We start from the raw sequence: 57,671 nt of genomic DNA, 5'->3' as shown, positions 1-57,671 counted from the left end.
ACAGCAGAAGTAAGGGGCGATGAGCAGGAAGGGAGCCAGCTTGGCATAACCGGAGTTCCTTTCTTTGTGATCAACCGCAAGTATGGTATATCCGGGGCACAGCCCATCGAAGCATTCCTCGATACACTGAAAAAGGTATGGGCCGAGGAAAACCCGCTGCAAATGGTGAATGATCCGGCCACTGGCGAAGCATGTGCGGACGGCTCTTGCAAGGTGCCGGAAAAATAATTCGGCCATGAAGCACAAGATGTAAAAAAGGCTGCCTCCAAGATGAACGAATCATCTTGGAGGCAGCCTTTTTCAAAGCGGTGAATCATTTATTCGGTTGCACTAAAAAATGAGCGATAAAATGAATGTCCAAATGCATACGAAGGCCAATAAACCAAAGCTATATTTCAATGTCATCTTCGTTAAAGCGGATTCTTGTCCGGTTTCGCCGACGGCTGCCGTCGCTATTGCAATCGATTGCGGGGAAACGAGCTTTGCCATGACGCCGCCAGCCGTGTTTGCGGAAACCAGTAATGATGGGTTTGTCCCGATGATATGGCCTGCAGTTGCTTGGATGGGAGCGAACAACGTATTGTTATTCACTACAGATCCAGTCATGAACACGCCGATCCAGCCCAATAGCGGTGATAAGAGCGGGAAGATATGACCAGTGGTCGCAACCGCTTCGCCTAAAACGTTCGTTAATCCGCCATATGACATCAATTTGGCTATCCCGATGATTGCACAGATCATGATGATTGGAATCCGAAACTCCGAAATCGTTTTTTTCAGGAGAGAAAGCCCTTCACCTGCAGTAATGGCTTTCGTCGTAGCGATGGTCGTTAACGAAGCCAGTAAGATTGCCGTACCCGTTGCACCGATCAAATCAATGGCAATCGCAATCGATGATCCCGGAATCGTAAATTTCAGGACAGCCGATTCAAGGACGCCTCCTTGAGAAAACAGTCCTTTAAAGGCAGGAAAGCTCCAAATCAAAACGAATAGCGTCAATAGATAGAATGGAGACCATGCCCTGACGATATCCCCCAATGAATGTTTTTCAATTTCGAGCTCCTTGCCGTTGAGTAAAAATAGCTGTTTAGGCTGCCACTTATTAAGAAATAGCGCCAGTATACCCATTGTCAATAGGGATGGAATGATGTCAGCCAACTCCGGACCGACAAAAACGGTCATGATTGCCTGGGATAGCGTATAAGTGATCGATGTCACTAATAGGGCCGGCAATACTTCCTTAATCCCTTTAATTCCATCCATTAGCCATATTAACAAAAACGGAATTGTAAAGTTAATGAGTGGAAGTGTCAAGGCCGTCATCATCGACACTTCCATCGAGGACACATTTTCCAGGCCGAATGTATCGATGATGCCAACCGGTATCCCGATTGCCCCGAATGCTCCCGAAGCCCCATTCGCTATTAGGCAGAGCATCGCTGCCTGCAAAGGTTTGAATCCCAATGAAACTAATAGGACGGCACAGATTGCGATCGGTACACCAAAACCTGCTGCCCCTTCGAGAAAAGCATTAAAGCAAAAACCAATAAGCAAAAGCTGAAGGCGTTGGTCTTGTGATATTCCTGCAATGCTGCCGCGCAGCACCTCGAATTTTCCTGATTTAACGGAGATTTTATATAACCATACCGCCATCACGATGATATAACCGATTGGCCATATCCCTTGGAACGTACCTTGAACCACACTTCCGATTGCTTCTCCCAAAGGTAGCTTAAAGAGGAAGAGGACGATAAGGAAGGTAATGAATAAGTTTAGTAGGGCTGCGTGAATTCCTTTCATCTTGAAAATCGTCAAGCATAATAGAAATAATAGGATCGGAATGGCTGCAACCACTGCTGAAATGGCAAGATGATTAAACGGGTTGTATGTTTCTACTAACATAATCACAGCTCCCTCAGTTAGAAATTCTGGTTGAGAAGTACCTACTTCCAAAATTGGGCTTGAATATCCTGAAGTGTATCAACAGAACGGGCAAACTGTTCTTTTTCACTTTCGTTTAGGGTTAGCTCGACAATACTTTTTGCGCCGGTGCGATTAATGACTGTAGGGGTGCCGATATAAACATTGCTATGGCCATATTCGCCTTCCAGCAATGTTCCGACTGGTAACACGACATGCTCATTTTTTAAAATCGCTTTTGTAATTCTTGCCAATCCCATTGCGATTCCATAATACGTAGCACCCTTCGATTCAATGATCTGGTATGCAGCATCACGAACTTGGACGGCAATTTCTTTTTTTCTTGCCTCGGTTAATTTTGGCGCTATCGGCAATCCGGAAAAATTGGCAGAGCTCCATACCGGAAGTTGTGAATCACCATGTTCACCAATGATATAGGCATGGATACTGGTTGGGGCAGTATTGAACTCTTGCCCTAATAAAGAGCGGAATCTTGCGGAATCCAATATAGTTCCTGAACCAATCACCTTCTCCTTCGGTAAACCGGAAAATTTCCATGTCGCATACGCTAAAATGTCCACTGGGTTCGTTGCGACCAAGAAAATGCCATTAAAACCAGCTTGCATGATGCTGCCGACGATCGCTTCAAAAATGTTCATATTTTTCTTAACAAGATCCAGCCTGGTTTCTCCCGGCTTTTGGGCTGCCCCCGCACAGATGACGGCAATGGCAGCATCCTTGCAGTCCTCATATGATCCGGATTTTATATTCATGGCACTGGGCGCATACACAAGACCATGATCCAGATCCATCACATCCCCCTTGGCTTTGTCCAGATTGGCATCGACAAGCACCAGCTCATCACATATCCCCTGGTTCATCAAAGCATAGGCATAGCTTGATCCAACTGCACCGGCACCAACTAATACGACTTTATTTCCCTTTGTAGAATTCATAATGAATACCTCCAATTTCTCCGAATATAAATACCTTTTGATATAAAAAAGTCCCTACTCGAATTTCCTTGCAGTATTATTCTTTCCCCTGTGTTCCAGGGTAATTCTTTATAAAGGTTGCCTGAACAACATTCTGACGAATTTGTGAATAACTTCACATAATATCCTAATAAAAAAGCAATCTTTCACATTTTTATGGATTACATGGTTTGTTGTAAGTGATTATTATGTGAAGTACTTCACAATGTTATTGTACAACATAACACTATTACATGGCAACAAACAAAAAATATTTAATTTAAGATGAAAGCGGCAAAAGTTCCAAAGGTTATCGAAAACGTATCTAATCATTGAGAAGGCCGTTTAAAAAGGAGATGTTACCTGGCACAAAGAATATACTGTACAGACGGGATATTATCAAAGGCAGAAAAGGAAAAGGGGCTGGGAAGTGTGAAGTATATCATCATTGGCATGCTGATTTTGGCCGTAGCATGTGTTATGACGGCCAAACTGATTACCTATAAATATTGGACTTGCATCTATACCGCATTCGGCCATGAAAATTATTTTAAGGTGATCAGCAAATTGAAAAGTGAAGGGGTGCGCTTCAAAACGAAAACGCCTATGAATTTAGGTTCGACGGACTTTCAAAATCGCAACAAAACGACTCAATATGATGTATGGGTAAAAAAAGAAGATGAGCTGGCTGCCCAAAGGGCCATTCACCGCGCGTGATCGATCGCCAAGACACGGTAAATTATGTTGGGAAAGGATCCTGGTGATGAAAAAACAGTTGCAATACATGTTGGAGAGAAAGGAATTTGTGGAATTATACTCGGATTCCAATGACGTAAGGAAATTCGATGTAGCCAAAATCTTAAAAGTATCGGATACCTTCGTCGTGGCAGCCAATATTGCCGCTAGTGGCCTATATGACGGTTATGGTCTGCTTTATGTCGATAACATCCACCAAATGAATGTCCAGACGAAATATGTTAAGAAAATCAAGGAACTTTATCAATCGAAAAAACAACATCATCTTGATTTCGTCGATGAAAATGATGACTTGCTTTTGAGTTTTCTCGATTTCGCCCACAAACATAACTTCCTTGTTTCCGTGGATCTCTTTCAAGTTCCCGGGGAGGTGAGAGGCTTCATTAAAAACCTGGAAGCTGATGTATTTGTCATTTCCATGGTGGACGATATGGGAGAACTGGATGGTGAGGCATTCATTAGGTTTGATGCCATCCATGGCATGTTATGTGATGGTCAGGACGCATCAGACCTGATGCGGATGTATCCGGGAATCGGAAAATGATTGAGGCCAGTCGCTGCCCTGGACAAGGTCAAGGTTTTTCAAGTGTCATTTGTTTTCCATGGTTTAAAAGACAGAAAATTTGTATAATGTGGGAGGTGGAGCAACACTCGATATTTCATTTACATATAGGAGGGGCATGGATGAGCAAGCTTGATGGCAGGACCATTGCTTTATTGGGAGCAAGGAAAACGGAAGAACTCAGCAAGATCGTTCGTAATCTTGGAGGAATCCCGCTTGTGCGTCCGGCACAGGGAACGGTATTCCTTGATGATTCGCATTTGGAAGATGACGTCACCCGGTTGATGGCAGGGGAGTTCGATTGGATCATCCTAACGACAGGAGTGGGGACAGAGCTATTATATAAAACGGCCGTGAAGCTGGAAGCGGGAGATCGTTTCATAGCAGCATTGCGGTCCATCAATATCGCAGCCAGGGGCTATAAAACGGTGAACATGCTGAAGAAGCTTGGTCTCAAGCCTTTAGTTCGTGATGATGATGGAAGCACGGCCGGACTCGTCCGCAATCTGGAGGGACATCTGTCTGGCGATGTAAAGGTCGCCCTCCAGCTTCATGGCGATCCGGCTCCGCTTTTGATGAACTGGCTGGATGGACAAAGCGTGGAGCATAAAGAAATCCTTCCGTATGAGCATATACCGCCGGAAAAAGAAACGATGCAGCGGCTGGTCGGGGAAATCCTTGCTGGCACCATTGATTCCGTTGTGTTCACGAGTGCACCGCAGCCGCGCAATTTAATGAAATATGTTCGTGAACAAGGTGTGGAGGATGAAATGATCGAACAATTCAAATCGAAGGTCATTGCGCTCGCAGTAGGGAAGGTAACGGCGCAAGTGATCATCGATGAAGGAATTGAACGGGTCATTTATCCAGAGGACCAACGGATGGGCAGTGCAATGGTGGAACTGGTGAAATTTTACCACGGCATTGCAAGCAGATAGGGGTGCGGGCGCAATGACCATAGGCAAGGTTTATTTTGTGGGCGCAGGCCCGGGGGACGCGGGACTGATTACCGTTAAAGGCCAACGGGCAATTGAAAAAGCGGATGTCATTATCTATGATAGGCTGCTGAACCCCAAACTATTGGAGGCTGCCTCGCTTGATTGTGAACTGATTTACTGCGGGAAGACACCTCATTCGAATGGCATCAACCAATCGGACATCAATGACCTGCTTGTGTTGAAGGCCCTGGAAGGCCATGAGGTCATTCGTCTGAAAGGCGGGGATCCTGCTGTTTTTGGAAGAGTGGGGGAGGAAGCGGAGTCATTGCAAGCTTACGGAATACCTTTTGAAATCATCCCGGGCGTTACGTCAGGTATTGCCGCTTCCATTTATGCGGGCGTTCCCGTGACACATCGAAATCATGGGCGTTCCTTTGCCATGGTGACGGGCCATGGCAAAGGATTGACGGATATAGGCTGGAAGGGGCTTGTCGATGGGGTGGATACGGTTGCCTTTTATATGGGCGTAGCCAACCTTCCGGATATCTGCCGAAACCTGACCGGCAATGGAAAGCCTGGGAACACTCCGGTACTTGTCATTCAATGGGGGACGTATGGTAGACAGGCATCCGCCGAGGGGACATTGGACGATATAGTGGATAGGGTCCAGGAAAAGTCGCTCCTAAACCCGGCGATCACATTGGTCGGCGATATCATTTCGCTTAGGGACAAACTGCAATGGTTCGAAAAAAAACCGCTACACGGACAGCAGTTTTTAGTGGCCAGAACCGGCACGGCAAAGAGTCAGCTGGCAGAAGAGTTGCAGGAACTTGGGGGAGATGTCATTGAGTTTCCGAAATGGGTGGCGGCTAACGTGAAAATGGAGGAAAGTCAGTTGCTCTCTTTTCTTTCGTATGACCGGATTCTCTTCACATCACCAGAAAGTATCCACGGATTCTTGGATTCACTCACTGAATATGCCATTGACTTCCGGCGGATATCTTCTGACCTTTATGTTGTATCGAGGAAATCGAAGAAGGTTTTGCAACGACGCGGCCTGATGGCCAAGCTCAAAGCCGAGATGCCGGCAACGGGAAGCCTGTTGGTCATTGGCGATAGGGATAAGGACCAAATCGAGGAGGGTTATGGGGAAGCGGATTATGTTCAATCGATCGAGAAATGTGTCGATGAAAGATTCCTAGAAATCCTGCCGAGAATGCTGGCCGAAAAAGCTGTCGATACAGTGCTTTTTTCAAACCGGCATTCCGTTGATATGCTGATGGAATACACAAGGAAGGCATATATGGATGGTGAAGCGCTGTTAAGGCGGGCATCGATTGGCGTCATCGGCAAAAGCACCGGCAAAAGAGTGCAAGACTACGGATTTGCCGTACATATGATGCCGGAAAAGCCATCTGTGGAGGATTTGGTAACGTTGATCGTGAATGGTGCGTATTTACGCTCTGATTAAACCCGTCATTGTGCAATTGACCCATCTCCCTGGATGGCGGAGGATAACAAGCAAATCTTAAGTGGTTTTCATGGTTGTTTGAATAAAAGTCTTTTAATTCGCTATAAAATGGGTATTGTATATGAGTAACTTTTCTGGGGAGGCGATTGAATTGAAACGTACGTCGGAATTTGCATTAAGCATCATTGGCGTCAGCATCGCTGCGATTTTTTTGATTGTAACGATAATTGCTGCCGTTTATATCAACAGTGTCGATTTGAAAGGCCTGGTGGACTACTCATTAATGACAGATTCGGAGGTTTCGGCATCCGAGATTGATATGTCCATCAAGTTGTTCATGGGTCTGCTGTGGGCGGGGATCATCTCGTTGGTCGTTGCATTGGCAGGGGGCTTGAGCGCTATCTTTCTATTAAAAGGCGGCAAAGCGAAGCCAGCCGGCATTTTATTGATCATTACGGGGATAGTGACCGTTTTTCAAATATGGCCGCTTATTTTCTTCATCGTGCCAGGCATCATGTGTCTTGTAAGAAAGCCAATTGATACGGTGGAAGTGATCGTCTGATCGAACCTGATACATAGCGTTATGATGTGAAGAAGAGCTGACCCGGTGATGGGTCAGCTTTTTTGATTCCTCAAAGGAGCTGAAGGCGGGGAATTACAAGACCATTTTCCGGTAATATCCCTTTTTCCCTGAAATTACTAGTCTAGCATGTTACTATTATGGTAAATCTAAAGAGACTGGAGTTCGATCAATGAAGATACACTTAATGAAGCTTGGAATTATGTCCTGTCTAACATTCAGCTTGTTCAGTGGACAAGCTTCCGCAGAGACTGAATGGACCGATGCTTGTTCCCCACTAGGTGAACTGCAGCCTAATGAAAATCCTACTTACGGACAGATCAACTGCTTGCTGACGAATGCGGCGATTGCGGCAGGAATTCCCCCGGAAGTGGTGAAAGCGGTGGCTACACAGGAAAATGGCGATTGGAGGCAATTCAATGACGCGGGCAAACCGATCAAATCCAGTGATGGCGGCATTGGCCTGATGCAGCTTACCGATAAAAGCGGGTTTGACCAACAAAGGCTCGAACATGATATCGTCTATAACATCGAGGCTGGTGTCGAGGTATTGAGCGGAATGTATGCGAGGAAAGATTTGCCGAAAATCAAAGGGGCAGGACGCTGGGTGATTGAAAACTGGTATTTTCCAGTCATGGCCTACAATGGGACAAAGCCGGTGAACAGCCCCCTTTACCAGGAAAGCGGGAAAAGGAATACGGGTGCCTATCAAGAGGAGGTGTTTGCCGAGCTGGAAAAACAAAGCTATTTGTCCGGTACAAAATTGGCAAGCTATCCATTTAGCAAAACAGACTTTCAATATGATCGAGGGAGTTCGGCCAATATCATCTTCAAGAAGCTGGAATACACGCTGGTTGACCAAACACATGACTCCGTCTATGGGTTCAAGGCAGGAGACAAGGCGGTCACGACCTCGGGTGTGAAGATAAGGGAAAAGGCCAGCACCTCGTCCGGGTTTACAACCGTGCCAAAGGAGACATGGCTCATCATTACCGGTAATCTAGTCTACGAGGAATCGGCGGCGAACAAGTTTGTCTGGTTCCCCGTACAAACGGAAGACAAGAAAATCAAGGGATATATTTCTTCGGCCTATATCTCCAATAAGCCAGCGCTTCCTGTCATGGATAAAAACGCCCCCGTGATTTCAGGGGCAACGGACGCAGCGGTTCCGTTCAACTCGGCATTCGATGTCAAATCCAGCGTAAAAGCCAAGGATGATAAAGATGGAGACCTGACGAGTGCCATCCGTGTCGAGGGCAAGGTGGACACAAAGAAGGTGGGTGCTTATATTTTGACGTATACGGTAGCTGACAAGGCGGGGAATGCTGCCAAGGCGATAAGGAAGATAACCGTTTATGATCGGGTTAAGCCAGTCATTTCAGGTGCAGGGAATAAAACGATCCGCTTGAATTCTTCATTTGATCCAAAATCGAACGTGAGTGCCAAGGATAATGCAGATGGCAGCTTGACAAATAAACTAAAAGTGACCGGCACGGTGAACACGAAGAAAAAGGGAAGCTATACTTTGACGTATACGGTCACCGATTCTTCGAAGAATGCGGCGACGGTAACCAGGAAGATCACGATAGACAGCACGAAGCCAACCATCTCGGGAGCCGCCAATAAAACGGTTGTCTATAACTCGAAATTCGATCCCAAGTCAGGCGTAACCGCGAAAGATAATCTCGATGGCAACTTGACTGGTAAAATCAAGGTGACGGGTACGGTGAATACGAAGAAAAAAGGAACGTATACATTAACGTATACAATTACTGACAACTCGGGGAATGCGGAGACAGCAACCAGGAAGATCACGATAGACAGCACGAAGCCAGTCATCTCGGGAGCCGCCAATAAAACCATTGCCTATAACTCGACGTTCAATTCTAAATCGGGCGTATCGGCTAAAGATAACCTGGATGGAAATGTAACGAATAAGATCAAAACAACAGGGACCGTGAATACGAAGAAAAGGGGCACCTATACCTTGACGTATACCGTTACGGATAAATCTCAGAACAAGGCAGTGGCAAAAAGGAAAATAACCGTTAAATGATGCCAAAAAAAGGATTCCATAAATAGGGAATCCTTTTTGCGTGGAGAAATAGTTCATGTACCCATGGCTTTTCTGAATTGAAAAATGACAGTTTGAAGAATAGCTCCCGTTTTTGAAAAGCCGCTTCAGCCGGCGCAACCCGGAAATGGATGGACAACTTCGCGTCAAAGGCGAAAGATGCCTGTCTCCTTCCGCTGTGGATAATTGGCAGAAGAAATTCGGGAAGAGCGTTCGGATGCAGTCCGGTTGCGAAAAGGAATGGTGAATCTATGAAAGGAACCGAACGATAGGAACCAATTAATGTGAAATTCCGCAAATATTATGCGATTTCTCGCCCAACATGCACCGGCGGAAAATCGAGGGGAAAGCAATCGAAAACCAGTATGAAAAATGGAAGAACTGGATCATCTGAAAAATGTGGGTATTTGTATGACGTGATCGTGAAAGGATTATGATATAATGGCATGAATAAAAAACAGAGAGAGGGACTTCGATTGGAAAATAGAAAAGAAGTTTTTTCATGGATAAAAGCGATCGGGATTGCAGTCATTCTAGCTTTTTTAATTCGTACGTATATATTTGCGCCGATTGTCGTAGACGGTGAGTCCATGATGCCGACCCTGCGGGATCATGAGCGAATCGTTCTTACCAAGTTTGGAACGAACATCGACAGCATCGATCGATTTGATATCGTCGTTTTTCATGCAACGGTAGATAAGGATTACATCAAAAGGGTGATCGGTCTTCCTGGTGATCATATTGAATATAAAGATGATACGCTTTATATTAATGGGAAAGCTTATGAAGAACCATATCTGGATCAATATAAGAAACAAATGGCAGGTGGAATGCCGCTGACTGAATCCTTTAAGCTAGAGGATATTACAGGCGGGATGACGGTTCCTGACAACCAGCTGTTCCTGATGGGGGACAATCGCCAAAACAGTTTGGATAGCCGGGAAATCGGTACGATATCCGTCGATGAAATCGTCGGCAAAGCCAATCTTGTGTACTGGCCAATCAAGGAAATAAAAATGGTGAAATAAAAGGGCGGACTCGGTCATCGAGTCCGCTTTAATTTTGGCACACCCCTTCCTTTAGGCATGTCTTTCAACAAAAACCGTGCGTAATCTTCTTTTTTTTTCTTTTTTTAGGAAAATCAACTCATATGGGGGAATTTAGGTTATCCTATTGTTATGGAAGCAATCACGTAACATCGAACGTATGGGTTAATGGATTATATGTAAAAAGGGGTACTTTAGATGGAACTGGTGAAAGAACTGATATCAAACTATGGGTATTTTGCGATATACGGACTGCTGGCGCTCGGGATCATAGGGTTGCCTGTACCGGATGAATTCATGATGACTTTTGTCGGTTATTTGTCGTCCATTTCCGTCCTGAATGTTCAGGGGGCATTCCTCGTAAGTTTCCTTGGTTCGATTTCCGGGATGCTGGTCAGCTATTTCATCGGGAAAAAGGTGGGCAAGCCTTTCCTGAGAAAGCATGGTAAATGGGTTAAAATGACTCCTCCAAGATTGGAAAAGCTGGAAGCTTGGTTCAATAAATACGGTCCATGGACCATCATCATAGCTTATTTCATCCCGGGTGTCCGCCACTTCGCAAGTTATCTGTCCGGAATGAATGGGATGGGGAAACGAAAATACTTCCTATTTGCAGGGGCAGGAGCATTTAGCTGGTGTTTGGTATTTACGGCTTTTGGCTATTTCATCGGTGTGTTAACCTGACTTTCCAACAATCATAAATAAAGGAAAATCCCGTTTCCGGATCTCGGAAACGGGATTTTCCTTTCATCTCTTCATTGAGCGGAATATCCGCCATCGATAACAAGCTCCGCCCCAGTTACGTATGAGGCTTCATCGGATGCCAGATAAAGCACGGCATTGGCAATATCGGCAGGTTGACCGAGACGTTGAAGCGGAGTTGCTTTGACCATTTGATTCACAAGCTCCTTCGATTCCTCCAATTTATGTGTCATCGGAGTTTCGATGATGCCGGGGAATACGGCATTAACACGGACCCCCATGCGGCCATATTGGGCCGCGGCAGCCTTGGAAATGGCACGGACCGCACCTTTGGAAGCCGAGTATGAGTTTAAGCCCATTCCGATTTGAGCCGTGAAGGAAGAAATGTTCACGACGGAACCCTTCCCTTCTTTAACCATATAAGGAACGACATGCTTCATTCCAAGAAATGGCCCAAACCCATTGATGCCCATCATTAGCTGCCAATCAGCCAAAGTCGTATCGTCAATTCCTTTTTCAGAGGAGATACCGGCGTTGTTAATCAGAATGTCGACCTTCCCGAAATCTGCAATTACGGTTTCCATCATTTTTTTCCAGCTCTCATCCGAAGAAACATCAAGCACAGTCCCATGGACATTCTCCCATTCATTCACTGCTGCCACAGCCTTTTCATTAATATCTGCAGCGATGACCTGTGCTCCTTCCTTAGTGAATAAATCGACCATTTCTTTCCCCATACCAGATGCTCCGCCAGTAATAATGGCTACTTTATTCGTTAATCTTCCCATCGTGATCACTCCCAGTCGTTTTTTTGTATGCCGAATATATGTTCAAAGCTAGTTCGAAAGCTGGAAAATCGGCGGGCAATCGTATACATGCACTTGGCAAGTGGACATATCCATTTCCGCTCCCTATAAAAGAAAGCGCAAACCATACTTTCGTACAGCAACTCTGTTACCCTGATTAGCATGACCGGTCTATTAGGTGATAGTTGTCCATGCGTGTGCACAAATTTCATCCCTCTATTATATGAATCCATCTTCCTGGTACATTCGATTGAGCCACGTCTCATCTTCAATACTAGTGGTTCAAGTGGAATTCTGCAATCATTTTGTACTCGTGATACAAAAAAATATAATGACATTCCATTTGTGGGCCCTTTCCTTGTCCTGCTTGCTGGACCGCCCGTCCTCTTTCATTTATATGATTTACCCTGCTGCAGGTAGTTTGATGGGAGTGATGGAACGGGAATATGAAGAAAAGGGTGCAACACTTGGCTAATGAGGCAGGAAAAGTGATAAAATGAAAAATATATATTAAAGAGGAGTTGTCGAATGTGACTGAATTGAATTGGCGGGAAGAAGTCGAAAAACGGAAAATGGACCTATTGCTGGACACGCAAAATTTGCTGAAAATAAAAAGTGTTCTGGATGAAGAAAATAAGACAGAGGATGCACCATTTGGACAAGGTGTGAAGGAAGCGCTTGATTTTATGCTTCAATTGGGCGAGAAGGACGGTTTTACCGTCAAGAATGTCGATAATGTCGCCGGACATATTGAAATGGGCGAAGGCGATGAGTTGATCGGTATCTTGTGTCATGTTGACGTTGTGCCGGAGGGTGACGGCTGGAGCTCCGATCCATTTGGAGCAGAGCTGCGCAATGGCCGCATCTATGCTCGCGGTGCAATCGATGATAAGGGGCCGACGATGGCTGCTTACCATGCAATGAAGCTGGTGAGGGAGCTTGGGCAGCCTTTGAACAAACGAGTGCGGATGATCATCGGGACAGATGAGGAATCAAACTGGCGCTGTGTGGACCGCTACTTTGAAGTGGAGGAAATGCCATCGATGGGCTTTGCACCCGATGCGGACTTCCCTATCATCAGTGCGGAAAAAGGAATCTGGGACTTCTCCATCATTCAGCCTATTGATGCGGGACATGGAACGAGCTCTGAAGTGAATGTCAGCGAATTCTCTTCAGGACGCCGGACGAATATGGTGCCGGATTTTGCAACGGCGGTAGTCGAGGCAGCCAATCCTGCCGAGGTGGTCGCAAGCTATCAGGCTTTTATGCAAAAGTACTCGTTGAAGGGCCAAGCCGTTCCGCAAAAAAATCAAGTGCTTCTTGAATTGAACGGCGTATCTGCACACGCAATGGAACCGAACAATGGAATCAATGCAGGGCTTCATTTAGCCGTCTTTTTAGCGGACCTTTCACTTGATCCTCATGCGAAATCCTACTTCACCTTCATCAAGGATCGGTTGTTTGAAGATTCCCGCGGAAATAATCTGGGGCTGGCCTATACGGATGAGGAAACCGGTGAATTAACGATGAATGCCGGCGTTTTCAATTATTCCAAGCAAGGCGATAGCTCGATTGGCTTCAGCATGCGCTATCCGGTGACATTCGAATGGGAACAGCAAAAGGCGGCATTGGAGGAAAGGCTTGCTGCATATAATTTGAACGTGAAGACCAATTCGCATTCAACGCCGCATTATGTGAACAGCGACAGTTTTTTGATCAAGACGCTGCAGGAGGTTTACGAAGCGGAGACCGGTGATAAAGCGGAACTGCTTTCGATAGGAGGCGGAACATATGCCCGCTCCCTGAAGGAAGGCGTTGCATTCGGACCGCTATTCCCTGGCAGCGAGGACATTGCGCATCAGAAAGATGAATATATTGACATTGAAGATATGCTTAAGGCTACGTCCATTTATGCACGTGCCATTCATGAATTGGCAAAATAAGCGGTCAAAGAGGGAGAAAACATGGGAAAAATCATTTTAAACGGCGAAATAAAAAACAGGTCCGATGTTTCGGTTGATATTGAGGACAGGGGATATCAATTCGGTGATGGTGTCTATGAGGTCATCCGGGTTTATAATGGGAAATTATTTGCGGGAGAGATGCATCTGAACCGCTTGCTGGACAGCGCAAAATTGATTCAGATGAAAGTCCCCTTCACCGTAGCGGAAATGGAAACGCGCGTGAAAGAGCTCATTTCCGAAGATGGATTGCAGGACGGAATCATCTATATGCAGCTTACACGCGGGGTAAGTCCGCGGACACATGTCTTTCCAAGTTCGGACGTCGAACCGGTTTTTGTTGCCTATACGAAGGAAATTCCTTATACAGGAAAGATGAAGCCTGGGGCTAAGGGCATCACGACTGACGATATCCGCTGGCTGCGCTGTAATATCAAAAGCTTGAATTTGCTTGGTAATCTCTTGGCTAAGCAGGCAGCGGCGGAAGCTGGCTGTGACGAGGCGATCCAGCATCGTGACGGGTTGGTCACGGAGGGGAGCTCCTCCAATGTATCAATCGTGGTGGACGGCACGCTGAAAACGCATCCTGCCACCAACTTGATCCTGAATGGGATTACCCGCCAGGTGATGCTTAAGCTATGCGCTGATCATGGCATTCCATACGTGGAGGAACCCTTCACGGTCGAAGAAATGATGACAGCGGATGAAGTCCTCTATACAAGCACAAGCGTAGAAGTGACGCCGATCATCAACATTGATGGCGGAATGATCGCAGCCGGTGAAACCGGTCCGGTAACGAAAAAATTGCAACAGCTTTTCTCCCAGGAAATCGAAAGGCAATGCGGTTCGATTGACTGATCATGAATGGCCCCTTTGCCCCCTGGCAAAGGGTTTTTTTTTCTTTCAAGCCCGTCTCGCACCCCCGTCATGCTCCTCCTTAAATCCACTAAAAAAATTTTCAGTTTGTCCCTTTTGACATTTTCAGAATCGAGGAATATACTTGCTAATAACCTAAAAAGTTTACTCGTCGCAACATTTTGAGTTGCATATAAAAAGGAGTTGAAATTCACATGTCTGGTGCATTGCATCAATCTTCTTCCCGTGGATTTAAAAATCTGCTTCCATATCTGGGGCCAGCGTTCATAGCCGCCGTCGCCTATATCGATCCAGGGAATTATGCAACCAATATTACAGCCGGTTCCAAATATGGATATACGCTATTATGGGTCATTTTCGCTTCCAATTTGATGGCTGTGCTCATTCAAACATTGTCAGCAAAATTGGGGATCGCCACAGGAAAAAACCTTCCTGAACTATGCAGGGAAAGATTTTCGAAAAAAACATCGCTATTATTATGGATACAGGCCGAAGCCGTTATCATGGCAACGGACTTGGCTGAATTCATTGGTGCCGCACTTGGGATTTATTTGCTCTTCGACCTGCCCCTCATCACATCGGCCCTCATTGCAGCAATCGGTTCCTTTGTCATTTTGGAATTCCAGCGCAGGGGCTATCGGACATTCGAAGCGTTGATCACGGTCATGATCTTTGTTGTGGTGCTTGCTTTCGGAGCCCAGGTCTTTTATGCGCATCCCGATACATCTGCCATCGCCTATGGCCTATTCACCCCAAAATTCGAAGGGGTGGACAGCATTTTACTTTCGGCGGGGATGCTTGGAGCTACCGTAATGCCGCATGCCATTTACCTGCATTCTTCTTTAACCCAAAAGAGGATAGTCGGTACAAACGACTTGGAAAGAAAAAGGATTTTTCGTTTTGAACAAATTGACATTGTCATCGCCATGTTGATTGCAGGCGGAATCAATGCCGCGATGGTGATCGTTTCAGCAGCATTATTTCATAAGAGTGGAATATTAGTAGAAGATTTGGACGTAGCCTATCAACAATTCGGCGCGATGCTTGGGCCTTCCGTCGCGATGTTCTTTGGAATCGGATTATTATTCGCCGGATTATCGAGCTCTTCCGTCGGTGTAATGACAGGTGATGTCGTCATGCAGGGATTCATCAAAAGGCATATCCCGATATATTTGCGGAGGGTCATCACGACCTTGCCGCCCCTCATCATCATCATATGGGGAGTGAACCCATCCAAAGCCTTGGTCATGAGCCAGGTTGTACTTTCGTTCGGTATCGCCTTCGCCTTGGTGCCCTTGATCATGTTTACAAGCAATAAAAACATCATGGGTAATCTGGTCAACCACAAAATCACTTCAGGTATTGCTTGGCTAATAGCAATCCTTATTATCGGGCTGAACCTGTTCCTGCTATATGAAACGCTGTTTACCTAAAAAAAGAAATGTGAAAAAGGACCGCTTATGGTCCTTTTTTTCTTTGATTCATCCATGATATCTTCGCTAATCCACCCATCCCTGATGAAAATCCGTCCTAGCCCATGAAGGATTCGTTGCCTCCCAATGCCGGTGTACTGACTGAATTCCGAGTCTTTTTCCTGCTGGCGGGAATAACATGAAAGCAAGTACAAGTTGAGTATATGCTATGGGAATTATGGTAAAATTATAGGAAGAACAGGAAGGAATGTCAGTGACCATGAATACTCATTTTTTCTTTGCCTTAGTTTTGCCTGATGACATCAAGGCACATTTACATGCTGTGACGGAACGGCTGAATTCAAGGTTTCCATTTAAGAAATGGCTGCATCCGGCCGATTATCATATTACGATGGCGTTTTTGGGAAGTGCTGACGAGGCATTGAAAAAGGATGCGTTGAGGCGTGTCGAAAGTGCGCTTGCGAATGAATCCTCATTTGAGCTTGCCCTGGATGCGATCGACGTTTTTGGCAAGCATGAAAGTCCGAGGATTTTATGGTCGGGTGTGAAGCGGCAACACCGGCTTTTTTCGTTGCAGGAGAAGATTTATACCTCATGTGCAGACGCTGGTTTTCAGCTTGATAAAAAGCCGTTTAAGCCCCATATAACGCTAGCAAGAAAGTTCACGGGGGAAGATTCTTTTTCGTTGGAAAGTGTCCGGCAGGTGGCGGATCTGAATGATAAGCAGTTTGAGGCAGTCCAGGTGGCGCTCTATCAAACACATATCGGGGAATCACCTTCATACGAAAAGGTTTTTACGATGAATCTTCAATAATAGAGAGAGAAGGGTGGCGGCCGAATGGCACAGCTCATAAAGATGCAAGATTATATTTCCCGGTATGAACAGGATATTTACCGATATCCAACACAATATGCACGATTGAAAAAACAGCAATGGGATAAATTGAAGGCCGCTTATCAAGCGGGTGAACTAGATCAGCTGTATAGCGACGCGGTCGCAGAGCCCGAAGAGATGAAAAGCCAACCTGCTCTAGACGAATCCAAAAGCTTGATGAGAAAAGTGAGGGGCATCTTCAGCAGGGCGGATAAGCAGGCGACGGAAGCTGATGAGCTGGTGCTGCAGAACCAGGCAGAGGATCAGGACCCGAATATTTTTTCCTTACGGTTTCCCTTCCGTCCTGCTAATTTGGATGAATTAAAGCAGAACTATTTAAATCAATTGCTTCGCTTTCAAATGAAATGGGGAAGTTCGACGGTTCGTGAAAAGTCATTTGTGGATCGATCGTTTTTTTTGGACGAGAGGCTCCGCTTTTTCCTGCAGCGTTTTCCCGATACGTTTCTTGTTTTATATAAGCCTATCTTTCTATTGAAAAACGCGCCTGTCGAAGTTGATGTCATTATATTGACGCCAATGGACGCGTGGTGCATCACTTTTCTCGAAGCGGAGGAGGATGCAGCGTTCATTGGCTCCAGCGACCGGTTCTGGATTCGCAGGCATCATAAGCAACCTGACAAAAAGGTGCTCAACCCGTTATTGAGTGCGAATCGGATGGGTAATATCGTCTCCCAGTTATTTTCATTATATGAGGTGAACATTCCGATTAAAAAGGTGATTTTATCGCGGAATGGTTATATCGATTTTCCCGAAATTCCTTTTGATATGACCATATTGGATAAACGGAGTTTCCCGGAATGGTTTGAGCGGATGCGGGCCACTTCATCGCCCATTAAGGCGCAGCAATTGAAAGCAGCTCAGGCATTGCTGGAATATTGTCAGACGACATCGAGCAGGAGGCCGGAATGGGATGCCGACAGTCACCGAACAGAGGCGAATGAGCATGCAGAGCCTTGATGAAACCCTTTATTTCATCGTCAACCCAAGGGCTGGGACTGCGGGCAGCATGAAGGTATGGGAGAAAGCGGAGCGGCTGCTGAAATCCAGTTCCGTTCCCCATGAGGTGTTTTTTACAGAAGAAAAAGGGCATGCATTCCGGTTGACGGAGGAAATTTTATCAAGGACGGATCGTGATACAAGGATCATTGCGGTAGGCGGAGATGGCACGATGAATGAGGTGGTGAATGGCGCCCTTCCATTTCCCCATGCCATCCTTGGGTCGCTTGCAGCGGGCTCCGGCAATGATTATGTAAGGGGCATCCAAAAAACGACGGGTGTCGGGCAAGCCCTGCGGTTGTTTCAGGATAACCAACACAACGCTATCGATGTTGGTCAGTACGAGACGGATGGGAAGGTCGGTTACTTCATGAACAGCCTTGGCATGGGCATTGATGCTGAAATTTCCGCTGATGCCGACCGTTCTCCCCTGAAAAAATGGTTTAATTTCGTCAAGGCGGGTAAATTGATTTATCTCATCCTTTTTCTCAACCGACTATTCACTCATAAACCTGGTAGTATGGAATTGATCATTGATGGAAAAAGCCGAAAGCTGGAAAAGGTGTGGTTCATCGTCATTGCGAACCAGCCATACTTCGGCGGGGGAATGAAAATTTCGCCTCTAGCAAAGCTTCATGACGGCAGGTTGAATGTGATCGCGGTTCATGATATTGCCTGGCTGAAATTATTGGCCGTTTTCATCACCGTATTATGGGGAGGCCACCTTAACATCAAAAACGTTGATTCTTTTTCTGGAAAAATGATAAAGATGAAAAATCACGGGACGGCAAAAATCCAGTCGGATGGGGAAATTGTTGGAATGGATGAAGTGGCTGCGGTGGTTTTGCCAGATAAAATCCGTGTCATGATCAAGGATTAATTATCATACAAAAATATGAAATGATTTATTTGTTTTTGTTTTATGCGTATAATCGTTTTATAGTACTTGACGAAGAAACCTTTTTTCAACTAAAATTTAATTTATGGCTATTGTTAAATTGCTCAATAGCTATTTTTTTATTTCTCTGGAATGAGGATGTTTTTAATTGCGGGTGTCATCCCGATGCACGTATATATGCAGCTTCGCCGGCAGGCGGGTTTTTTATTAAACATGGACAAAAAAGTAGTGGTAATACATACACTAGGTGACGTATCCATATTAGTATGATTAAGCGAGGAAATCGAAGGTGAACCAGTTGGAACATTTATTAGGTCAGGAGTGGGATATTTCCCCTGCTGGAGGAGCTACAGGAGAAGCCTTTATAGCCGAGAAAGATGGGCAGAAGCTCTTCCTTAAACGTAATTCATCGCCATTTTTAGCTGTTCTTTCAGCTGAGGGCATTGTTCCGAAGTTAATGTGGACAAAACGCCTGGAAAATGGGGATGTCATTACGGCCCAGCATTGGATGGAAGGCAGGGAGCTATCTCAGCAGGAAATGGACAATATAAGAGTCGCAAAGCTGCTTCAAAAAATTCATCAATCCGATCCTTTGTTAAGCATGCTCAAAAGGCTTGGGAAATCCCCTTTACGACCTGAAAGTATACTTACAGACATAGAAATCGGATTATCTTCGGATGTTACGGATATACCGATCATCAAGCAAGCCATTCATTTCCTGCAGGATAATCTCCTGTTGATTGAATGCGACGAAGAAGTCGTCTGTCATTGTGATGTGAACCATAATAATTGGCTCATGACCGAAACGGACGGTTTGTTCCTCATTGATTGGGACGGGGCCGTCATTGGAGATCCGGCCATTGACCTTGGCATACTCCTGTATTCCTACATCCCAAGGGAGGAATGGAATCAATGGCTTGCCCGTTATGGCAAAAAGCTTGATGCAGGCCTGGAGATGAGGATGAAATGGCACACGGTTTCACAACTTGTGCTTTCCATCCAATGGCATCATCGCAGAAATCGGTACGAGGAGAGAAACGATTTACTGCAAAAATTAGAAGCCCTATTGATGGTAGGCTGATCAGAATTGATCGATATCATCCACCCACTGGGACAGGTTGTTTTGGTGGGTAGTAATATGTGCATCTAAATCGGCGGCACCGATGCCCCCCTGGCTATAGTCGTAAATCTCCGTCAGTATCGTTTTCACGTTGCTATCGATATCCATGTTGACCATTAAGGATTTGACGAGCCTTTCCACCTGCTCGCATTCTGAAACGGACCCGCAGCAATCTGATTGATGGTTGGTCAATATATCCTTTAAAAGTGACATTTGGTGTTCATGGGAAAGTGGCATATAAAACCTCTCCTTTCTGAATATGGACCTAAGGGTTTTCCGGGCGGATTTTTTCGCCTGCCCTTCACTCATTTATGGTGTGTTGTGAAGAAGGATTTATACATGAAAATGACAGACACTGTCGCCTGGAGGCCGGCAGTTTTTTATTTGCACCAATGAGCGGATGCACGGCATTCCTGAAAAAATCAGCTTGCAGGAATCCGTCCACTCGTGTTATGGTTTGAACGATTATATTTTAAATAGGGGTGTCATCATGCGTTTAAGAAATAAACCTTGGGCTGAAGACCGTTTGAATGATTTTCCGCAATATGTAATTCAGCAGCCAAAGAGCCATAAAGGTAAATGGCATGAAGTTTTCGGAAATGATAATCCGTTATATATTGAAGTGGGCACGGGGAAAGGCCGTTTCATTACAGAAATGGCAAAGGCCCATCCAGAAGTGAATTTCATCGGAATTGAAGTATATGGAAGCGTCATTGTCGCTGCACTGGACCTGCTGATTGAAGCGGACGTGCCGAATTTAAAGCTGTTGAATGTTGATGCAGTAAATTTAGGGGAATATTTTGCAAAAGGTGACGTCGATCGCGTTTACTTGAATTTCTCCGATCCATGGCCGAAATCCCGTCACGCCAAACGCCGATTAACGTATAAAACATTCCTTGAAGTTTATGAAGGCATCCTGCCGGACAAAGGCGAGATCCATTTCAAGACTGATAACCAAGGATTATTCGAATCCTCCCTGAAGAGCATTTCCGAATATGGCATGCTGCTGAAATATGTAAGCCTGGATTTGCATAATAGCAGCTTTGAGGGGAATATCATGACGGAATACGAAGAGAAGTTCTCAAGTAAAGGAAATCGGATTTACCGCTTGGAAGCTATGTTCCAATAACATCACCAACCAAAAAAACCAGGTGGACGGCACCTGGTTTTTTGTTATGGTCAAGCAAAGGGCCTTTCCGGATGCAGGAATGAGGAGGAAGTTTTTCCAATCCCGACTCCTCCGATGATGGTTACCCATTTGCAGATGATGAAGCTGGTGTTAAACTAAGGAAAGAGGAGGGGGAAAATGGAAACTTTGCAAATAGGGGAAATAAAACTAACCTGGTTGAATGGCGGCGTGACTCATTTGGATGGCGGCGCGATGTTCGGGGTCGTGCCAAAGCCGCTCTGGTCGAAGAAGTATCCGGTTAACGACAATAACCAAATCGAATTGCGTACTGATCCGATATTGGTGCAAACCAAAGGGCTGAATCTGCTCATCGATTCCGGGATTGGCAATGGGAAGCTGAATGACAAGCTCAAGCGGAATTTTGGAGTGACGGAAGAGTCGTCTCTCGAAGCGGATCTTGAAAGACTTGGCCTTGGTACAAATGATATCGATTACATTTTGATGACTCACTTACATTTTGACCATGCCTGCGGTTTGACGAAACGTGAAGGCGACTTGTTGGTGCCTGTTTTCGAGCGTGCAGAAATCATTACGACCCAAACGGAATGGAATGAAATGCAAAACCCGAATATTCGTTCAAAAAGTACATATTGGGCCGACAATTGGGAAGCAATCACCTCTCTTGTACGCCCTTTTGAAGGAGAAAGGGAAATAACGGACGGCATTACGATGATCCATACTGGCGGACATAGTGATGGGCACGCAATCATCATCATCAAAGACGGTGCTGACAGGCTGATCCATATGGCCGATATCATGCCGACACATGCACATGCCAATGTCTTATGGGTTCTTGCCTATGACGATTATCCGATGGCATCCATCAAGGCGAAGGAAAAGTGGATGAAAGACGGGCTTGAAAATGGAGCTTGGTACAGCTTTTACCATGATGCCCACTATCGTGCGATCAAATGGGATAAAACCGGTAAGGAAATGATGGCCGAATTGAAACGGAACCGTTAAGCTTGGACAGCAAAGGGAGGACGTCATTTTGACAGCCCCCCCTTTTGCCGTTAATCATTTTGTGCATTAAGTTCGAGAATCGTTCCTGTCGCGGCATCTGCAACAAATTCGAATTGCTCCCGCAGCCCCTCGGTATTCCTGGTGATTCCGCCCTTATATACCAAATAGTCCAAATCATTCTTCGTGTAGGCTTCAGGTTTCATCAGAATCCAGGAACCATATATATTTCCATCCTTCTTGACGGTTTCCTTCACGTGGGCCAGCACTTTATCCGGAGAAGTTCTGCTTGATTGTTCCAATAGTTGCCTTGTTGCATAGCCAGCCGCAAATCCGGCCGCCGTACCTAATAAAAACGTTTTCCAATTCATTTTTTCTCCTCCATTGCTATATTTCAATCATGTTATCTAGTATACAGAAGAAGGCTTTATTTGACTAATAATTTGAAATTTTACCCATTAACTGATAAATTATAACTTTGATGTGAAACCTGAATCTAAGTTCGGTAAAATAGTAATAAATCATACATACGTTAGGGGTAGAGATATGAATCATGAGACTTTGGAACTTTTTAAAACATTGACGGAATTACCAGGTGCTTCAGGAAATGAACATGCAGTTCGGAGTTTCATGAAGACGGAATTGGAAAAGTATTCTGATGAGGTCGTCCAAGATCGCCTTGGCGGTATCTTTGGTGTGAAAAGAGGGAATGAAGAAGGTCCGACTGTACTTGTTGCGGGGCATATGGATGAAGTGGGCTTCATGGTCACTTCGGTAACGGAAAATGGGATGATCCGGTTTCAGCCGCTTGGAGGCTGGTGGAGTCAGGTTCTATTGGCCCAGCGGGTGGAAATCATTACCGATAAGGGCCCGGTCATTGGGGTGATCGGTTCGATCCCGCCTCATTTATTGGATGAATCACAACGCTCCAAACCGATGGATATCAAGAACATGCTGATTGATATCGGCGCGGATGATAAGGAAGATGTGAAGAGGATCGGCATTAAGCCAGGGCAGCAGATCGTACCGATTTGTCCATTCACACCAATGGCCAATGAGAAAAAAATCCTTGCCAAAGCATGGGACAATCGCTATGGCTGCGGTCTTGCCATCGAGCTGCTGAAGGATTTACAGGGTGAAGCATTGCCGAATGTTTTATATTCGGGGGCTACGGTACAGGAGGAGGTTGGATTACGGGGTGCTCAAACAGCTGCCTCCATGATCAAGCCCGATTTGTTTTTCGCGTTGGATGCAAGCCCGGCAAATGATATGTCAGGGAGCAAAAGCGAATTTGGCCAGCTGGGGAAAGGGGCTTTGCTTCGCATACTGGACCGTACGATGGTTACCCATCGCGGAATGAGGGAATTCATCCTCGATACGGCCGAGTCGAATGATATCCCTTATCAATATTTCGTGTCCCAAGGCGGCACGGATGCAGGCAAGGTCCATATTGCCAATGAGGGTATCCCAAGCGGGGTGATTGGCATTTGTTCCCGCTATATTCACACACATGCATCGATGATCCATATCGATGATTATGCGGCTGCACGTGAATTGATTGGGAAATTGGTTAGGTCCTGTGATAAAACGACTTTCGAAACATTGAAAAATAACGGTTGATAGAGGAAGCTGTAATGGAAAAGGGTGGCTGTCATCAAGACCTTTATCCAACAGCTTCTTTTACATGGAAGGGAAAATGGCGATCATGAAAATAGCGGTAGGCAGTAAAAATCCAGCGAAAATACAAGCGGTTCTAGACGTGTATGAAGAGGCAGAAATCATTTCACTTCAAGTGGCAAGCGGGGTTTCGGATCAGCCGTTTTCAGATGAAGAAACGATGGAAGGGGCAGTGACGCGGGCCCGGAATTGCTTGGTTCACAGTGATGCCGATATCGGAATCGGGCTTGAAGGAGGCGTCGTGAACATGAAACAAGGAATGTTCCTTTGTAATTGGGGTGCGATGGCCACAAGAGACGGCTCCGTTTTCGTGGCAGGAGGGGCAAGGGTGCCGTTGCCGGAAATGGTTGCCGAACAGCTGCTGCACGGCGAAGAATTGGGGCCGGTGATGGATGCCTTCACAATGCAAGCGAATGTCAGCAAGAAGGAGGGGGCAATCGGTGTATTTACCAATGAATGGATCACAAGGAGCGATATGTTCCTCCATATCATGCGGATGTTAGCCGGTCAATGTGAATATAAGCAGAAAAAAGCATGAGCGAAGCATATGGATTCTTGTCCCGAGGAAACTGCCACAACTGAGCATGAAATGACAGGATTAAGCTAAGCGGGGCTGTTAATATGGAGAACAAGGGAGGGAGTGTATTGCGGTGGATCGAATCGATCCAATCGGCTCTCGATTATATCGAGGAGCACTTATTGGATGACCTGACGATTGAAGGGATTGCCAAGCAAGCGAATGCCTCCGCTTTTCATTTCCAACGGACGTTCGCCATCTTGACGGACAGTACCGTCGGTGATTATGTCAGGAGGCGCAGGCTGACCTTGGCGGCCCAGGAGATTTCCTGCACGAATGAAAAGGTCATTGATTTAGCCTGTAAATATGGGTATGACACTCCCGAGGCATTCTCGAAAGCTTTTCGAAGGCAGCATGGGGTATCACCGAGTGAAGCGCGAAAGTATATGGGGAAGCTGAAATTCTATGAACGCCTGGTGATACAGGTGACACTGAAAGGAGCAAAACCGATGAAATACAAGATCCTTGAAAGAGATTCCTTTCAACTGATTGGAATCAAGCGGGAATTTTCCTTGGTTAACGAAGAAAATCTAATTGAGATCCCGAGGCTGTGGGAGCAAGTGAATGCTGACGGGACAAGTGACAAGTTAGGGAAGCTGAACAACGGTGAAATCGCCGGGTTGCTTGGGGTATGTGTCGATAAGAGGGAACTGGATAAAAATGAAACGATGGATTATTGGATAGCTGCCGAATATGCCGGCACGGTGCCTGAACCGTTTTTGCCGCTTACGATACCAGCTTCCAAATGGGTTGCTTTTGAAGTGCACGGTCCGATGCCGGCTGCAATCCAAAAGGCGTGGAAGCAAATATTTTCCGAATGGTTCCCTACCAGTGGGTATGAACATGCGGGATTGCCGGAATTGGAAGTATATCCGAATGAGGATGCCCATAATCAGGATTATTACTCGGAAATTTGGATTCCGATTAAGAGGAGTTAAGATTTTTTTGCTTGTAGGGGGACGCCTCATTTCCCCTACAAGCATTTTTTTCATCAGCAGCTGTGGCTATCGTCCGTTATCTCGATTCATTTTCCGTCTTCAAATATATAAGAAAGCACCTTGATGGCTTGATTCACCGATTCGACCGTGACACTCGCCTTTTCTGATAATTCCTTTAGGGCATGATGATGGGTTTCCGGGCGAATCAAAATAAGAGGTTTACCTAGGGAAACGGCAGTGCTTGCATCCATGGCCGTATTCCACTGTTTATATTTCTCGCCAAACAGGGCGACGACAAGGTCGGCTTTTTTCAGTAAAAGACCTGTCCGTAAATTATTGATTTGGGATGCGGCAGCATCCTTGAAGATCGGGTTTGGCTGCTCTCCCAAAATATCTTCACCAATATTATCGGAACGTTCATGATTTTCCATCGGACCGACAAACTGTAACGGAAGCTTCAGAGCCTCGGCTTTATCCTTCACTTCATTTCTCCAGTTTGAATGGATTTCCCCTGCTAGATAGACGGTTAATTTCATCTTTTTTCCTCCTTTATGCATATATTGCCTTCATTGTAACATGAATTTTGCAAATGGATGAATTTCGGAGATAAGGATAATAGTATCTATAAGAGCAACGAGACGGCTGGAGGGAATGCGATGTTTTTATCGAAAAAATATGTATGGGTGCTCCTGTTGTGCGGTTTTATTGTTGGGTGCTCCGGTATCGAGAGGCAAACGGAAAAGGCTGTGAGGGCCTCAGAAATCGCTTTCCGTGACGATGACAAACAGCCCAATGCGGAAGCGGGCCTTATCCAGGTCTATCTGCCCAAGGGCTTCAAGGTGGAAGAAGCCCATGATAACAATTTGGTGGTGAAGCAGGCGGAAAAGGCTTATCTATTATTTGTCAATCCCAATGAAAAAGAGGACAGCTCCGTATTATTTTTGGCGATAAAGAAACAAGCGGATCCATATTTGGTCCTCCATTCATTTCAGAATGAAGATAAATTCGGTTTTGTCTCGATCAAAGAGTCAGCGAAAGAAAAGTATGAGCTTGCGGTTGGGGTCGGCGGAGTCAAGCTGACGACCGAATCGGATAAGGACCAGCTAAAAACCGATGCGAAGCAAATGATGGAGATCGTATCATCCGTGCCGCAAAGATAGAAAACGTGCAGTGGCGAACCAATCCGTATTAATGGTTGATTAATGGAGATTCTGGTATGATGAGATGAGTAAAGTGTCATTAAGAGCAGGGGGACCATCGAAATGGAAAATTTACAAACGATAGAGCAATATGATGCATTGAAAAATGAAGGCAAACATATCTTTCTTTTTTCAGCAGCCTGGTGTGGGGATTGCCGTGTAATCGAACCGATCATGCCGGAAATTGAAAAGAAATTTCCTGATTTCACTTTCATTCATGTGGACCGGGATGAATTCATTGATGTTTGTGCAGCGAATGACGTGTTCGGGATTCCGAGCTTCATCGCTTATGATAATGGCAAAGAGCTTGGCAGGTACGTCAGCCGGGATCGCAAAACACAAGAGCAAATCGAGGAATTCATTCAAGCATTATAAGATAAATCCCCTCGCTGGGGATTTTTCAATGAAGGGAGGGTCAATCATGAAAATGGACAGCGTGAAGCTGAAAAATATATTGCAGGAACGCTTGCAAGGCGATAACCGAACTTTCAAATTCGATAGCAAGCAAGATACGTTAAGGGTAGAAAATGTGAAGACCGGGAAGGGCATCGCGATACAATTGGCCCCGGTCGTAGCCAATTATGAAAACACGGCGGAAAAGGCGATAGATGAAGTCGCGTATTACGTCGAAGAGGCTTTGAACGTAATGGGGGAAGAACACAGTATGCAGGGCAAGGAGAAATCCATTTTTCCAGTCATTCGTTCGACTTCCTTTCCCATGGAGTCGGAGGAAGGGAATCCGTTCCTATTCGATGAGCATACGGCTGAAACCAGGGTCTTTTATGCACTTGATTTAGGGAAAACGTACCGTCTGATCGATGAAAAGATGCTTCAGCGGGAAAATTGGCAGGGGGATAGAATCCGCGAAATCGCTTCCTTCAACGTTCGTTCGCTATCCACGGAATTGAAGTCCGATACTGTCGCGGGCAATGCTTTTCACTTTCTGAATACGAATGATGGGTATGATGCAAGCAGGATCCTGAATGAAGCTTGGCTTCGGGAAATGAAGGAAAAGATCGAGGGAACGATGGCTGTTGCCATTCCGCATCAGGACGTCATCATCATCGCCGATGTGAAGAATGATACGGGATACGATATTCTGGCACAAATGGCGATGAGCTTTTTTGCCAGTGGTCATGTACCGATAACGGCTTTATCATTTCTTTATGAGGAAAATGAATTGGAGCCCATTTTCATCTTGGGTAAAAACAAGAAGCGTGAAAAATAAGCTCAAAAAAGGACCGTGCCAGCTGGCAAAGGTCCTTTTTTGAGCTTAATAAAGTCGACGCGGATCCGACAAATGGACGTGTTATGATTTAATTTTTCAGGCACGATGATATAATTGGATTATTCAGATAATGTATTTTGGGTGGCTGTGCGAAAAAAAGGGTGTTATGTGCAAACGTAGAATGAAACGGGCACTCATGAAAACGAAGGAGGAAATGATCTTGAAAAACCAATTAATGGGCATGCTGGATGCACGCAAGGAGGAAATGATTGAGATTCGCCGCCATTTACATCAAAATCCCGAGCTATCTTTTAAAGAAGAGCAGACAGCGCAGTATATCATTGATTTTTATAAAGGGAAGGATGTGGAGGTTCAGACGGATGCAGGCAATGGGCTGGGGGTGATTGTGACGATTAATGGCGGTAAACCGGGGAAAACGATAGGTCTCCGCGCCGATTTTGATGCCTTGCCGATTACGGAAGAAACGGAAGTTCCGTTCCGTTCAAAAAATGAAGGGGTCATGCATGCCTGCGGGCACGATGGTCATACCGCATATTTATTGGTTCTGGCCGACTGTCTGATCGAGCTGAAGGATTCGTTGAGCGGTACGATCAAAATCATTCATCAGCATGCGGAAGAGACACCCCCTGGCGGAGCAAAAAGCATTGTCGAATCCGGCATCCTGGATAGCCTGGATGCCGTGTTTGGAATTCACCTATTCCCGTCACATCCGGCAGGCGTCGTTGGCTATCACGGGGGCTATGCGATGGCTGGCAGGACATACTTCAAACTCTCAATAAAGGGTGTGGGCGGCCATGGCTCCTCTCCGCATCTGGCCAATGATGCCATCGTTGCAGGTGCCCATTTCGTAACGGCCATTCAAACCGTGATCAGCCGGCGCTTGGATCCTTTTGAAATGGGTGTGGTCACGATCGGTTCCTTCGACGGGAAAGGAAGCTTCAATGTCATCAAGGACCGGATTGAGATCGAAGGCGATGTCCGCTATATGACCGAAGATGTCCAGCAGCTGATCGATAAGGAGGTCAACAGGATCGTTAAAGGCATAGAAATGGAGTTTGATGTACGGTGCGAGATTTCATACATCCCTGACTATCCGCCGCTGTATAATGACCCTGAACTGACTTTATTCGTGAAGAATAGCCTCGAAAGCATCGGCGATAAAGATATCCAGAATGTCCTGGAATTTCCGATGTTTTCAGGGTCGGAGGATTTTTCCTATTACGCAGAAAAGATCCCTGGCTGTTTCTTTTACATTGGCTGTAAACCGAAAGGAGTGGAAAAGGCATACTTCAATCATCATCCTAAATTCGATATTGATGAGAATGCCCTTTTGATTGCCGCCAAAGCAATGGCACAGGTTGTCAGCTGTTATTATGAATGGGAATAGTCAAAAAACAAGCCCTAACCCACACAACACCGTTTGGTTTAAACGAACGGTGTTGTGTGGGTTTTTAGTGCAAATAGGGGAAGCAGGGCCGATTATCCGGGCTGCACCCAAAACTTAATCTCTTTGTAAACGCGATTTAACAGCGGTGTTTTATTTAAATAGTAGACTAGGGACTTAAGTTATCTTAGGGAAGATAGGTTTAAACTCCTTTTGGAAGGGGTTTAATAGGATAGGAGCTAGGTGAATTTCGCCGTATCCATAAGGAATCGGATAAAAATGCGGCTACATCACCCAATTTAGCTTAAATTTGCTCGATATTTTTAAAATAACTGGTAGAATTAGTTACATAACTACAGACGTAGAAAGAGTGATAGGTTTGAAATGGCTAAATAAAATGAAAAAATGGTTCCAAGCAGAGGAAATTATTGAAATCGAAGAAATTATAATAGATGAACCACTTGATGAAGAAACATTAAGGAATATGGATTTTTCAAAGCTTCCTAAAGCAAAGAAGGAAGAAATCAAGGTGTACAACCAAACAATCGGGAAAATGTCTGAAAAAATGTCCCAGACTGTAGATCCGGATACGAAAATCCTGTTTCAGTATCCAAAAGGGCAATTCAAGTTTCCGCTCATTCCCGACCAGGAGCAAAACAAAAGGAATCCCCGGGAAAGAATGAAGGAAAAACGCGAACCGAAGCAGGCGGACAGGGCAAAAGAAACGAGAAGGCAGGCAAGGGATCCCGAACCGAAGAGAAGAAGCTTCGATCGTGAGCCAAAGCCAAAAATGAGGAATATCGATCGCGAGCAACAGGCAAAAATCGTCCCGTCGAATACGCCATTCCGCCCAACGGAAATCCCATCACCCATTTATGGTTTCCGCCGTCCGGAAAAAAAAATGATCGCTTCGGAGGAAATCGTTGAATATGAATTGGAAAGCAAGCTTCCTGTTCTTAAAAAAGAAGAGTTTATAAAAGATATTCCGGTGTTCACCCCTGAAATTCCCAAGGAAGTGTCCGCGGAGGAAAGGACGGAAGAACCTGCCGTCCTTATCCCGGAACAAGCGGATGAAAGAGGGGAAGCTTCGGAGATACCCGCTTTCTTTCGGAAGCATCCCATCCAGCCAAACACTGTGGAAGCGGAAAGTGAGCCTGTGAGGGAAAATATCGCGGATGTACAGAATGAGGTGGATTTCGGACGGGAAGTTGCAGTATCCATCATGGAGCAGGCTGAGGATATTAAACCGGAAGCGGCTCCAAAAGCTGATCGTCCGGCTGCTGAACAAGGGATGGATCGTGAAAGCGAATCCGCCGTTCTGCTTGGGGACGAGCAGCCTAAACGACCGAAAAAGCATATTCCGTTTAATGTGATGATGCTCAAGCAAGACCGGCAAAAAAATGAGTTCATCAACAAAATGAAACCGGAAAAAAAAAGCGTTGATTTAGAAAGCGAAGCCCACGCATACAAGGAACCGATAAGGAATGGGGGGAAGGGTCCATCACATGATGTTCCCGAAGCGGACCCGGAGGACGGCCAAGAAATATCCAGCCGTCCCATCCCATTCATCCCCGGACCTTCAAATCTGGAGGCAGTGGATGAAGGAACAATTGCCGCCAGGGAGGAAGCCGTTGCAGCCGATAACGTTTCGAGCGCATTCCTTGATGGTGCTTCTAGAGCTCCGATTCAGGAAAAAGGGAATCATGAAGAGGTGTTAACAAGGGATGAGGCTGAAGCCGGGCAAGACGATGGCAGAGAAGCCGCTGTTTCGGCGGAGACCGATGATGATCCATATTATGTATTTCCAAGCGCCGGGCTCTTGACACCCCCTACTTATGCTGTGCATGATGATGAGTGGCTCGATGAACAGACTTCATTACTGGATGAGACGCTTAAAAACTTCAATGTTCGCGCAAAGGTTGTCAATGTCACCCAAGGACCGGCAGTGACTCGTTTCGAGGTGCATCCTGAACCGGGGGTCAAGGTGAATAAGGTAACGAACCTGATGGATGATATCAAATTAAGCCTTGCTGCCCAGGATATGAGGATGGAAGCGCCGATTCCGGGTAAGCATACGATTGGCATCGAGATTCCGAACAGGAAAAGCAAGCCTGTATTTTTGCGTGAGGTGCTGGAGAGCACTGAATTCGAAGAACATGAATCACCGCTTGCCGTGGCTCTTGGTCTCGATATATCCGGTCAGCCGATCATCACAGACCTGAGAAAGATGCCGCACGGATTGATTGCCGGCCAGACGGGATCGGGGAAAAGCGTCTGCATCAATACGATGCTGATCAGCCTGCTGTATAAAGCGACGCCCCAAGAGTTGAAATTGCTGTTGATCGATCCGAAGATGGTCGAGCTTGCACCATATAATCGCATTCCCCATTTGGTCAGTCCTGTCATAACGGATGTGAAGGCAGCCACGGCCGCGCTTAAATGGGCTGTGGAGGAAATGGAACGGCGCTATGAATTGTTTGTGCATGCAGGCGTCCGTGATATCAGCCGCTTCAATGATCAAGCTGAGAAAGCCGGACAATATGCAAATAAGCTGCCTTACATCCTGGTGATCATTGACGAGCTTGCCGATTTGATGATGATGTCACCTGCCGATGTGGAGGAAGCGATTTGCCGGATCGCCCAAAAGGCCCGCGCCTGCGGGATACACATGATTGTAGCGACGCAGCGGCCTTCAGTCGATGTGATAACCGGATTGATCAAGGCGAATATCCCGACAAGGATCGCTTTTTCCGTTTCTTCACAAGTCGATTCCCGGACGATCATCGATAGCGGCGGAGCGGAAAAATTGCTTGGAAGGGGAGATATGCTATTTGCTGAAAATGGCTCTTCGAAAACGGTTAGGCTGCAGGGAACCTTTGTCAGCGATGAGGAAATCGATCAGGTGGTCAATCACGTGAAACTCGAGCAACAGCCGAAGTATCTTTTCGAGCAGGAAGATTTGCTGAAAGTAGCAGAGGTCACGGAGGAAGCGGATGAACTGTTTTTTGAGGCATGTGAATTTGTCGTGAACCAGCAGGCCGCATCCGCATCGAGTGTCCAAAGGCGATTCCGTGTCGGGTACAATCGCGCTGCGCGATTAATAGAAATGATGGAGCAGCAGGGGGTCGTTTCTGAATCCAGGGGATCAAGACCAAGGGACGTATTGATCACGGAGGAAGAATTGGAATTTTTACATGTTAATTAAAAGAACCGATTAAAAGGAATTTGTATATAATGTGAAGGGATGAAAACCCCCTATCATCCCCTTGATTCACGAAAAAACCAATGATTTGATAAATTGGCATCTGCCTGACATGGATGTATAACTGAAAAAGTGATATAATAGTTTTTTGTTGATGAATGATTAATGAAAAGCTATGAAGAAATTGCGTTTCTGACAAGTCTCGTAATGAAAAAACAAATAAAAGATGACGTCATATACTGTCGTACAGGTAGACGATTGGTGGAGGTTCGCTTTATGACTGCTTACCATTTTGTGGGAATTAAAGGGTCGGGTATGAGTGCTCTGGCGCAAATACTGCATGATATGAATATTGAAGTGCAAGGTTCCGACTATGAAAAAGAATTTTTTACACAATTGGCATTAGAAAAAGCTGGGATTAAAATCCTTCCTTTCAATGAGGAAAATATACAGCCTGGAATGACCATCATTGCAGGCAATGCGTTCCCGGATACCCATCCGGAAATCGAGAAGGCAAAGGAGCTTGGTTTGCCGATCATCCGTTATCACCGTTTCCTGGGTGATTTCATGAAAAACTATATTAGCGTGGCTGTTACGGGAGCGCATGGTAAAACATCGACGACCGGCTTGCTGGCCCATGTGATGGGCGGAGTTAAACCGACCTCCTTCCTGATTGGGGATGGAACGGGGAAAGGGATCGTGAATTCTGATTACTTCGTTTTCGAAGCATGTGAATATCGCCGTCATTTCCTTTCTTATTACCCTGATTATGCAATCATGACGAATATTGATTTTGATCATCCTGATTATTACGCCAATGTCGAAGACGTGTTCGAGGCTTTCCAAACGATGGCCCTTCAAGTCAACAAAGGCATAATTGCATGCGGCGATGATGAGCATTTACCACATATTCAGGCGAAAGTACCGGTCATTTTTTACGGATTTGCAGAAGGAAACGATTTCCAGGCGAAAAATGTTTCCGTCGCTCCGGAAGGCACCACGTTCGATGTGCACGTAAGGAACAATTACTATGATACATTCACCATTCCTACCTTTGGGAAGCATAATGTATTGAATGCACTTGGTGTCATTGCACTTTGTAAATATGAAAACTTGGATACGGAAGCCGTGAAAGCCCAATTGCGGACCTTTGGCGGAGTTAAGCGCCGGTTCTCCGAAAAGGAAATCGGAAGTCAGATCATCATTGATGATTATGCGCATCATCCGACAGAAATCTCGGCAACTGTTGACTCGGCACGTCAAAAATATCCAGAGCGTGAAGTTGTAGCGGTATTTCAGCCACACACCTTCTCAAGAACGCAGGCATTCCTGGATGAATTTGCCGACAGCTTGAATTTGGCAGACAAAGTATACTTATGCGAAATTTTCGGATCTGCTCGCGAACATCAAGGGAAGTTATCGATTGAAGATCTTCAAGGTAAAATTCCCGGTGCCGAGCTGATTACGGAGAACACCACTTCAATATTGCAAAATCATGATAACAGTGTCGTGTTATTCATGGGCGCGGGAGACATCCAAAAGTTTCAGGCAGCCTACGAACATTCACTGCAAGTAAAATAAAAAAAGATCGTTCCCAGAGCTGGGATCGATCTTTTTTTTTAGAAAGCGAGAAGTCGTTCATTTTAAATTTTCTGGATTTAAATCTTCCAGTTCAGGCAAAACGAAGCGGCCGTCCTTACGTATCAACACATCATCGAAATGAATTTCCCCTCCGCCGTATTCCGGACGCTGTATATTGACCAAGTCCCAGTGGATGTCTGAGTGATTGCCATTGAAGGCATCATCATAGCATTGTCCCGGAGTGAAATGAAAACTTCCATCAATTTTTTCATCAAAGAGGATATCCTGCATCGGGTGTAGAATATAAGGATTTACACCAATTGCAAATTCACCGACATATCTTGCACCCTCATCCGTGTCAAAAATCTTGTTGATGCGCGTTGCATCATTTGCCATCGCTTCAACGATTTTTCCATCTTTGAAGGTCAATTTCACATTTTCAAAGGTAAAACCCTGGTACGGTGAAGGCGTATTGTACGAAATCACTCCATTGACGGAATCCTTCACGGGAGCAGTATATACTTCACCGTCAGGAATGTTCAGCTCACCTGCACATTTGATGGCCTTAATGTCTTTGATGGAGAAGGTTAGGTCCGTTCCGGGCCCGGTTATGCGGACCTTATCCGTCTTATCCATCAATTCAACAAGGCTGTCCATGGCTGCACTCATCCTGCCATAGTCGAGGTTACAGACTTCGAAATAAAAATCTTCGAAAGCTTCTGTACTCATCTTGGCTAACTGGGCCATGGAGTTCGTCGGGTAGCGAAGCACGACCCATTTTGTTTTTGGCACGCGGATATTCCTATGTACTTTGCCGACTGTTTGCCCATGAATCGCCATCTTCTCTGGAGGGACATCGGATTGTTCATTGATATTATCCCCGGCGCGAAGCCCGATATAAGCATCCATCTGGCTCATTACGTTCGCTTCAAACTCACCCATCATCTTGTACTGTTCTTCTTTGGCACCCATCAGCAAGGCACGATCCACTTGATGATCCTTTAACAGGACGAACGGGTAACCGCCTGCTTCATAGGCTTCATTCACAAGCGCGTTAACAAGTTCACGCTGCAATCCAAAGTTTTCGATTAAGACCTTTTCACCTTTTTGAAGCTTCACGGAATAATTGATCAAGCTTTTGGCCAATGTTCCAATTCTGGGATCTTTCATGAAAATACCTCCATTGTATAAATTCGACTTATCTTACTATCATACCCGATTTCCTTACGGAAGTGTCATACATTGATTTCCAAGAAGGAACTGGATGCAGGCAATAATATTTCCAGATTAGGGTTTGTTAGGGTATATTGAAAAAATAAATACGTTTATAATGAACGGGAAGGGGTAATTAATAACTAACAGTCATTAAATAAGTCGATTTTTTCGGAGGTGTTCCAATGGAGATTATTTTATACGTAAGTGCTGCCGTTGCAGCGATCGCTTTCTTGGTCCTAGTTATTTTCCTAACGAAGGTACTGACATCACTTCAAACAACCCTGGACAGTGTGGCCCGGACGCTGACAGGACTCGAGAGCCAAATGCAAGGCATAACGCTCGAAACTACTCAGCTACTACATAAAACGAATACGTTGGCTGAAGATCTGCAACATAAGTCAGAAAACCTGAATTCCGTGGTGGATGCCGTGAAGGATGTAGGAACATCCATCTCCAGTTTCAATTCTTCAGTCCAAAAAGTTTCCAATAAGGTTCAGGCTGAGATTGATAATAATCAGGAAAGAATTTCACAAATTGTCCAATGGAGTAACATCGCTTTAGAAATTCGGGACAAATGGAAGGCGAGAAGCAAGCAGGCCGCCCCGACTCCTGCCGAAAGAGCGGAGTTGGAACGCATAGCACTGGAAACGGATGACCTGCCTAAAAAAAGGTTTTTACGTTCTAGATCATAAAATCTAGTTAATGAAAAATAAACTGAAAATTGAGAGGGGAATGTATTATGACTCAGAAAGAATATCCGACAAAGGAATATCAAAAAACATATGAGGACGAACGCGACTCAATCAATTCGAAAGACTTTATGATCGGCGCCTTGATCGGCGGAATGATCGGTGCGGCTACCGCATTGTTCATGGCCCCGAAAACAGGCAAGGAACTAAGAAATGATTTCAATGAACAGGCGAAAAACATTTCCGAGAAAACGGAAAAATTAAGGCAGTCGGCAATGGAAAAAGGTACCGTGATTGCTGATACTGCAAAAGAAAAAACAAGTTCGGTTACGGAACTCGTTTCCAACAAATCATCCGATATCGTTAATAAGGTGAAAAGCCTGAAATCCGCCAAAGAAAACGGCGATGCCGCAGATGATACGACAAATTCAAGCAACAAGGATATTGATGTAACGGGAGCTTCGGATTCTAAAATCGTTTCCGTCGAAACTAATTTTGCGAATGGCAAGGATGCTGAAAATAACCCTGCCGACCCTACAAGCGGAAACAACAAGAACACGGCGAAGCTGAAACTTGATGAAGCGAAAAAGGCATTCGATGAAACGGAAAATAAATTAAAGAAATAATCGCCAACTAAGCTTGGATGAAGAAGCAATGAAGTACGAAGAATAAGGCGATGAAGTGCTCAAACGGCTTCATCGCCTTTTTGATGGTAAAATTAAAAAGGGTAAAACGAAAGGAGACTGTGTTATGACTACATCCAAAATCGAAACGGAAGAACAATTCAATGAGCTGCTGAAGGAGGATACATTCCTCCTGTTCAAGCATAGCCTAACATGTCCCGTGAGCGCCGAGGCGCATGAACAATACGAGAAGTTTATTGCAGGGAATGATCAGCTCAAAACGGCCTATCTAGCAGTGCAGGAAGCTCGCCCGCTCTCCAATTATGTCGCGGAAACGTTCGATATCAGGCATCAATCCCCTCAGGCCATCCTTTTCAAAAACGGAAAGCCGGTCTGGGATGACTCTCATTGGCGAATTACATATGATTCATTGAGCAAGGCCATCGCCGAATGATGGATAAAGGCGGAAAAAGGCGAGGCAATTAGAAGGACATGCTGTCTGTATTTTCTACAGGCGGCATTTTTTAGTCTCCGCTATCCTCGAAAAAGATCCCATCCACACTATTTTCATGCTCGATAACTTATAAAAAATCGAAATGATTCCAGTGGGGCTTGCCTCAGCAGTTTCCCGATCGGACCTTGATTGCCGCCATTCCGTTGTTATCGCGTTACCGAATCCTTCATCCTCCGCAGAGGCGGCCCGCACAAATCGAGTACACATCGTGAAAAGGAGCGATCATATTCAGGACACTCGCCCGTATTTATGATAATAAACAAAGTACCCTAGAGGATGGTCCAGCCTCTAGGGTACATTTCATTTTGCCGTCCAATTTTTCATCATGCTGGCACTATACGGTGGCCGGCCAATGGATGTTCAAGCGATCTCCGGGGGAAATCGTTTCGTGAAAGGTCGTTTCTTGATCATTTTTGATGAGGACGAAGCGGGAATTGCCCTGGGCCGGGATATCAATATCGATATGGCGGAATAGATCCTGAAAAATGAACGGCTCAGGCTTTTGTTGGCTTAAGGTCAGAGAGTCTCCGGCAAAAATCTTCTCATTCTCATCCATAAGCACTCCGCCTCGGCGGAACTCGGCCAGTTTTTGCGAGAGGATGATTTTTTCATCCTCGAAGAAAATCGGTATCGAGCATGACTGCTGGATCTTCAATTCGTTGCATATATGCCCTAATGTAGGAGGATCGCTCGGCTTGATGACAATTTCATCGCCTTCCTCGAACGAGTAGGCTGATTTCGTTTCGAGTCCATTTTTAGTGATCCTGCCTGTTAATGTGCGAATTCGCGTGTCTTGTCCATTCAGCTGAAACGAAAAGGGTTGAAGAGAGGTAAGCAGTTCCGGTTTGGTCGCTTTAAGCAATCCTTGAATCGTTTCCTCCATGCGGCAGACGATTTGGTCATGGTCCTCGATACGTTCATCGCCTGTTACCGGTGCGCCATTCCTGAGGATGACGGCGGAAATGGTATGCTTGCTTCCATTCACCGTAACCGTTTTGTTCATTTGGCCGTCAAGCAAATCACGTATTGCCGTATCGGGAGAGGCGCCGTCAGCTCCTTTAGTCGTCGTGATGATATCTGCATTCCTCACTTCCGTGTCCAAGGAGGCTTCGAAGCCATTTAATGTGATGCGCGATTTCTCCCCTTGCTGGCCCGGAAGCGTGATCTGGTGTCCGTTGATATGGACGATTTTGGCCATTCCCGGCTTTCCATATAGGGAACTCACCCGGATCCCGGCAGTAAGCAGGCAATCCCCGACGTTTGTCCGTTCCATATCGAATAGGCGGATGGGACGGCCATCAACGGTAACGCTAATATATTGGATCGGGTTTTGATCTGCCGCTATGGCAATTCCGATTGGAGTCACAAGTTCCGGCCCCTTTTGGATCATATCGGAAATCTCGAGATTCTGGATGGCATCGATGCCCCGAATCGCTACCCTATTCTCGGGCAAGTTCAGTTTTTGAGCCAAAAGGCGAGGCAGCTCGGGCGTTTGGCTGCCTCCGCCGACCAGCATGACTGCCTTTGGTGCTTTAGCGTTATTTAAGGAAAGAATCTCAGAGCTGATGCTCTCGGCCAAGCGATCCAGTGCGGGGTGGATCGCATCAAAGATTTCCGCACTGGATATGTCAGTGGCAAAGCCGAGGATATCGGTAACCTGTATCTGTTCCTGATTCGTCAAATCCCGCTTTGCCTGTTCGGCATGCGGGAAATCAAGGAGGAGGTGGTCGCTGATCGCTTCGGTGATTTCATCCCCGGCAATCGGCACCATCCCATACGCAATGACCGTTCCTGAATCCGTGAGGGCAATATCGGAGGTCCCGGCACCGATGTCGACCAAGGCGACGTTCAGGCGCCTCATGGATGCCGGTATGAGAACATTGATGGCCGCAATTGGTTCCAGCGTCAGGGCCTGCATTTCCAGATCGGCTCTTTTCAAGGCTGCCAGCAACGATTCCACGACAACCTTTGGCAGGAAGGTCGCGATGATCTCAACCGATGCTTCATCACCGCTCTGGTCAAGCAGGCTACCTAATTCCTGCCCATCAAGATGATAGTATAGAACGGAATATCCTACACAATAATAGGTGGATTGGGAGTTATTTTGCTTCGCGACGATGGACTGCGCTTCCTGGACTGCGCCGAACTCAAGATGGAGGACATCCTCACGCGTCAACAGGGGCTTCCCGCCGATCTTGATCGTCATTTCCGCCCGTTCGGTTTTTAACGCACGTCCTGCAGCGGCTACGGATACCTTTTTTAATGGTCCGTGAGTTTCCTCCAATCGCTTCTTTATCTGGGCTATAATTTTGGAGACCGCGAGGACATCGTGGATCTGGCCATCAAGCATCGCCCTCTCGGAATGTTCCTTGGATAAAATATCGACGATTTTATAGCATTCCTGCTCTTTTTCCAATATAATTCCTACAACGGATCGTGTTCCAATATCTAATGCAAACAGTTTTTCCTGCATGGGTAACACCTTCTTTTATAAATTTATAACTTTAATGCTTAAAAGCGTTTAATTAATAAAGAAAAAATTCGTGACATTTAGGAATGCATGCTTTATAATTGAGTTAATTATACATGAAATATTCTAAAATTTTCATTGATATTATAATCGGGTTGGCCAATCGGGGATTCAGAAAGGATTTCGGGTGTGGTCGCTAAGCCGGTTTTCATTTTAAAAAACGAAGGGATGGATTTGTAATGAGCAACAAAGAGCTTGATGGTCTTCGTAATCAACTGGATGATGTGAACCTTCAGTTATTACATCTTATTAATCAACGTGCTGAACTTGTACAGGAAATCGGACGAGTCAAAGAAAAACAAGGTGTAAACCGTTACGATCCGGTCCGCGAAAGAACAATGCTTGATCTTATCGAAGCGAATCACCAAGGACCGCTTGATCTTGGTTCGATTAAACATATTTTTAAAGAAATCTTCAAATTGGGCTTGGAGCTGCAAAAAGACGATCAGAAGAAAACACTTCTTGTATCCAGAAAGCAAAAGCCTGACGATACGATCATTGACATTAAGGGCGAACTGGTCGGAAATGGGATTCCTAGCTTCGTCTTCGGACCTTGTGCCGTTGAATCGTATGAACAAACGGCAGCGGTGGCTGAAGTCATTAAAGCTAAAGGGCTGAAATTAATGCGCGGCGGAGCCTTTAAGCCACGTACATCTCCTTATGATTTCCAAGGACTTGGCTTAGAAGGCCTGCAAATCCTTAAACGTGTTGCAGATGAATACGGCTTGGCCGTCATCAGCGAAATCGTGAGTGCCAACGATATCGAAGCGGCGATCGACCATATTGACGTCATTCAAATCGGTGCACGTAACATGCAGAACTTCGACTTGTTAAAAGCGGCTGGTGCCGTTAATAAGCCAGTGTTATTAAAACGTGGACTGGCTGCAACGATCGAGGAGTTCATCCATGCCGCCGAGTACATCATGTCGCAAGGCAACGGCAACATCATCCTTTGTGAGCGCGGTATCCGCACTTATGAGAAAGCCACAAGGAATACGCTTGATATCTCTGCCGTGCCGATCTTGAAGCAAGAAACCCATTTACCGGTCATGGTGGATGTGACGCATTCAACGGGTCGCCGCGATCTATTGCTTCCGACTGCTAAGGCGGCGCTTGCCATTGGTGCTGACGGTGTCATGGCGGAAGTTCATCCGGATCCATCCGTAGCATTATCGGATTCTGCACAGCAAATGGACTTCAAGCAATTTGATGAATTTTACGAAGAAATTAAACGTTTGAACTGGGTAACTGTATAAGCATAGAAACTCTTTACATGATCTACTTACGGCCCTTACCTTCTAGGCAAGGGCTATTTTTAATGGTAAAATACTTGTTTTTGCAGAAAAAATACGGAAATGAGCACTATTGGATTGCAGGAAAGATTCGACTATCGTATGATAAGTAACAAGAATGAGAACTGTTCGGAAGATTGGTCATACATAAAGTGATATCTATGTGAACTTTTATACTTGAAAAGAGTATTGAATCTTTGGCTGAGAAGAAGGGGAATTGCATTTTTCTTAGGCAGATCGTTCCTAATATAATCTTCCTTATAGAGGAAAAACATATAAAAGATTTTTTTGCGAAATAATTCGTGTCTTTTATGGGAAAAATGAAAGAAATGGAGGAATGGATGAATGAATAATATAACCATTTATGATGTGGCGCGTGAAGCGAATGTTTCCATGGCCACCGTTTCCCGCGTAGTTAACGGGAATCCTAATGTAAAGCCGGCTACAAGAAAGAAAGTATCGGATGTAATCGAGAGGTTGGGCTACCGTCCGAATGCAGTAGCTAGGGGTCTCGCCAGCAAGAAAACGACTACAGTGGGGGTCATCATACCGGATATCTCCAGCATCTTTTTTGCGGAATTGGCAAGAGGGATTGAAGACATAGCGACCATGTATAAATACAATATCATTTTGAGCAGTTCCGATGAGAATATAGATAAGGAATTCCATTTGTTGAATACGATGCTTGGAAAACAAGTGGACGGCATCGTCTTCATGGGCGGTAACATAACCGATGAACATGTCAAGGAGTTTACGAATTCCCCGGTTCCTATTGTCCTTGCCGGTTCAGTCGATGAAAGCGGGCAGGTTCCATCCGTAAATATCGATTATGAGGCGGCAGCATTCGATGCAGTTACATTTTTCGCTCAAAAAGGACATAAGCATATCGCTTTTGTAAGCGGAAACCTTTCGGCGTTGATCGATGAAAAGAAATTGGCCGGCTACAAGCGGGGACTGAAGGAAGCAGGCCTTCCATTTGATGAACGTTATGTTGTCGAAGGCGATTATACATATGATTCAGGCATTGAGTCCTTTGAAAAGTTCCTCGAAGCCGGGGAGAAACCTACGGCATTCATCGTTGGCGCTGATGAAATGGCGCTTGGGATCGTCCACGCCGCCCAAGATAAAGGGTACAATGTGCCGGACGACTTTGAAGTGATCAGCTTTGACAATACTCGATTGACTTTAATGGTGCGTCCGCAAATCACGACGATCGTTCAGCCTTTATATGATATTGGGGCGGTTGCGATGAGGCTTTTGACGAAGCTGATGAACAAGGAGCAAGTGGAGGAAGGTCTCGAAAAAGTGATCCTGCCCCATCGGATCGAGGCACGTCAATCAACGAAATAAGCGTAAGAGAGTGTCCTGCAGGGCGCTCTTTTTTTATTTGACAGAATATACATGAACAAACTAGAGTAATTCCGAGCGCCTGCACTCTCTCCCCATTGACCGTAATTCCCGCAGGAGTGTCAAGCCTTCCGTTGCCCTCCACTTTGCGTAAAAGTGAAGGGAGAATTCTGTGAATGTCCAACCGGTTTGAAACTGGATTTGGGGGCTATCGTGACCAAAAAATCATCCTCGAACATTAATGCAACTTGTTCATTTTTTCACAGCGTATAGTAAGGGTGATCAGCAGAAACTTAGCAAGAGGGGGATTGGACGAGGAAATGGTCAGTAATGCAAAGCTAAAAAGGGGTTCGGAAAGTTACCTTCCACCCCCCTTTCGTTAGCTATGTTCTTTGCTTGTTGATGTTTGCCTGGAAGACCGGATGGGGTAGAGCGCCTTTTCAAGCGTCAAGGCATTTTTTTCGGTAATTTCAGGCTTTCTTGGGATAGGCTCGTATATATCTTCCATATCCTCCCATTCCTGCGGCAGCGGTACGGGGGATTCTGGTTGCCAGCTATCACGCCATTCTTTTGAAAGGGGACCCGATAGATCATGATCGGTCATTTCAAGCCATATCCTCGACCAAGCCCTCGGGACGACACGCCATATATCATAGCCGCCGCCGCCGACGGCAATCCAGCGACCATTGCAATACTTATGGGCCAATTCATGGGCAATCCTTGGTATCTCCCGGTAAATCTTCATTGTTGCGGATAAATGGGTGAGCGGATCGTAATAATGGGAGTCGGCTCCGTTTTGCGTTAAAATGACATCCGGTTTGAAAAATTCGATGACCTCCCGAAAGGCGGCTTCATAGCAATCGAGCCAGGAGTCATCCTCAGTGAATGCATCGACAGGGATGTTGAAGGAGAAGCCGTAGCCTTCACCTTGGCCCCTTTCGTTAATGGTGCCAGTGCCGGGAAATAAGTAGCGGCCCGTTTCATGGATGGATAGTGTGCATACATCCGGATCATCGTAAAATGACCATTGGACTCCGTCGCCGTGATGGGCGTCCGTATCGACATACAGAACACGTGCCCCATATTTTTTTTGTAAATACTTGATTGCGACCGAGCTATCATTATAAATGCAAAACCCCGAGGCTTTGCCGCGAAAGCCGTGGTGCAGGCCTCCGCCAAGATTGAGTGCATGCAGCGACTTTCCGGTCATGACGGCGTCCACGGCGGTCAAGGTGCCGCCTACAAGCAAGGCGCTCGCTTCATGCATCTTCGGGAATATCGGAGTATCCTCAGTCCCCAGGCCGTAATTCAAGGCTTTTTCCGCGGGAAGCTTTCCCTCCCCAGCCAATTTGACTGCGTTTACATAATCCCGGTCATGAATCAGCCCCAATTCTTCATCCGTGGCCATTCTTGGCCTGATGATTTGATCATCGCGAATGGCATGGTGTTTTTTCAGTAAATCAAGCGTAAGGGTTAGGCGCTTTTGATTGAATGGGTGCTCATCATTGAATTTATAGGCAAGCAGTTCCTCCGAGTAGACGAAAAGGGATGTATCATTCATGGGAAGTCCCCGGTAAACTCGGCCATAAAACGGTATAACCTTCTTGTTTCAAATCATCCACCACCATGAATGGATTCATCGTCTGGACACGGATGACCAAGATCTTATAATCGGTTTCGTCTTTTTCGGGATAAACAAGGGTACTCAGGATATTGGAATTGCGCCGTTTGAAAATGTGCGCAATATCGTGAAGGGTTCCTGCCTTATCCGGGATTCTGATTTCGATTTGGGAGCCAGGCTGGTTGACACCTGTCAATTCAACGAAGGATTGAAGCAAGTCAGAACCGGTTATGATGCCGACTAATTTCCCTTCCTTGACAATCGGGAGGCAGCTGATGTCGTTTTCACAAAATACAGCCCCGATTTCTTCCACGAAATCGAGTGGGTGCCCTGTGATGATATCCGTTTTCATGATGCTTGAGAGCGGCTTTTGAAAATCATTTTTGAATTCCTCGGTGTTGAATATCGAAGGCGCAGCATCTCGTATATCGCGGTCACTGACCAATCCGACGAGCTGGAAGCCGTCATCGACAATGGGAATGTGGCGTATTCGTTTTTCCTTGATGATCACGACAGCGCTCTGGATTGTATCCGCTGGAGTGAGGGTGATTATGTCCTGATTCATTATTTTTTCAACGATCATTTTCCTTCCTCCTCTGCTTCACCTCTTCAATACATGAACCGATTCATAAAACGCAGCTGATCGAATTTCTCGATGGATTCCGGCGGCACCCTCTTGCCGATGCGGGCCATCAGGCAGTTCGCCGGGTGTGAACTGATTTCGGGATCATCCGTTGCAAAGTAGACCAGGCCTCCGGAGCTCATCATTTTTTCCATGATCTTGCGGTACTCCCAAATATTAAGGCCAGTTCCTTTTAAGTCCCAGTGCCAATAGTATTCAGTCGTGATGATGATGAAGTCCTCCACCGAATCGTCCTCCATCGAAAGGCGGATCAAGTTCTTTCCGACGGAGGAACCCCGGTATTCAGGGATGACCTCGATTGCCCCCAGCTCGATCAGGTCCTTCATTTCGATTTCCGACCATCTTTCCAATGGATCCGGATATAAATAGGTGACATAACCAACGATGGTTTCTTGTTCGCGCGCGATGAAAATCCTTCCCTCGGGCAAGTCGGCAATCTCTATTAACGCTTTATGCTGCAAGGCAGGCGGACGAAAGGCGACCAAGTCTTCGTGAAATTCATACGCCGACATTCGTTCCCCGTCCAAAGGTCCCTCGATGATGAGAGTTCCCTTCAGTGTCTGGAGTTCCTTGGCATAAAAGGTCTTGTTATATTCCATTCTTTCACCATCCTTGTAAAATAGTACTCTTATACTCTTCGTTTCGAAGGATAAGGCGTGATGCTTGAAAACCGGGCAAATGGAAGTATACCTTAAATTATACATAGGTCAATTCAGAAAGTTCAAGGCGCTTGTCCATCTTTTGTTACAGCGCCTTTCCCTGTTAGCATCATTATACCTGTCTTCCTAGCAACAATATAGTACTGGTGATAGCAATCCTTATCCGTATTAAACTTACCTTTTTATGGAAATGGTAGTATTTTAAAAATTGAGATAATTATATTTTTATACTATAATGAACATATAGAGCCGAAAAAAGGGGGAGTTTGTCACATGAATCTGAAAGCGTTACCAGTAGTGGAAGGTACATTCAATCTAAAGAATTACGATGAAACATACAAGGGGTTTGACTGGTCCGAGGCGGAAAAGGAATTCTCCTGGTCCGAAACCGGTAAGGTGAATTTGGCATATGAAGCCATTGACCGCCATGCCGAAACATACAGAAAAAACAAAATAGCCCTTTATTATAAAGACGATAAAAGAAAGGAAAAATATACATTCAAGGAAATGAAAGACTATACGAACCAAGCGGCCAATGTATTCAAGGACATAGCCCATGTCGAAAAAGGAGATCGTGTCTTCATCTTCATGCCGCGCTCCCCGGAGCTTTACTTTGCCTTGCTTGGGGCGATTAAAACGGGAGCGGTGGTCGGACCGCTGTTCGAGGCCTTCATGGAAGGGGCGGTCAGGGATCGTCTCGAAGATAGTGAAGCAAGTGTCCTTGTTACGACCCCGGAGCTTCTGACGCGCGTCCCGGTCAATGAATTGCCCCATTTGAAACATATTTTCCTGGTGGGGGACCATATAAAAGAAGAAGGTAAATATCACCATTTCAATAAAAAGGTAAAAGAAGCCGACAGCAAATTCGACATTGAATGGGTCGATCGGAATGACGGTTTGATCCTTCACTATACATCCGGTTCCACAGGAAAGCCTAAAGGTGTGCTGCACGTTCACAATGCGATGGTCCAGCATTACCAAACCGCCAAGTGGGTCCTGGATCTTCAGGAGGAGGACGTGTATTGGTGCACAGCCGATCCTGGATGGGTGACAGGGACGTCTTACGGCATTTTCGGACCGTGGCTTACAGGGACCTCGAACGTCATTGTAGGCGGGCGGTTCAAGCCTGAGTCCTGGTACAAAACGCTGCAGGACTTTGGTGTCACGGTTTGGTACAGTGCACCGACTGCCTTCAGGATGCTGATGGGGGCGGGTGACGAAATCGTCAAACGATTCGATTTGAGTTCCCTCCGCCACATTTTGAGTGTCGGCGAGCCATTGAATCCGGAGGTGGTCCGCTGGGGGATGAAGGTTTTCAACCATCGCATCCATGATACTTGGTGGATGACGGAGACGGGCGCTCAGGTCATCTGTAATTATCCTTGCCTGGAAATCAAGCCGGGCTCCATGGGGAAACCGATACCTGGGGTGAAAGCGGCGATCGTGGATGATCGAGGCAATGAGCTGCCTCCGCACCGCATGGGGAATTTGGCCATCAAGAAAGGCTGGCCATCCATGATGAAGACGGTCTGGAACAATGAAGCGAAATATGAATCATACTTCATGCCTGGTGATTGGTATGTTTCCGGGGATTCCGCTTATATGGATGAAGAGGGGTATTTTTGGTTCCAAGGCCGGGTGGATGATGTGATCATGACGGCAGGGGAGCGCGTGGGGCCATTCGAGGTGGAAAGCAAGCTGGTCGAGCATCCGGCCGTAGCTGAAGCGGGAGTGATCGGAAAGCCTGATCCAGTTCGCGGGGAAATCATCAAGGCGTTTATCGCCCTTCGTGACGGATACGATGCAAATGATGCATTAATTGAGGAAATTCGGCAATTCGTAAAGCACGGTCTTGCTGCGCACGCTGCACCGCGTGAAATTGAGTTCAGGGACAAGCTTCCAAAAACGAGAAGCGGTAAAATCATGCGCCGCGTCTTAAAAGCCTGGGAACTTGACTTGCCGACTGGCGATCTATCATCGATGGAGGATTGATTATGAATGGAAAAAGGCATCCATGTTCAGAACATGGATGCCTTTTTTCGTTTTATTGGATAAAAGGAAGGCTGGCGGTTTTACCCCGCCAGCCCCTTTTATAGGAGGAAGCGTATCATTCTTCCTCTTCTTCCGCGTTAGTAGCTTCCTTGTCTTTATCATTGACCGTGTCTTTATTCTTGTCGGTACCTGTATCTTCTTTACCTGCATCTTTATCTTTGTCTTGAACTTGATCTTTTTCTTGTTGTTTAGCAGTATCGTTGTCTTTGTCTTTGTCTTTATCTGAGGTGCGATTTTCTTCTTTTGCTTCCGTCTTTTTATCTTCGTTTGTAGTTTGTTCTTTTCTGTTATCTTCCTTATTTTTGGTTGAATCTTCTTTGGCGTCTTTCTTTTTAGCACCGCTTTCGACATGCTGCGATGGAGACGATTCTTTTCCGACTATGTCGACAGCCGTTACATAATAGGAGCCGCCTGCGCCGACTTTGTAAGCAAGCTCTGCCCCCGCATTGATGCTCGCCACTTTTTTGCCATCCTTATAGACGCGATAGCCGACGACATCCCCTTCAGGATGCAGACCCCACGTAATTCGATCGTTACTCATGGTGATGGAAAGGGGATCGGGCGCTTTGCCGTTATCATTCAATTTCGCTTTCGTCGCGACGACTTCCCCCGCTTTTTCGCCGCCAGGAATGATGGCTCCAGGGTCAAGCACATATTGCAACCCGATATCTGCAAACGAATCCGGGTTAAGCATGAACCCGCCGCTCGTGAATTCGCCAGGTGTTTGCGGAAGGGCGGCGTAGCGCTTGCTGCCGACGGAAACATATTGTCCGTCTATGAAACTATTATCTGCCTTGGATGGTGCATACTTGGCGATGAATAAATCCGATTTGACAAGACCGGCCTTTTGGCATGAGCTTGAAGGCAACAGGCCGGACACGCCGCAGAAGGAACGGCTGACGATTCCGCCAGGCATTTGGAATCGTTTATCGGGATCGATGAGTTTCGGTTCGACCTTGTAGGCCGCGTTGATCAAATCCGCCCAATAATACATATTCCGTTTATTGTATTCCAGTCCGTTATAGGTGCCCTGCAAGGATTTCGGCTTGTCATATCCGATCCATGTCCCGAACGATACATTCGGATTGGTGGCTACGAACCAGGCATCCCAATAATTTTGCGAAGTACCGGTTTTACCGGCCCAATCGCTGGAGAAGGCCAGGCGGTTCCTGACCGAGGCCGCCGTCCCGCTGTTTACGACATCGCGCATCATATCAAGCGTCAGGTAAGCGGCTTGCGGAGAGAATACATCCACTGGTTTCACTTTGTGCTGATAGATGACCTTGCCATCCTTCGAAACGATTTTATCGATCATATAAGCATCGATGAATTCCCCTGAGTTGGCAAAAGTGCCAAACGCATTGACGTTTTCTTCAACGGTTACACCTCTGTCCATGGCACCCAATGACATGGACAGGTTGTAGTAATCGTTTTTCGTGACGGTGGAGAAGCCCATTTTCTCCAAATACGAAGCAGGTCTCAGGTTGATGATCTTTTTGTAAAAGATCGCTGCCGGGATATTGTAGGACTTCTTCAGGGCCTCGCGCGCAGTCGATACGCCCGTATAGCTGCCGCCGCCATAGTTTCCTGGACTCCAACTTCCAATGGAAATCGGCACGTTCGCCGATACGCTGCCAGGCGAGATCTTGCCGAGTTCGATGCCTGGACCATATACAAGCAATGGCTTCATCGTTGAACCGTTTGAGCGCAATGACGCGGTGGCGTGGTTCGTCTGTTCCCGCTTGAAATCGCGGCCGCCTACGAAACTGATGATTTTTCCCGTTTTATTCTCGATAAGAATCGCTCCGGCCTCAACAGGCTGGCTCACGGTTTTCGTTTCCTTCGTATCGGGGTCGACGATTTGCGTCGGTTTTTCGTATCCGAAGTTCGGATAGTTTTTCGTTACTTCCTGCATTTTGTCAAAGATCTTTTTGTTGACGGTCGTATAAATCTTATAGCCATTTTGTCGAAGCTTACGATCGGCAAGTGCTACATATTGCGCTTTTAAATCATCATCCTCTAAGTCCTTTTCTTCATATCCATCTTCTTTTGCTAGATTGACAGAAAGGATTTCAATCGAGCGTTTTTCAATTTCATAAGTGAGCCATGGATACTTCTCCGATGGCAGCTCTGATTTACCGATAAAGTCTTTGGTTATGTCGTATGCTGTTGCTTTTTCATACTCATCCTTCGTTATGTACCCGTTACTATACATCCGCTTTAATACGGTTTTCATCCGGTTGATGCCGGGCTGCTGATTTTCTTTCAATTTACCTTGCTGCGTATATGGTGTATAACCGAATGGGCTTTGCGGCAATCCAGCGATGAACGCGGATTGGGGCAGGCTCAGGTCTTTGGCCTCCACGCCAAAAATCCCTTCTGCAGCCGATTCCACACCAGCGATGTTCCGGCCGGAAGAATTTCTTCCCAAAGTGGAGACGTTTAAGTACGTTTCCAGGATTTCCTTCTTTTCAAAGAACTTCTCCACCCGTAGTGCAAGCAGGATTTCCTTTGCCTTCCGATCAAACGACACTTCGTTTGTCAGCACCTGGTTTTTGATGAGCTGCTGTGTTAATGTGCTTCCTCCCGATTGGACGGATGCATTGGAGAATTCCTGGTAAACGGCGCGCAGGATCGCCTTCGGGACAACCCCGTCATGTTCGTAAAAATATTCATCTTCCGTTGCGATGACCGCATTTTGAAGATGCTTGGAAACCTTATCGATTGACACTTCTTCACGCTCGAGATCGCTCTTGAGCTTGCCCAAATATACATCATTGGCAAAGTATACTTCGGAGGTCTCTTCATAATTGTAGATGTCTTTTTTCAGATCTTCTTTTGAGCGTACCGGCTCATCTTTGACGAGGGCAGCGAAATAGCCGGCTCCAACGCCGCCGGCGAATGAGAATCCTAGAATCCCGACAATAATGAGGATCAGCGTTAAATTCCAAATGACCTGGTAGGTGACCCGCGCATTTTTGTGTGTCTTTTCATTTCCGAAAAAACGGGTCAGCTGCTTCCATGCCGTTCGCAATCTATCTTTTTGATTATTATTCATCGTATCATACCCCCTGAAATCACATATATTATAGCATATAACCAGGAGGCGAAAGGGCATCTTTCTTATTTTTCTAGAATCTGTAAGGGGGATGTTGACAAGCAATCTTATGTATGATAAAAAGTTATTACCAACAATTAAATGATGGAAATATCGCGATGATAGGACCCAGTAGTCAGACTGTCCCTGTTTTAGAGAGCCGGTGGTTAGTGCAAATCGGTACAAATGGTATGATGAATTACTTCCTGGAGCATTTGCCGTGAAATGATCAGTAGCGGTGAACGGTTGACGACCGTTATTCGTTTCGAGCGGAGGACGCATGCTGTCCTCAAGTTGGGTGGTACCGCGAATTCATTCGTCCCTTCATATTTTATGAAGGGGCGTTTTTGTGTTCTTTTTAAAGATGGAGGAGGAATATTACATGGAATTGCTTAAAGACCTCGAATGGAGAGGGATTATTTATCAACAAACAGATCAAGCGGGTTTTAAGGACCTTTTGGAAAAAGAGAAAATTTCTTTATACTGCGGTGTAGATCCAACTGCCGATAGTATGCACATCGGCCATCTACTGCCTTTCTTGACATTGCGCCGTTTCCAAAAGCATGGCCATCGTCCTCTTGTGCTAGTTGGTGGCGCGACTGGACTTATCGGTGATCCGAGTGGTAAAAAAGAGGAACGCCAGCTGCAAACGCTGGAAAAAGTGCTTTATAATGCCGACTGCATAAAAGGGCAGCTATCACATATCTTTGATTTTGACGGCGAAAATGGAGCAGTCATGGTCAATAACTATGACTGGTTGGGAAAAATCGATCTCGTCACCTTCTTGCGTGATTATGGAAAATACATTGGCATTAACTACATTTTGGCAAAAGATACAGTTGCTTCACGCTTGGAAACGGGGATTTCCTTTACTGAATTCACGTATACGCTTTTACAAGGAATTGATTTCGGACATTTATACAGCAATTACAACTGCAAATTACAAATTGGCGGAAGTGACCAGTGGGGTAATATTACGACAGGCCTCGAAGTGATTCGGAAATCGAATGAAGAGGAAGCAAAGGCATACGGTATGACGATTCCGCTCGTAACGAAAGCGGATGGGACGAAATTTGGTAAAACGGAAGGCGGAGCGATCTGGCTTGACCCGGAAAAGACGACCCCGTACGAATTTTACCAGTTCTGGATTAATACAGCTGATGCAGATGTCGTGAAATACTTGAAATTCTTTACATTCCTATCTCGCGAGGCGATTGAAGAGCTAGAGCAATCCGTACAGTCCGAACCACATTTGCGCAAAGCGCAAAAAGCGTTGGGCGAAGAAATGACCCGTCTGATCCATGGTCAGGATGCTCTTGATCAAGCCATCAAAATCTCTGCCGCACTATTCAGCGGTGAAGTGAAGAATTTAACTGCAGCGGAAATCAAATTGGGCTTTAAGGATGTCCCTAGCTTCGTACGTGACAGCAAGGAAGACATCGGATTGGTCGAGTTGATCGTCGAAGCGAAAATCTCCCCATCCAAGCGTCAGGCCCGTGAAGATATCCAAAACGGAGCCATTTCCATCAATGGAGAGAAAGTGACCGATCTGCAGTATGTCGTGACGGAAGCGGCCAAGATCGAAGGAGAATTCATCCTCGTTCGCCGCGGCAAGAAGAAATATACATTAGTGAAATAAGTGTAGGGAAGCCCGGCTTAGTGACAGCCGGGCTTTATTATGTAAGAACAAAACAAAAAACCAATGATTTGTGAGAGTGGGCTAGAATAAACATGATAGTGGATGGACAATCGGGGTTGGTCAATCTTTGTTGTTTTTTACCATCAATGATACAAAACAAAATAACGCTATAAAAAATAGGAGTGCGGGAAACGTATAAAAAGTTGCAGTGTATTTAATAGAAGGATCAGCCTGTAAACCATACAAAAAAACAGGATAAAAGAAACAGCCAATGCGATTGTGCCGGTTAATCATTTCATCCATTTATCTATCCTTTGGTTAATTTAATCGGATCATAAAGAATTTTTTTAAAAAAGGTGGGGGAGAAACAATGAGGTTTTTAAAAGGGAGGTAAACAAAGCATAGCTTTTATCGGCTCAATTAGCATGTTTAAATTTCAAAAGGCCAATAAGAAAAAAGCAGATGTAGCTATTTTAGGAAGTGACAACACCTGCTTATCTAAAGAGTACGATTTAATTTTCAATTCTGCGCTTTCCTTATAATCACTTTTCCCTTGGTCCTACATTCAAAAAATTTATAATGATTGAAGATTTATGTCTAACGTCTTAGAACATATAAAAACACCCTGTAATTGTTAGTTTGGTGTCTAACATCTACAGGGCAGTACGACTTTTATAACGCGTTTTTTCCTCTAAGTAAATGATTGAGTGCAACTGCAATTAAACTAATGTTTAATAAACCAAACAATAGGCAAAAACCTTGCACAGTATCTACTTCAATAGATCTTGCAACCCAATAGGCTGCATCTTCATTTGTGAATTCTATCTTCGAATTCAATAAAGCTTTCCCAATTGAAGGGGCTGATAATTGAATTAATAGAATAATCCCTAGAGAAATGGCATTATATACTATCAATAATTTGGCTGTACTTTTAGGATTACTCAAAATAGAATCACCAATTCTTTTATTATTTGTAATAATGCTTATATTTTACATCAACACCAATTGGTTTGTAAGCATAAGCTACGCCTTTATAATCGTAACGGAAGTAAATATCATTTCTTTTGCTTACCTTCATAGAGTATTTTCTATAAATTGGATGACCTGATACTTCTGCTTTGGAAACAGCTTTTCCGTTGTGTTTTTTTGGTACTAAATAGCTTCCTGTGGAAGAAACCGAATAAGATTTCCCTATAGTGAAGTTCAAATTAGCAGAAAGATTGCTATATGATGCACCATAAGTTTGTGAAACGGTAGCTGTTGTAGATTTAGAGAAGCCTAAACCTATATTAATACCAGGTTGGCCACTAGTTTTCCATAAGGTTTTCGTTCCTACTGTTTCTGATATAAATTTATTATCAGTTGTCTTATATAATGGTCCAGGCATTACTAGAGCACGACCTACAACCCGATTTTGATTTGTTGAATCTTGTAAATTCTCATTATTATTAGTGTAAACTATGTTACTCCTTAGATCGTAATCTACAATATCATCGAAATAAATTGTTTCTGTCTCAATATCGTAGTCTACTCCCTCAACCAAATGAGAATTGTCTTCAGTATCATCTACAAAATCTCCAATTTCAATTAGATCTTTATCAATTGAGCTTTCTTCTGCAAAGCTTACATTTACAGGGGTGAATGTGAATACAATAAATACGGAAAAGAGAGCTAGAAAAGAATGTAGCTTTTTGATATGATCTCCTACTTTCATATGTTTGTAAGTATAGCTAAAAGCACAAAAATATTCTAATAAAACTAGGTGTTTAATATATAATAGTCCCCCTTTTTTTGAAAATATGTAAAAAAACAAAGACAATATACCTAACCCTATATCTATTGTACTATAAAAGGATATCATTTCAACTTTAATTTACCTATATTATACTTTTTTTAAATTATTTACCTGTTTATTAATTCACAATCCCTAAAATAAGAGAATGCGCCTTTATAGATGTTTACTCCATTCTTCAATTTCGTAGTAATCTCCTTGAATGCAATGTGACCGATCTGCGTCTTTTGTTTGTTCTTTTAAGAATGCACTTTTATTATCAAAAAAAACGTCTTCCCATCAAGAGAACGTAAAAAAAGATTTCATTTCACAGATCAGGAGCAAAAGAAAAAACCCGTGAAAACATTGAAATCAATGTTTCCACGGGTTTTAAAATGGCTGTTAACAAAGAATTAACGAGAGTAGAACTCAACGATAAGCGCTTCGTTAATTTCAGCAGGCAATTCAGAACGTTCTGGTAAACGAGTGAAAGTACCTTCTAATTTCTCAGCATCAAATGTAAGGAAATCAGGTACGAAGTTAGTTGCTTCAACTGATTCTTTGATGATTGAGAAGTTGCGTGATTTTTCGCGAACTGCGATTGTTTGTCCAAGGGACACTTTGTAAGATGGGATGTCTACGCGACGTCCGTCTACAATGATGTGGCCGTGGTTAACAAGTTGACGTGCTTGACGGCGTGTACGAGCTAAACCAAGACGGTAAACTAGGTTATCAAGACGTGATTCAAGAAGAACCATGAAGTTTTCACCATGAACACCTTTTAGTTTGCCAGCGCGGTCGAACATTGTGCGGAATTGACGTTCAGTGATTCCGTACATGTGACGAAGTTTTTGTTTCTCTTGTAGTTGCATACCGTATTCAGAAATTTTTCTGCGTTGGTTAGGACCGTGTTGTCCTGGAGCATAAGGGCGTTTTTCTAATTCTTTACCAGTACCTGTTAGGGAAATTCCTAAACGACGGGATAGTTTCCAGCTTGGGCCAGTATAACGAGCCATAGGATGACTCCTCCTTTAAATGTTTTTATTTTGGTAAAATAAAAACCGTGTGAATGGACGATCATGACCATTTTGTTTTCATGTACCTTCGCCCTAGCAGCAGAGAGTTACGAGATACACCTCTGAATGGAGGAACAAAATGAGAACATAAAAGCTGTCACATAGGCTGCAATATTTTACACAAGGAGTATTGTATAATATTCTGCACAATGAGTCAAGGGAAGTCGGCGATTAATTGATGGAATGTCGAACTGTATTGAAGTAAGGTGAAAATACAATATATTAAAAAAATACAATTATTAGGGAGGATTTTTTCGTTGTGACCGTTATAATGAAATAATGAGTAAACAAACATAACTTAAGGGCGTCATCGTTTCATAGGGAGCCCTCATCATATGCTACATGTACCATCCGATCCCGGGTTCTTTGCTTCAATTCAACTTTCGGATATGATGATATCTCAGGTTCTTTCAAAAAAATAGGCTGTAATATAGGGATGATAAAGATGAAGAATAAAACAGCTCAGATGTTAAATCAATTAAGGATGCTCTTCTTTCAGCACATGCAAACTAGACAAGGTGAACTTCACGACGAAACATTCCTGGAGACCTTTTTATTGGATTCAAAGGAATTGCTGGCGATGGAAGAGGTTACGTTCTTTATATTTGATGAGTGGAAACAGCAATTCTATAAAGAAGCCTCGACCGGAAGCCTTCACGACTACATCATGGAAGCCCCCGTTCAGGAGTACATGGAAAAGATATGGCGAAATCAAGTTGGTGATGGGGACTTGATGGTCCGCATGCAAGCGGGGGTCCTCGATATCCATGTCGTCATTCCCCTTTGGGATAATGGGAAAGTGATTGGCGTGACGGCATTTAAAGAAAGGGAAGACAGCGTCCTTTCCAGCCTGTCGATGGAAGAAGGCGCCATCTTTGCGAACGAATTCACGACCATCTTGAAAACCGCTATATCCATTTCAAAAATATCGGACGATGAAAGGCGATATAAACAACTTTTCAAGGTTACGGAAAAGTTCCATTCCTCGATGAGCAGGGATGCTGTATTGGGGGAGATCATCGCCACGTTACATACGGTGTATCCGACATTCGATTATTTCCTGTTGCTTTCGCATGATCATGATGGTCATGCCAATTTGCCCATAAAGGAACTTGAATACAATAGTGATAATGTGGCTGCTTTGCAAGCCTACGTATCTGGCAACATGGAGTTCGAGGATCAGCCATCCGAAAATCAATCCATTTTATATGCACCGTTAAAGGGGAAACAGGGGGTCTATGGGGTGCTTCAGATCATCGCCCCTAAAACCCTGACTTTCCCGAAGCAGGAAATCGAGTTTATATCCTTGCTTGCCAATACGGCCGGAAGTGCCCTGGAGAATGCCCAGCTTTATCAACAATCGAAACGGCTTGTTGCGGACCTGCAGCTCATAAACGAAATATCCCACCATTTGAATTCCAATCTGCGTCTGGATGAAACGATGGAATATATGAAAAGGCAGATCATGGAATCCTTTCGCGCGGAGGAAGTTGGCTTTATGATGCTTGACAGGGATGACCGGTGGACTTTCCTCTCGGGCAGCTCGGATTTTTTCGATTCAGGGGAAGTGGGTCTTTATGTCTCATTCCTGATCGATAGGCTCGGTCAGGAAAAGGAATCGCTTTTCATCGGTGATCTAAGGGTGCATTGCCAGGATGAGGGGATACGTTATCTTTCCTTGATGGCCGTACCGATGTTGGAAGGCGATGAAGGCAAGGGCTTCGCCGTCATCCTCCATACGGAGGCTTATTTCTTTTCGTTCGATATGTTCAAGTTGTTACGATCCCTCATCCATCACTCCGGCATGGCGATGGCCAATTCGATGCTGCGGGAAGAACTTGAAAAAATGGTCATCACCGATCATCTGACACAGCTGCATTCAAGAGGTTTCCTTGATGAAAGAATGTCCAGGTCCATCGAAGAGGATGAAGGGGGGACATTCATCATGATCGATATCGACAATTTCAAAACCATAAATGATACATACGGCCATCAGGTTGGCGATGAAATCCTCATCCAGGTGGCGAACCTTCTCAAGCATAACATTCGTGATCATGATATTGGGGCAAGGTGGGGCGGGGAAGAGCTTGCCATTTACTTGCCTCGTGAACCTTTGGAAACGGGGATTAGGATTGCCGAACGGCTGAAGGATAAAGTGAGGGATATTTCCAATCCCGGTGTGACGATCTCGGTTGGCGTCACTCATTGGGGGAAAGGACGGCCGGATAGTGTGAAGGAGGTCGTCAAAAGGGCCGATGAGGCATTATATAGCGCAAAGAATTCAGGCAAGGATCGGGTGCATGTTCATGGAATCCTGCAATGAAAAAGGGAGCAGCTTGTATGGGCCGCTCCCTTTCATATTATAAATGCCTAGAGAGGATCTCAGCGAACTTTTCGAGTCCTTGTTGATCGATTTCGTCAAATCTGTCCGTGATCGGGCTGTCGATATCAAGCACACCGATCAAATGGCCCTCCTGCATGAGAGGTATGACTATTTCAGATCGCGATGCTGCATCGCAGGCGATATGTCCAGGGAATTGATGGACGTCCTCGATGCGCAATGTTTTTCTGGTGGCAGCCGATGTCCCGCATACGCCCCTGCCCATTGGGATGCGGACACATGCCGGAAGCCCTTGAAATGGGCCTAAGATCAATTGGTCTTCCTCGTATAGATAGAAGCCTACCCAATTGATTTCATCAAGAAACTGATTCAGTAAGGCTGCCGCATTGCTTAGGTTGGCAATGCGGTTCGTTTCATCTTCAATCAGGGCAGTAAGTTGTTTTTGGACCAGTTCATAGTTTTTTTCTTTTTTTCCTTGATACATTTCGACATTAAACAAAAGCGTTCACCTGTCTTCCGCATATTTTTACAGCACATTGTAGCCATGTTGCTTGATTGTTGGTAAATTGTCGAGAACTAACTAAAGGATTCAGCCTCA

Annotated in this window: 51 protein-coding genes and 1 other annotated feature (1 of these 52 only partly in view); of the genes, 35 read left to right on the top strand and 16 right to left on the bottom strand. The window is 45.3% G+C overall.

The genetic code is table 11. The annotated features are described in order from the left end of the window. Positions 1-228 carry the 3' portion of a DsbA family oxidoreductase gene (locus QNI08_RS01940; protein WP_285765736.1) on the top strand. Its footprint begins 483 nt before the window's first position, so 228 of the gene's 711 nt are visible here — the last part of the coding sequence; its start codon lies off the left edge, out of view; its stop codon occupies positions 226-228. 102 nt (positions 229-330) lie between these two features. Here QNI08_RS01940 and QNI08_RS01935 read toward each other — a convergent pair whose 3' ends face one another. Both QNI08_RS01935 and QNI08_RS01930 read right to left on the bottom strand, forming a co-directional pair. Continuing rightward, a complete protein-coding gene (locus tag QNI08_RS01935; RefSeq protein WP_285765735.1) occupies positions 331-1,902 on the bottom strand; it encodes an L-lactate permease in 1,572 nt (523 codons plus the stop codon). Positions 1,903-1,943: 41 nt separating this feature from the next. Next, positions 1,944-2,876, bottom strand: a complete 933-nt coding sequence (locus tag QNI08_RS01930; RefSeq protein WP_285765734.1) for an L-lactate dehydrogenase — start codon at positions 2,874-2,876, stop codon at positions 1,944-1,946. Positions 2,877-3,326: 450 nt separating this feature from the next. On the opposite strand from QNI08_RS01930, the gene QNI08_RS01925 reads away from it, so the two are divergent. The 8 genes from QNI08_RS01925 to QNI08_RS01890 all read left to right on the top strand — a co-directional run bounded on the left by QNI08_RS01925 (position 3,327) and on the right by QNI08_RS01890 (position 11,005). Further along, entirely contained in the window at positions 3,327-3,611 is a 285-nt protein-coding gene (locus QNI08_RS01925) for a hypothetical protein (RefSeq protein WP_285765733.1), read from the top strand. 46 nt (positions 3,612-3,657) lie between these two features. After that, positions 3,658-4,194: a hypothetical protein gene (locus QNI08_RS01920; RefSeq protein ID WP_285765732.1), complete on the top strand. Its 537-nt coding sequence runs from the start codon at positions 3,658-3,660 to the stop codon at positions 4,192-4,194. Positions 4,195-4,334: 140 nt separating this feature from the next. Continuing rightward, entirely contained in the window at positions 4,335-5,150 is an 816-nt protein-coding gene (locus QNI08_RS01915) for a uroporphyrinogen-III synthase (RefSeq protein WP_285765731.1), read from the top strand. A gap of 13 nt (positions 5,151-5,163) precedes the next feature. Continuing rightward, the gene (gene cobA / locus QNI08_RS01910) at positions 5,164-6,621 is read left to right on the top strand and encodes a uroporphyrinogen-III C-methyltransferase (protein ID WP_285765730.1); all 1,458 of its coding nucleotides are present in this window, start codon (positions 5,164-5,166) and stop codon (positions 6,619-6,621) included. A 151-nt stretch (positions 6,622-6,772) separates the two neighbouring features. Further along, positions 6,773-7,183 carry a DUF4064 domain-containing protein gene (locus QNI08_RS01905; protein ID WP_285765729.1) on the top strand — a complete coding sequence of 137 codons (411 nt, stop codon included), beginning with the start codon at positions 6,773-6,775 and terminating at the stop codon, positions 7,181-7,183. A 190-nt stretch (positions 7,184-7,373) separates the two neighbouring features. Further along, on the top strand, positions 7,374-9,257 hold the full coding sequence (locus QNI08_RS01900) for an immunoglobulin-like domain-containing protein (protein WP_285765728.1): 1,884 nt from the start codon (positions 7,374-7,376) through the stop codon (positions 9,255-9,257). Positions 9,258-9,751: 494 nt separating this feature from the next. After that, positions 9,752-10,303 carry a signal peptidase I gene (gene lepB / locus QNI08_RS01895; RefSeq protein WP_285765727.1) on the top strand — a complete coding sequence of 184 codons (552 nt, stop codon included), beginning with the start codon at positions 9,752-9,754 and terminating at the stop codon, positions 10,301-10,303. A gap of 216 nt (positions 10,304-10,519) precedes the next feature. Further along, positions 10,520-11,005, top strand: a complete 486-nt coding sequence (locus QNI08_RS01890) for a DedA family protein (RefSeq protein ID WP_285765726.1) — start codon at positions 10,520-10,522, stop codon at positions 11,003-11,005. A gap of 71 nt (positions 11,006-11,076) precedes the next feature. Here the strand turns inward: QNI08_RS01890 and QNI08_RS01885 are convergent, their stop codons facing one another. After that, a complete protein-coding gene (locus QNI08_RS01885; RefSeq protein ID WP_285765725.1) occupies positions 11,077-11,811 on the bottom strand; it encodes an SDR family NAD(P)-dependent oxidoreductase in 735 nt (244 codons plus the stop codon). Positions 11,812-12,359: 548 nt separating this feature from the next. On the opposite strand from QNI08_RS01885, the gene pepV reads away from it, so the two are divergent. The 7 genes from pepV (at position 12,360) to QNI08_RS01850 (ending at position 19,969) form a co-directional block, all read left to right on the top strand. After that, complete coding sequence (gene pepV, locus QNI08_RS01880) at positions 12,360-13,772, top strand: dipeptidase PepV (RefSeq protein ID WP_285765724.1); 1,413 nt, start codon at positions 12,360-12,362, stop codon at positions 13,770-13,772. A gap of 21 nt (positions 13,773-13,793) precedes the next feature. Beyond that, positions 13,794-14,648 carry a D-amino-acid transaminase gene (dat, locus tag QNI08_RS01875; protein WP_285765723.1) on the top strand — a complete coding sequence of 285 codons (855 nt, stop codon included), beginning with the start codon at positions 13,794-13,796 and terminating at the stop codon, positions 14,646-14,648. 212 nt (positions 14,649-14,860) lie between these two features. Further along, entirely contained in the window at positions 14,861-16,099 is a 1,239-nt protein-coding gene (locus QNI08_RS01870) for an Nramp family divalent metal transporter (RefSeq protein WP_352231185.1), read from the top strand. Between the two features lie 259 nt (positions 16,100-16,358). Beyond that, positions 16,359-16,913 carry an RNA 2',3'-cyclic phosphodiesterase gene (thpR, locus tag QNI08_RS01865; RefSeq protein ID WP_285765877.1) on the top strand — a complete coding sequence of 185 codons (555 nt, stop codon included), beginning with the start codon at positions 16,359-16,361 and terminating at the stop codon, positions 16,911-16,913. Between the two features lie 24 nt (positions 16,914-16,937). Continuing rightward, positions 16,938-17,951 carry an NERD domain-containing protein gene (locus QNI08_RS01860; protein ID WP_285765722.1) on the top strand — a complete coding sequence of 338 codons (1,014 nt, stop codon included), beginning with the start codon at positions 16,938-16,940 and terminating at the stop codon, positions 17,949-17,951. Further along, on the top strand, positions 17,905-18,870 hold the full coding sequence (locus tag QNI08_RS01855; protein WP_285765721.1) for a diacylglycerol/lipid kinase family protein: 966 nt from the start codon (positions 17,905-17,907) through the stop codon (positions 18,868-18,870). Before QNI08_RS01860 ends, QNI08_RS01855 begins: the two co-directional genes overlap by 47 nt. Positions 18,871-19,186: 316 nt before the next feature. Then, a complete protein-coding gene (locus QNI08_RS01850; RefSeq protein WP_285765720.1) occupies positions 19,187-19,969 on the top strand; it encodes a phosphotransferase family protein in 783 nt (260 codons plus the stop codon). On the opposite strand, the gene QNI08_RS01845 is transcribed toward QNI08_RS01850, so the two are convergent. After that, positions 19,970-20,245 carry a YtzH-like family protein gene (locus QNI08_RS01845; protein WP_285765719.1) on the bottom strand — a complete coding sequence of 92 codons (276 nt, stop codon included), beginning with the start codon at positions 20,243-20,245 and terminating at the stop codon, positions 19,970-19,972. Between the two features lie 253 nt (positions 20,246-20,498). Here QNI08_RS01845 and trmB point away from each other — a divergent pair, with 253 nt between their 5' ends. Beyond that, positions 20,499-21,137, top strand: coding sequence for a tRNA (guanosine(46)-N7)-methyltransferase TrmB (gene trmB, locus QNI08_RS01840; RefSeq protein ID WP_285765718.1), 639 nt, complete (start codon positions 20,499-20,501; stop codon positions 21,135-21,137). 177 nt (positions 21,138-21,314) lie between these two features. Next, positions 21,315-22,160, top strand: coding sequence for a YtnP family quorum-quenching lactonase (locus QNI08_RS01835; RefSeq protein WP_285765717.1), 846 nt, complete (start codon positions 21,315-21,317; stop codon positions 22,158-22,160). A 50-nt stretch (positions 22,161-22,210) separates the two neighbouring features. On the opposite strand, the gene QNI08_RS01830 is transcribed toward QNI08_RS01835, so the two are convergent. Continuing rightward, on the bottom strand, positions 22,211-22,528 hold the full coding sequence (locus tag QNI08_RS01830) for a hypothetical protein (protein ID WP_285765716.1): 318 nt from the start codon (positions 22,526-22,528) through the stop codon (positions 22,211-22,213). A 175-nt stretch (positions 22,529-22,703) separates the two neighbouring features. Here QNI08_RS01830 and QNI08_RS01825 point away from each other — a divergent pair, with 175 nt between their 5' ends. The 3 genes from QNI08_RS01825 (at position 22,704) to QNI08_RS01815 (ending at position 25,349) form a co-directional block, all read left to right on the top strand. Continuing rightward, entirely contained in the window at positions 22,704-23,777 is a 1,074-nt protein-coding gene (locus QNI08_RS01825) for a M42 family metallopeptidase (protein ID WP_285765715.1), read from the top strand. An 85-nt stretch (positions 23,778-23,862) separates the two neighbouring features. Then, entirely contained in the window at positions 23,863-24,372 is a 510-nt protein-coding gene (locus tag QNI08_RS01820) for a DUF84 family protein (protein WP_285765876.1), read from the top strand. Positions 24,373-24,479: 107 nt separating this feature from the next. Continuing rightward, positions 24,480-25,349 carry an effector binding domain-containing protein gene (locus QNI08_RS01815; RefSeq protein ID WP_285765714.1) on the top strand — a complete coding sequence of 290 codons (870 nt, stop codon included), beginning with the start codon at positions 24,480-24,482 and terminating at the stop codon, positions 25,347-25,349. An 86-nt stretch (positions 25,350-25,435) separates the two neighbouring features. On the opposite strand, the gene QNI08_RS01810 is transcribed toward QNI08_RS01815, so the two are convergent. Beyond that, positions 25,436-25,885, bottom strand: a complete 450-nt coding sequence (locus QNI08_RS01810) for a YtoQ family protein (RefSeq protein ID WP_285765713.1) — start codon at positions 25,883-25,885, stop codon at positions 25,436-25,438. 120 nt (positions 25,886-26,005) lie between these two features. Between QNI08_RS01810 and QNI08_RS01805 the strand changes: the two genes are divergently transcribed. The 6 genes from QNI08_RS01805 to murC all read left to right on the top strand — a co-directional run bounded on the left by QNI08_RS01805 (position 26,006) and on the right by murC (position 33,964). Continuing rightward, positions 26,006-26,509: a hypothetical protein gene (locus tag QNI08_RS01805; RefSeq protein WP_285765712.1), complete on the top strand. Its 504-nt coding sequence runs from the start codon at positions 26,006-26,008 to the stop codon at positions 26,507-26,509. Between the two features lie 102 nt (positions 26,510-26,611). Next, the gene (locus QNI08_RS01800) at positions 26,612-26,923 is read left to right on the top strand and encodes a thioredoxin family protein (protein WP_285765711.1); all 312 of its coding nucleotides are present in this window, start codon (positions 26,612-26,614) and stop codon (positions 26,921-26,923) included. Positions 26,924-26,969: 46 nt separating this feature from the next. After that, on the top strand, positions 26,970-27,776 hold the full coding sequence (locus QNI08_RS01795; RefSeq protein WP_285765710.1) for a DUF1444 domain-containing protein: 807 nt from the start codon (positions 26,970-26,972) through the stop codon (positions 27,774-27,776). A gap of 220 nt (positions 27,777-27,996) precedes the next feature. Further along, positions 27,997-29,184, top strand: a complete 1,188-nt coding sequence (locus QNI08_RS01790; protein ID WP_285765709.1) for an amidohydrolase — start codon at positions 27,997-27,999, stop codon at positions 29,182-29,184. 376 nt (positions 29,185-29,560) lie between these two features. Continuing rightward, positions 29,561-32,386, top strand: coding sequence for a DNA translocase FtsK (locus tag QNI08_RS01785; protein WP_483313728.1), 2,826 nt, complete (start codon positions 29,561-29,563; stop codon positions 32,384-32,386). Positions 32,387-32,659: 273 nt separating this feature from the next. Beyond that, on the top strand, positions 32,660-33,964 hold the full coding sequence (gene murC, locus QNI08_RS01780) for a UDP-N-acetylmuramate--L-alanine ligase (protein ID WP_285765708.1): 1,305 nt from the start codon (positions 32,660-32,662) through the stop codon (positions 33,962-33,964). 57 nt (positions 33,965-34,021) lie between these two features. Here the strand turns inward: murC and QNI08_RS01775 are convergent, their stop codons facing one another. Beyond that, on the bottom strand, positions 34,022-35,134 hold the full coding sequence (locus QNI08_RS01775; RefSeq protein WP_285765707.1) for an aminopeptidase: 1,113 nt from the start codon (positions 35,132-35,134) through the stop codon (positions 34,022-34,024). A 227-nt stretch (positions 35,135-35,361) separates the two neighbouring features. Here QNI08_RS01775 and QNI08_RS01770 point away from each other — a divergent pair, with 227 nt between their 5' ends. The 3 genes from QNI08_RS01770 (at position 35,362) to ytxJ (ending at position 36,945) form a co-directional block, all read left to right on the top strand. Next, positions 35,362-35,871, top strand: coding sequence for a DUF948 domain-containing protein (locus QNI08_RS01770; protein WP_285765706.1), 510 nt, complete (start codon positions 35,362-35,364; stop codon positions 35,869-35,871). 47 nt (positions 35,872-35,918) lie between these two features. Then, the gene (locus QNI08_RS01765) at positions 35,919-36,494 is read left to right on the top strand and encodes a YtxH domain-containing protein (RefSeq protein ID WP_285765705.1); all 576 of its coding nucleotides are present in this window, start codon (positions 35,919-35,921) and stop codon (positions 36,492-36,494) included. Between the two features lie 124 nt (positions 36,495-36,618). Beyond that, positions 36,619-36,945 carry a bacillithiol system redox-active protein YtxJ gene (gene ytxJ, locus QNI08_RS01760; RefSeq protein WP_285765704.1) on the top strand — a complete coding sequence of 109 codons (327 nt, stop codon included), beginning with the start codon at positions 36,619-36,621 and terminating at the stop codon, positions 36,943-36,945. A gap of 394 nt (positions 36,946-37,339) precedes the next feature. Here the strand turns inward: ytxJ and QNI08_RS01755 are convergent, their stop codons facing one another. After that, positions 37,340-39,478, bottom strand: a complete 2,139-nt coding sequence (locus QNI08_RS01755) for a cell division FtsA domain-containing protein (RefSeq protein ID WP_285765703.1) — start codon at positions 39,476-39,478, stop codon at positions 37,340-37,342. A 236-nt stretch (positions 39,479-39,714) separates the two neighbouring features. On the opposite strand from QNI08_RS01755, the gene QNI08_RS01750 reads away from it, so the two are divergent. Next, positions 39,715-40,791, top strand: a complete 1,077-nt coding sequence (locus QNI08_RS01750; protein WP_285765702.1) for a bifunctional 3-deoxy-7-phosphoheptulonate synthase/chorismate mutase — start codon at positions 39,715-39,717, stop codon at positions 40,789-40,791. Positions 40,792-41,172: 381 nt separating this feature from the next. Beyond that, positions 41,173-42,177 (top strand): catabolite control protein A, encoded by a 1,005-nt coding sequence (gene ccpA / locus QNI08_RS01745; RefSeq protein WP_285765701.1) that lies wholly within the window; start codon positions 41,173-41,175, stop codon positions 42,175-42,177. Between the two features lie 376 nt (positions 42,178-42,553). Here the strand turns inward: ccpA and QNI08_RS01740 are convergent, their stop codons facing one another. From QNI08_RS01740 to QNI08_RS01730, 3 genes are read right to left on the bottom strand one after another with little or no spacing between them, the layout of a single operon-like run. Further along, positions 42,554-43,735, bottom strand: a complete 1,182-nt coding sequence (locus tag QNI08_RS01740) for an acetoin utilization protein AcuC (protein WP_285765700.1) — start codon at positions 43,733-43,735, stop codon at positions 42,554-42,556. Beyond that, entirely contained in the window at positions 43,728-44,378 is a 651-nt protein-coding gene (locus tag QNI08_RS01735) for an acetoin utilization AcuB family protein (RefSeq protein ID WP_285765699.1), read from the bottom strand. Before QNI08_RS01735 ends, QNI08_RS01740 begins: the two co-directional genes overlap by 8 nt. 26 nt (positions 44,379-44,404) lie before the next feature. After that, positions 44,405-45,037, bottom strand: a complete 633-nt coding sequence (locus QNI08_RS01730) for a GNAT family N-acetyltransferase (protein WP_285765698.1) — start codon at positions 45,035-45,037, stop codon at positions 44,405-44,407. A 333-nt stretch (positions 45,038-45,370) separates the two neighbouring features. Between QNI08_RS01730 and acsA the strand changes: the two genes are divergently transcribed. Beyond that, positions 45,371-47,089: an acetate--CoA ligase gene (gene acsA / locus QNI08_RS01725; protein ID WP_285765697.1), complete on the top strand. Its 1,719-nt coding sequence runs from the start codon at positions 45,371-45,373 to the stop codon at positions 47,087-47,089. Between the two features lie 115 nt (positions 47,090-47,204). On the opposite strand, the gene QNI08_RS01720 is transcribed toward acsA, so the two are convergent. Beyond that, the gene (locus tag QNI08_RS01720; RefSeq protein ID WP_285765696.1) at positions 47,205-50,207 is read right to left on the bottom strand and encodes a transglycosylase domain-containing protein; all 3,003 of its coding nucleotides are present in this window, start codon (positions 50,205-50,207) and stop codon (positions 47,205-47,207) included. 149 nt (positions 50,208-50,356) lie between these two features. Continuing rightward, positions 50,357-50,573: a binding site (T-box leader), on the top strand. Between the two features lie 55 nt (positions 50,574-50,628). On the opposite strand from QNI08_RS01720, the gene tyrS reads away from it, so the two are divergent. Then, a complete protein-coding gene (tyrS, locus tag QNI08_RS01715) occupies positions 50,629-51,885 on the top strand; it encodes a tyrosine--tRNA ligase (RefSeq protein ID WP_285765695.1) in 1,257 nt (418 codons plus the stop codon). A 672-nt stretch (positions 51,886-52,557) separates the two neighbouring features. On the opposite strand, the gene QNI08_RS01710 is transcribed toward tyrS, so the two are convergent. The 3 genes from QNI08_RS01710 to rpsD form a co-directional block, all read right to left on the bottom strand. Beyond that, positions 52,558-52,830 (bottom strand): hypothetical protein, encoded by a 273-nt coding sequence (locus QNI08_RS01710; protein WP_285765694.1) that lies wholly within the window; start codon positions 52,828-52,830, stop codon positions 52,558-52,560. 22 nt (positions 52,831-52,852) lie between these two features. Further along, positions 52,853-53,704, bottom strand: coding sequence for a hypothetical protein (locus tag QNI08_RS01705; RefSeq protein WP_285765693.1), 852 nt, complete (start codon positions 53,702-53,704; stop codon positions 52,853-52,855). A gap of 365 nt (positions 53,705-54,069) precedes the next feature. Beyond that, on the bottom strand, positions 54,070-54,672 hold the full coding sequence (rpsD, locus tag QNI08_RS01700; RefSeq protein ID WP_285765692.1) for a 30S ribosomal protein S4: 603 nt from the start codon (positions 54,670-54,672) through the stop codon (positions 54,070-54,072). 505 nt (positions 54,673-55,177) lie between these two features. On the opposite strand from rpsD, the gene QNI08_RS01695 reads away from it, so the two are divergent. Continuing rightward, the gene (locus tag QNI08_RS01695) at positions 55,178-57,055 is read left to right on the top strand and encodes a sensor domain-containing diguanylate cyclase (RefSeq protein WP_285765691.1); all 1,878 of its coding nucleotides are present in this window, start codon (positions 55,178-55,180) and stop codon (positions 57,053-57,055) included. A 37-nt stretch (positions 57,056-57,092) separates the two neighbouring features. On the opposite strand, the gene QNI08_RS01690 is transcribed toward QNI08_RS01695, so the two are convergent. After that, positions 57,093-57,572 (bottom strand): GAF domain-containing protein, encoded by a 480-nt coding sequence (locus QNI08_RS01690; RefSeq protein ID WP_285765690.1) that lies wholly within the window; start codon positions 57,570-57,572, stop codon positions 57,093-57,095. Positions 57,573-57,671: the final 99 nt, after the last annotated feature.

This window comes from Peribacillus folii (assembly GCF_030271255.1).
Classification (GTDB): domain Bacteria; phylum Bacillota; class Bacilli; order Bacillales; family DSM-1321; genus Peribacillus.
Note: the sequence above shows the minus strand (reverse complement) of the source record. Positions and strands in the feature narration are given on the sequence as shown.

Coding starts and splice junctions, on each gene's coding strand:
- QNI08_RS01730 (WP_285765698.1), bottom strand. CDS start 45,037: ATGGAATATAACAAGACCTTTTATGCCAAGGAACTCCAGACACTGAAG.
- dat (WP_285765723.1), top strand. CDS start 13,794: ATGGGAAAAATCATTTTAAACGGCGAAATAAAAAACAGGTCCGATGTT.
- QNI08_RS01915 (WP_285765731.1), top strand. CDS start 4,335: ATGAGCAAGCTTGATGGCAGGACCATTGCTTTATTGGGAGCAAGGAAA.
- QNI08_RS01820 (WP_285765876.1), top strand. CDS start 23,863: ATGAAAATAGCGGTAGGCAGTAAAAATCCAGCGAAAATACAAGCGGTT.
- thpR (WP_285765877.1), top strand. CDS start 16,359: ATGAATACTCATTTTTTCTTTGCCTTAGTTTTGCCTGATGACATCAAG.
- cobA (WP_285765730.1), top strand. CDS start 5,164: ATGACCATAGGCAAGGTTTATTTTGTGGGCGCAGGCCCGGGGGACGCG.
- QNI08_RS01755 (WP_285765703.1), bottom strand. CDS start 39,478: ATGCAGGAAAAACTGTTTGCATTAGATATTGGAACACGATCCGTTGTA.
- QNI08_RS01800 (WP_285765711.1), top strand. CDS start 26,612: ATGGAAAATTTACAAACGATAGAGCAATATGATGCATTGAAAAATGAA.
- QNI08_RS01855 (WP_285765721.1), top strand. CDS start 17,905: ATGCCGACAGTCACCGAACAGAGGCGAATGAGCATGCAGAGCCTTGAT.
- tyrS (WP_285765695.1), top strand. CDS start 50,629: ATGGAATTGCTTAAAGACCTCGAATGGAGAGGGATTATTTATCAACAA.
- ytxJ (WP_285765704.1), top strand. CDS start 36,619: ATGACTACATCCAAAATCGAAACGGAAGAACAATTCAATGAGCTGCTG.
- QNI08_RS01740 (WP_285765700.1), bottom strand. CDS start 43,735: ATGAATGATACATCCCTTTTCGTCTACTCGGAGGAACTGCTTGCCTAT.
- QNI08_RS01845 (WP_285765719.1), bottom strand. CDS start 20,245: ATGCCACTTTCCCATGAACACCAAATGTCACTTTTAAAGGATATATTG.
- QNI08_RS01900 (WP_285765728.1), top strand. CDS start 7,374: ATGAAGATACACTTAATGAAGCTTGGAATTATGTCCTGTCTAACATTC.
- QNI08_RS01765 (WP_285765705.1), top strand. CDS start 35,919: ATGACTCAGAAAGAATATCCGACAAAGGAATATCAAAAAACATATGAG.
- QNI08_RS01695 (WP_285765691.1), top strand. CDS start 55,178: ATGAAGAATAAAACAGCTCAGATGTTAAATCAATTAAGGATGCTCTTC.
- QNI08_RS01930 (WP_285765734.1), bottom strand. CDS start 2,876: ATGAATTCTACAAAGGGAAATAAAGTCGTATTAGTTGGTGCCGGTGCA.
- QNI08_RS01825 (WP_285765715.1), top strand. CDS start 22,704: ATGAATCATGAGACTTTGGAACTTTTTAAAACATTGACGGAATTACCA.
- QNI08_RS01720 (WP_285765696.1), bottom strand. CDS start 50,207: ATGAATAATAATCAAAAAGATAGATTGCGAACGGCATGGAAGCAGCTG.
- QNI08_RS01835 (WP_285765717.1), top strand. CDS start 21,315: ATGGAAACTTTGCAAATAGGGGAAATAAAACTAACCTGGTTGAATGGC.
- QNI08_RS01860 (WP_285765722.1), top strand. CDS start 16,938: ATGGCACAGCTCATAAAGATGCAAGATTATATTTCCCGGTATGAACAG.
- QNI08_RS01870 (WP_352231185.1), top strand. CDS start 14,861: ATGTCTGGTGCATTGCATCAATCTTCTTCCCGTGGATTTAAAAATCTG.
- QNI08_RS01805 (WP_285765712.1), top strand. CDS start 26,006: ATGTTTTTATCGAAAAAATATGTATGGGTGCTCCTGTTGTGCGGTTTT.
- QNI08_RS01775 (WP_285765707.1), bottom strand. CDS start 35,134: ATGAAAGATCCCAGAATTGGAACATTGGCCAAAAGCTTGATCAATTAT.
- QNI08_RS01810 (WP_285765713.1), bottom strand. CDS start 25,885: ATGAAATTAACCGTCTATCTAGCAGGGGAAATCCATTCAAACTGGAGA.
- QNI08_RS01885 (WP_285765725.1), bottom strand. CDS start 11,811: ATGGGAAGATTAACGAATAAAGTAGCCATTATTACTGGCGGAGCATCT.
- murC (WP_285765708.1), top strand. CDS start 32,660: ATGACTGCTTACCATTTTGTGGGAATTAAAGGGTCGGGTATGAGTGCT.
- ccpA (WP_285765701.1), top strand. CDS start 41,173: ATGAATAATATAACCATTTATGATGTGGCGCGTGAAGCGAATGTTTCC.
- QNI08_RS01935 (WP_285765735.1), bottom strand. CDS start 1,902: ATGTTAGTAGAAACATACAACCCGTTTAATCATCTTGCCATTTCAGCA.
- QNI08_RS01735 (WP_285765699.1), bottom strand. CDS start 44,378: ATGATCGTTGAAAAAATAATGAATCAGGACATAATCACCCTCACTCCA.
- QNI08_RS01795 (WP_285765710.1), top strand. CDS start 26,970: ATGAAAATGGACAGCGTGAAGCTGAAAAATATATTGCAGGAACGCTTG.
- QNI08_RS01890 (WP_285765726.1), top strand. CDS start 10,520: ATGGAACTGGTGAAAGAACTGATATCAAACTATGGGTATTTTGCGATA.
- QNI08_RS01920 (WP_285765732.1), top strand. CDS start 3,658: ATGAAAAAACAGTTGCAATACATGTTGGAGAGAAAGGAATTTGTGGAA.
- QNI08_RS01750 (WP_285765702.1), top strand. CDS start 39,715: ATGAGCAACAAAGAGCTTGATGGTCTTCGTAATCAACTGGATGATGTG.
- QNI08_RS01830 (WP_285765716.1), bottom strand. CDS start 22,528: ATGAATTGGAAAACGTTTTTATTAGGTACGGCGGCCGGATTTGCGGCT.
- QNI08_RS01770 (WP_285765706.1), top strand. CDS start 35,362: ATGGAGATTATTTTATACGTAAGTGCTGCCGTTGCAGCGATCGCTTTC.
- rpsD (WP_285765692.1), bottom strand. CDS start 54,672: ATGGCTCGTTATACTGGCCCAAGCTGGAAACTATCCCGTCGTTTAGGA.
- acsA (WP_285765697.1), top strand. CDS start 45,371: ATGAATCTGAAAGCGTTACCAGTAGTGGAAGGTACATTCAATCTAAAG.
- trmB (WP_285765718.1), top strand. CDS start 20,499: ATGCGTTTAAGAAATAAACCTTGGGCTGAAGACCGTTTGAATGATTTT.